Source organism: Chryseobacterium sp. KBW03 (genome assembly GCF_003852415.1).
Lineage (GTDB): Bacteria > Bacteroidota > Bacteroidia > Flavobacteriales > Weeksellaceae > Chryseobacterium > Chryseobacterium viscerum.
In genome coordinates, this window is sequence record NZ_QAJO01000005.1 from 723,888 (window position 1) to 781,558 (window position 57,671).

The 57,671-nt window shown below is 33.9% G+C and carries 52 protein-coding genes (2 of these 52 cut by a window edge); 9 read left to right on the forward strand and 43 right to left on the reverse strand.

The features are described from left to right. The 3 genes from DBR39_RS14800 to DBR39_RS14810 all read left to right on the forward strand — a co-directional run. A protein-coding gene (locus DBR39_RS14800) for a bifunctional response regulator/alkaline phosphatase family protein (protein WP_124534341.1) crosses the window boundary here: on the forward strand, nucleotides 1–737 show its end. It extends 808 nt beyond the left edge of the window; 737 of the gene's 1,545 nt are visible here — the last part of the coding sequence; its start codon lies beyond the left edge, outside the window; it ends in the stop codon at nucleotides 735–737. A gap of 121 nt (nucleotides 738–858) precedes the next feature. After that, nucleotides 859–1,236 carry an MliC family protein gene (locus DBR39_RS14805; protein ID WP_124534343.1) on the forward strand — a complete coding sequence of 126 codons (378 nt, stop codon included), beginning with the start codon at nucleotides 859–861 and terminating at the stop codon, nucleotides 1,234–1,236. An 88-nt stretch (nucleotides 1,237–1,324) separates the two neighbouring features. Next, nucleotides 1,325–2,089, forward strand: coding sequence for an exodeoxyribonuclease III (locus tag DBR39_RS14810; RefSeq protein ID WP_124534345.1), 765 nt, complete (start codon nucleotides 1,325–1,327; stop codon nucleotides 2,087–2,089). Between the two features lie 69 nt (nucleotides 2,090–2,158). On the opposite strand, the gene DBR39_RS14815 is transcribed toward DBR39_RS14810, so the two are convergent. The 36 genes from DBR39_RS14815 to DBR39_RS14990 all read right to left on the reverse strand — a co-directional run bounded on the left by DBR39_RS14815 (nucleotide 2,159) and on the right by DBR39_RS14990 (nucleotide 43,254). Next, nucleotides 2,159–2,530 carry a septal ring lytic transglycosylase RlpA family protein gene (locus DBR39_RS14815; protein ID WP_034699143.1) on the reverse strand — a complete coding sequence of 124 codons (372 nt, stop codon included), beginning with the start codon at nucleotides 2,528–2,530 and terminating at the stop codon, nucleotides 2,159–2,161. A gap of 568 nt (nucleotides 2,531–3,098) precedes the next feature. Next, nucleotides 3,099–3,827 (reverse strand): hypothetical protein, encoded by a 729-nt coding sequence (locus tag DBR39_RS14820; protein WP_124534346.1) that lies wholly within the window; start codon nucleotides 3,825–3,827, stop codon nucleotides 3,099–3,101. A gap of 29 nt (nucleotides 3,828–3,856) precedes the next feature. After that, nucleotides 3,857–4,501 (reverse strand): hypothetical protein, encoded by a 645-nt coding sequence (locus DBR39_RS14825; protein WP_124534348.1) that lies wholly within the window; start codon nucleotides 4,499–4,501, stop codon nucleotides 3,857–3,859. Between the two features lie 372 nt (nucleotides 4,502–4,873). Next, nucleotides 4,874–6,175 (reverse strand): 30S ribosomal protein S12 methylthiotransferase RimO, encoded by a 1,302-nt coding sequence (rimO, locus tag DBR39_RS14830; RefSeq protein ID WP_124534350.1) that lies wholly within the window; start codon nucleotides 6,173–6,175, stop codon nucleotides 4,874–4,876. Nucleotides 6,176–6,272: 97 nt separating this feature from the next. Further along, nucleotides 6,273–6,818, reverse strand: coding sequence for a dTDP-4-dehydrorhamnose 3,5-epimerase (gene rfbC, locus DBR39_RS14835; RefSeq protein WP_124534352.1), 546 nt, complete (start codon nucleotides 6,816–6,818; stop codon nucleotides 6,273–6,275). Nucleotides 6,819–6,833: 15 nt separating this feature from the next. Then, a complete protein-coding gene (locus DBR39_RS14840) occupies nucleotides 6,834–7,403 on the reverse strand; it encodes a sugar transferase (RefSeq protein ID WP_124534354.1) in 570 nt (189 codons plus the stop codon). Nucleotides 7,404–7,417: 14 nt separating this feature from the next. Beyond that, a complete protein-coding gene (locus DBR39_RS14845) occupies nucleotides 7,418–8,554 on the reverse strand; it encodes an aminotransferase class I/II-fold pyridoxal phosphate-dependent enzyme (RefSeq protein WP_124534356.1) in 1,137 nt (378 codons plus the stop codon). A 24-nt stretch (nucleotides 8,555–8,578) separates the two neighbouring features. Next, nucleotides 8,579–9,175, reverse strand: coding sequence for an acetyltransferase (locus DBR39_RS14850; RefSeq protein WP_124534358.1), 597 nt, complete (start codon nucleotides 9,173–9,175; stop codon nucleotides 8,579–8,581). After that, nucleotides 9,175–9,783, reverse strand: a complete 609-nt coding sequence (locus DBR39_RS14855) for a sugar transferase (protein WP_124534360.1) — start codon at nucleotides 9,781–9,783, stop codon at nucleotides 9,175–9,177. Before DBR39_RS14855 ends, DBR39_RS14850 begins: the two co-directional genes overlap by 1 nt. A 48-nt stretch (nucleotides 9,784–9,831) precedes the next feature. After that, complete coding sequence (locus DBR39_RS14860; protein ID WP_124534362.1) at nucleotides 9,832–11,010, reverse strand: O-antigen ligase family protein; 1,179 nt, start codon at nucleotides 11,008–11,010, stop codon at nucleotides 9,832–9,834. Nucleotides 11,011–11,048: 38 nt separating this feature from the next. Then, entirely contained in the window at nucleotides 11,049–12,281 is a 1,233-nt protein-coding gene (locus DBR39_RS14865) for a glycosyltransferase family 4 protein (RefSeq protein WP_124534364.1), read from the reverse strand. Nucleotides 12,282–12,295: 14 nt separating this feature from the next. Then, a complete protein-coding gene (locus tag DBR39_RS14870; RefSeq protein WP_124534366.1) occupies nucleotides 12,296–13,540 on the reverse strand; it encodes a hypothetical protein in 1,245 nt (414 codons plus the stop codon). Between the two features lie 29 nt (nucleotides 13,541–13,569). After that, nucleotides 13,570–15,396 carry a glucosamine 6-phosphate synthetase gene (locus tag DBR39_RS14875; RefSeq protein ID WP_124534368.1) on the reverse strand — a complete coding sequence of 609 codons (1,827 nt, stop codon included), beginning with the start codon at nucleotides 15,394–15,396 and terminating at the stop codon, nucleotides 13,570–13,572. 6 nt (nucleotides 15,397–15,402) lie between these two features. Then, entirely contained in the window at nucleotides 15,403–16,560 is a 1,158-nt protein-coding gene (locus tag DBR39_RS14880) for a glycosyltransferase (RefSeq protein WP_124534370.1), read from the reverse strand. Further along, entirely contained in the window at nucleotides 16,553–17,473 is a 921-nt protein-coding gene (locus DBR39_RS14885) for a hypothetical protein (protein ID WP_124534372.1), read from the reverse strand. The genes DBR39_RS14880 and DBR39_RS14885 overlap by 8 nt, the downstream gene beginning before the upstream one ends. A gap of 352 nt (nucleotides 17,474–17,825) precedes the next feature. Next, nucleotides 17,826–19,007 (reverse strand): oligosaccharide flippase family protein, encoded by a 1,182-nt coding sequence (locus DBR39_RS14890; protein WP_124534374.1) that lies wholly within the window; start codon nucleotides 19,005–19,007, stop codon nucleotides 17,826–17,828. Further along, entirely contained in the window at nucleotides 19,004–19,711 is a 708-nt protein-coding gene (locus DBR39_RS14895) for a PHP domain-containing protein (protein ID WP_124534377.1), read from the reverse strand. The genes DBR39_RS14890 and DBR39_RS14895 overlap by 4 nt, the downstream gene beginning before the upstream one ends. 2 nt (nucleotides 19,712–19,713) lie before the next feature. Continuing rightward, on the reverse strand, nucleotides 19,714–20,784 hold the full coding sequence (locus DBR39_RS14900; protein ID WP_124534378.1) for a hypothetical protein: 1,071 nt from the start codon (nucleotides 20,782–20,784) through the stop codon (nucleotides 19,714–19,716). Beyond that, nucleotides 20,781–22,160, reverse strand: a complete 1,380-nt coding sequence (locus DBR39_RS14905; RefSeq protein ID WP_124534380.1) for a polysaccharide deacetylase family protein — start codon at nucleotides 22,158–22,160, stop codon at nucleotides 20,781–20,783. Before DBR39_RS14905 ends, DBR39_RS14900 begins: the two co-directional genes overlap by 4 nt. A 26-nt stretch (nucleotides 22,161–22,186) precedes the next feature. After that, nucleotides 22,187–23,197, reverse strand: coding sequence for a Gfo/Idh/MocA family protein (locus DBR39_RS14910; RefSeq protein WP_124534382.1), 1,011 nt, complete (start codon nucleotides 23,195–23,197; stop codon nucleotides 22,187–22,189). Between the two features lie 10 nt (nucleotides 23,198–23,207). Then, nucleotides 23,208–23,780 carry an acyltransferase gene (locus DBR39_RS14915; protein WP_124534384.1) on the reverse strand — a complete coding sequence of 191 codons (573 nt, stop codon included), beginning with the start codon at nucleotides 23,778–23,780 and terminating at the stop codon, nucleotides 23,208–23,210. Between the two features lie 12 nt (nucleotides 23,781–23,792). Next, on the reverse strand, nucleotides 23,793–24,917 hold the full coding sequence (locus tag DBR39_RS14920; protein ID WP_124534386.1) for a DegT/DnrJ/EryC1/StrS family aminotransferase: 1,125 nt from the start codon (nucleotides 24,915–24,917) through the stop codon (nucleotides 23,793–23,795). Between the two features lie 37 nt (nucleotides 24,918–24,954). Beyond that, entirely contained in the window at nucleotides 24,955–26,145 is a 1,191-nt protein-coding gene (gene lhgO, locus DBR39_RS14925) for an L-2-hydroxyglutarate oxidase (protein WP_124534388.1), read from the reverse strand. 6 nt (nucleotides 26,146–26,151) lie between these two features. Beyond that, entirely contained in the window at nucleotides 26,152–27,447 is a 1,296-nt protein-coding gene (locus tag DBR39_RS14930) for a nucleotide sugar dehydrogenase (protein WP_124534390.1), read from the reverse strand. After that, complete coding sequence (locus DBR39_RS14935) at nucleotides 27,447–29,843, reverse strand: GumC family protein (protein ID WP_124534392.1); 2,397 nt, start codon at nucleotides 29,841–29,843, stop codon at nucleotides 27,447–27,449. The genes DBR39_RS14930 and DBR39_RS14935 overlap by 1 nt, the downstream gene beginning before the upstream one ends. Before the next feature lie 6 nt (nucleotides 29,844–29,849). Further along, nucleotides 29,850–30,674: a polysaccharide biosynthesis/export family protein gene (locus DBR39_RS14940; RefSeq protein ID WP_124534394.1), complete on the reverse strand. Its 825-nt coding sequence runs from the start codon at nucleotides 30,672–30,674 to the stop codon at nucleotides 29,850–29,852. A 38-nt stretch (nucleotides 30,675–30,712) separates the two neighbouring features. Continuing rightward, a complete protein-coding gene (locus tag DBR39_RS14945; protein WP_124534396.1) occupies nucleotides 30,713–32,641 on the reverse strand; it encodes a polysaccharide biosynthesis protein in 1,929 nt (642 codons plus the stop codon). 353 nt (nucleotides 32,642–32,994) lie between these two features. Then, the gene (locus DBR39_RS14950) at nucleotides 32,995–33,453 is read right to left on the reverse strand and encodes a regulatory protein RecX (RefSeq protein WP_124534398.1); all 459 of its coding nucleotides are present in this window, start codon (nucleotides 33,451–33,453) and stop codon (nucleotides 32,995–32,997) included. A 57-nt stretch (nucleotides 33,454–33,510) separates the two neighbouring features. Further along, entirely contained in the window at nucleotides 33,511–34,776 is a 1,266-nt protein-coding gene (gene glyA, locus DBR39_RS14955) for a serine hydroxymethyltransferase (RefSeq protein ID WP_124534400.1), read from the reverse strand. A gap of 372 nt (nucleotides 34,777–35,148) precedes the next feature. Further along, nucleotides 35,149–36,054: an NAD(P)/FAD-dependent oxidoreductase gene (locus tag DBR39_RS14960; RefSeq protein ID WP_124534402.1), complete on the reverse strand. Its 906-nt coding sequence runs from the start codon at nucleotides 36,052–36,054 to the stop codon at nucleotides 35,149–35,151. A 180-nt stretch (nucleotides 36,055–36,234) separates the two neighbouring features. After that, complete coding sequence (locus DBR39_RS14965; RefSeq protein ID WP_124534404.1) at nucleotides 36,235–37,755, reverse strand: glycosyltransferase family 39 protein; 1,521 nt, start codon at nucleotides 37,753–37,755, stop codon at nucleotides 36,235–36,237. Nucleotides 37,756–37,811: 56 nt separating this feature from the next. Then, the gene (locus DBR39_RS14970; protein ID WP_124534406.1) at nucleotides 37,812–38,378 is read right to left on the reverse strand and encodes a hypothetical protein; all 567 of its coding nucleotides are present in this window, start codon (nucleotides 38,376–38,378) and stop codon (nucleotides 37,812–37,814) included. Nucleotides 38,379–38,554: 176 nt separating this feature from the next. Next, entirely contained in the window at nucleotides 38,555–39,766 is a 1,212-nt protein-coding gene (locus tag DBR39_RS14975) for an efflux RND transporter periplasmic adaptor subunit (RefSeq protein WP_185147195.1), read from the reverse strand. Nucleotides 39,767–39,888: 122 nt separating this feature from the next. Next, nucleotides 39,889–41,160, reverse strand: coding sequence for an ABC transporter permease (locus tag DBR39_RS14980; RefSeq protein WP_124534410.1), 1,272 nt, complete (start codon nucleotides 41,158–41,160; stop codon nucleotides 39,889–39,891). A gap of 84 nt (nucleotides 41,161–41,244) precedes the next feature. Next, the gene (locus DBR39_RS14985; RefSeq protein ID WP_124534412.1) at nucleotides 41,245–42,474 is read right to left on the reverse strand and encodes an ABC transporter permease; all 1,230 of its coding nucleotides are present in this window, start codon (nucleotides 42,472–42,474) and stop codon (nucleotides 41,245–41,247) included. A 90-nt stretch (nucleotides 42,475–42,564) separates the two neighbouring features. After that, nucleotides 42,565–43,254: an ABC transporter ATP-binding protein gene (locus tag DBR39_RS14990; RefSeq protein WP_124534414.1), complete on the reverse strand. Its 690-nt coding sequence runs from the start codon at nucleotides 43,252–43,254 to the stop codon at nucleotides 42,565–42,567. Between the two features lie 424 nt (nucleotides 43,255–43,678). Between DBR39_RS14990 and DBR39_RS14995 the strand changes: the two genes are divergently transcribed. From DBR39_RS14995 to DBR39_RS15005, 3 genes are all read left to right on the forward strand, one after another. After that, on the forward strand, nucleotides 43,679–44,653 hold the full coding sequence (locus tag DBR39_RS14995; RefSeq protein ID WP_103233559.1) for a ribonucleotide-diphosphate reductase subunit beta: 975 nt from the start codon (nucleotides 43,679–43,681) through the stop codon (nucleotides 44,651–44,653). A gap of 106 nt (nucleotides 44,654–44,759) precedes the next feature. Beyond that, nucleotides 44,760–45,050, forward strand: a complete 291-nt coding sequence (locus DBR39_RS15000) for a hypothetical protein (RefSeq protein ID WP_124534416.1) — start codon at nucleotides 44,760–44,762, stop codon at nucleotides 45,048–45,050. A 56-nt stretch (nucleotides 45,051–45,106) separates the two neighbouring features. Beyond that, nucleotides 45,107–46,765 carry a ribonucleoside-diphosphate reductase subunit alpha gene (locus DBR39_RS15005; RefSeq protein ID WP_103233554.1) on the forward strand — a complete coding sequence of 553 codons (1,659 nt, stop codon included), beginning with the start codon at nucleotides 45,107–45,109 and terminating at the stop codon, nucleotides 46,763–46,765. 419 nt (nucleotides 46,766–47,184) lie between these two features. Here the strand turns inward: DBR39_RS15005 and DBR39_RS15010 are convergent, their stop codons facing one another. Further along, the gene (locus DBR39_RS15010) at nucleotides 47,185–50,370 is read right to left on the reverse strand and encodes a TonB-dependent receptor (protein WP_124534418.1); all 3,186 of its coding nucleotides are present in this window, start codon (nucleotides 50,368–50,370) and stop codon (nucleotides 47,185–47,187) included. A gap of 352 nt (nucleotides 50,371–50,722) precedes the next feature. On the opposite strand from DBR39_RS15010, the gene DBR39_RS15015 reads away from it, so the two are divergent. Then, nucleotides 50,723–51,613: a DUF72 domain-containing protein gene (locus DBR39_RS15015; RefSeq protein ID WP_124534420.1), complete on the forward strand. Its 891-nt coding sequence runs from the start codon at nucleotides 50,723–50,725 to the stop codon at nucleotides 51,611–51,613. 177 nt (nucleotides 51,614–51,790) lie between these two features. After that, entirely contained in the window at nucleotides 51,791–52,021 is a 231-nt protein-coding gene (locus tag DBR39_RS15020; RefSeq protein WP_124534422.1) for a hypothetical protein, read from the forward strand. Nucleotides 52,022–52,066: 45 nt separating this feature from the next. Here the strand turns inward: DBR39_RS15020 and DBR39_RS15025 are convergent, their stop codons facing one another. Beyond that, a complete protein-coding gene (locus DBR39_RS15025) occupies nucleotides 52,067–52,660 on the reverse strand; it encodes a hypothetical protein (protein ID WP_124534424.1) in 594 nt (197 codons plus the stop codon). Between the two features lie 69 nt (nucleotides 52,661–52,729). Here DBR39_RS15025 and DBR39_RS15030 point away from each other — a divergent pair, with 69 nt between their 5' ends. After that, the gene (locus DBR39_RS15030) at nucleotides 52,730–53,974 is read left to right on the forward strand and encodes a PorT family protein (protein WP_124534426.1); all 1,245 of its coding nucleotides are present in this window, start codon (nucleotides 52,730–52,732) and stop codon (nucleotides 53,972–53,974) included. On the opposite strand, the gene DBR39_RS15035 is transcribed toward DBR39_RS15030, so the two are convergent. The 5 genes from DBR39_RS15035 to DBR39_RS15055 all read right to left on the reverse strand — a co-directional run. Beyond that, nucleotides 53,971–54,615, reverse strand: a complete 645-nt coding sequence (locus tag DBR39_RS15035) for an HD domain-containing protein (RefSeq protein ID WP_124534427.1) — start codon at nucleotides 54,613–54,615, stop codon at nucleotides 53,971–53,973. The two genes, DBR39_RS15030 and DBR39_RS15035, sit on opposite strands and share 4 nt — an antisense overlap. Next, complete coding sequence (locus DBR39_RS15040; RefSeq protein WP_124534429.1) at nucleotides 54,612–55,457, reverse strand: alpha/beta fold hydrolase; 846 nt, start codon at nucleotides 55,455–55,457, stop codon at nucleotides 54,612–54,614. The genes DBR39_RS15035 and DBR39_RS15040 overlap by 4 nt, the downstream gene beginning before the upstream one ends. Before the next feature lie 90 nt (nucleotides 55,458–55,547). After that, complete coding sequence (locus DBR39_RS15045; RefSeq protein WP_124534431.1) at nucleotides 55,548–56,438, reverse strand: ribokinase; 891 nt, start codon at nucleotides 56,436–56,438, stop codon at nucleotides 55,548–55,550. Between the two features lie 69 nt (nucleotides 56,439–56,507). Then, nucleotides 56,508–57,143: a DUF4241 domain-containing protein gene (locus tag DBR39_RS15050; protein WP_124534433.1), complete on the reverse strand. Its 636-nt coding sequence runs from the start codon at nucleotides 57,141–57,143 to the stop codon at nucleotides 56,508–56,510. Between the two features lie 142 nt (nucleotides 57,144–57,285). Further along, a protein-coding gene (locus DBR39_RS15055; RefSeq protein WP_124534435.1) for a DUF3239 domain-containing protein crosses the window boundary here: on the reverse strand, nucleotides 57,286–57,671 show its 3' portion. The gene runs 226 nt beyond the window's last position; 386 of the gene's 612 nt are visible here — the last part of the coding sequence; its start codon lies beyond the right edge, outside the window — the gene reads right to left on this strand; its stop codon occupies nucleotides 57,286–57,288.

Sequence of the window (57,671 nt, forward strand, 5' to 3'; positions counted from 1 at the left end):
CAAGAAACTCTTTCTTTGCGGGACTAATGCCGTCTGAGATTGAGAAACGTTTCCCTGATAAATGGTTTAACGATAATGAAGAAGGAAACAAAAATGAATTCGAGCGTGATTTTCTGGAAGATCAGATGAAGAGAATAGGTCTGGGGTCAAAATCTATGAAGTATCTTAAAGTACTGAATGCAGATTTTGAAAGAAAGATCTATGATGATTTCAATCAGCATAAAAATAATGACCTTTTGGTGATCGTCTATAACTTTATCGATATTCTTTCGCACGCGAAAACAGACAACCATATCGTAGATCAGCTGATCCGTGATGATAAAACATTCCGTTCTCTTACCTTCAACTGGTTTGAAAACTCTTCACTTTTGAAGATCATCAAAACAGCGGCAGAAAATGGATACAAACTGGCGATCACTACAGACCACGGAACCATCTATGTGAAAAAGCCAAGTAAAGTGGTGGGTGATAGAGAAACATCTACCAATATCAGATATAAAACAGGTAAAAGTTTGACCTATGATGACAGTGATGTATGGGCAATTACCAATCCTGAAAAACTTTTCCTACCAAAAGGAAACTTAAGCTCAAAATATATTTTCGCTAAGAACAATATATTCCTGGCTTATCCTAAGAATTACAATCACTTTGTTAATTACTATAAAGAAACTTACCAACATGGTGGAATTTCACTCGAAGAGTGTATCATTCCTATCAGTATTTTAGAACCCAAGTAGTTTTTTTCATAGTTTATTTAATTTTGGGTTTAAAGCGGAAAAAATCGAATGATTTTTTCCGCTTTCTTTTTAAGGCACTCATTTTGCATACTGAAAGACATCCATAAATAAATATAAACTTATGAAAAAACACATTTTTATCACGGCAGCATTAGCCGCATTATTTTTGACTTCATGTAATAAAGAAAAGAAAGCAACAGATTCTGCACCGGCTTCTGTAGACAGCATTGCATCAAAGCCATCTGATTCAGCAGCAGTTTCCGGTACTCAAGATGAAATTGTAAAAAGTACATCAAAAGACAGTAGTGGAAAAACCTTGGAAATGACTTTCAATAACACTAAAAATACTGCTACAGTAGTCTTTAACAAAGAAACGATTGAATTACAGGGACAAAAGCCTGCATCTGGGATCTGGTATAAAAATGACCATTATGAGCTTAGAGGAAAAGGTGAAGAAATTGAGTTGACAAAAGACGGTAAAACAGTTTTTAAAAAATAAAATCTCTTACTAAAAAGATAAAAGTCGGTTTTGAAATTCAAACCCGGCTTTTTTATTTCCTTACATTTGAAAAAAATTACACTTGTTTATGAGATTAATCACCTACAATGTCAATGGAATCAGAGCCGCTTTTACGAAGGATTTTTTGGGCTGGCTGAAGAGTGCCGATCCGGATATTATCTGCATTCAGGAGAGTAAGGCCGGAAATGACCAGATAGATATTGAAAGTCTTGAAAAATTAGGATATCACAGTTATTGGCACTCCGCAGTAAGAAAAGGCTACAGCGGGGTCGGAATTGCCTCAAAAATCAAACCCAATCATGTAGAATATGGCTGCGGTATAGAAAGCTACGATAATGAAGGAAGAATCATCCGTGCGGATTTTGACGGGTTTTCTGCTATTTCTGTATATGTTCCTTCTGCGTCTAATATTGAGAGACTGGATTTTAAAATGCAGTTCTGCCATGATTTCCTGGAGTATATCAAAAATTTAAAGAAAGAAATTCCTAATCTGATTATATCCGGTGATTTTAATATTTGCCACGAAGCCATCGATATTCACAATCCTGATGGCTTAAAGAATGTTTCAGGATTTCTTCCTATGGAAAGAGAATGGATGACCAATTTTATGAATGAATGTGAACTGATAGACAGTTTCAGATTTTTCAATAATGATCCTGACAATTATACATGGTGGAGCTACAGACAAAATTCAAGGGCTAGAAACAAAGGCTGGAGACTGGATTATAATTTCACTTCCTATAGTTTAAAAGATAAGCTCAGCAGAGCTGTTATTTTAAAGGAAGCGGTACATTCTGATCATTGTCCTGCTTTATTGGAATTGGATGTATAATAAACGAGATATTGATCCATACAAAAAGCCAGCTGAATCAGCTGGCTTTTTTTAATTTAAATCATAAAATTAATCGACAATTTCATATTCGACCGGAATTGTACCATGACTGATATCTCCAATCTCATCGAACGCAGCTTTAGACATATCTAAAGATCTTGATGAATGGTAAGGTCCTCTATCATTAATTCTCACTATTACCTCTTTACCATTTTTAAGGTTCGTAACCTTAACGTTTGTTCCAAATGGAAGCGTTCTGTTTGCTGCAGTAAACTTTGAGTTATCAAAGATTTCTCCGCTAGCAGTTTTTCTACCGTTAAATTTATCGTGGTAGTACGATGCATAACTTGTTTTTTTCGCATCTAAGGCATTACTCGTAAAAGAATAAACACCTAAGGTTGAAATCATCATTATGATTACGAGAATGAATCTTTTCATCATTTTGAACTTTTATTGGTTTTTGACAGAGCAAAAGTATCAGGAATCTTTATAAAACCCTACTTCATATGTTAAAAACAGTTAACAAAACATTAAATAAATGTTAAGTAGTCTTGTAAGCTCCTATGAATAGGGGTTTTAGATCACATTGTTAAAAAGTGTTAAAAAAACACTTAAAAAGTTAACATAATTAACTAATTTCTGCATAATTTAAAATTCAATATTTTAAAATAAATTGAAAATCAATACATTAATAAAAACAACAATGTTAAGGATTGATTAGAAAAACCAATCATAAAAAATAAATATCTTAAAATCAGATTTCAAAAAAACAGTCTGATAGAAGACTCTCAACCCTATAAAGCCTCATTTCTGAACTCATTTTTAACACCTTTATACTTTGTTAAAATTGATAGACTAAGCAATTATTCAACAAATATTTTATTTCAGTCGTTCAAAAGGATGAATTAATAATGATTTATTACCCGAAGAAATAAATGAACGTAAGTCTCTTAAAAGTAAAAAACCAATGATTTCTCATTGGTTTTTTTATCTGTACCTAAATAAATTATTATTTAGTATATTCTACAACATAGTCATAGTTACCGTTAGGGTAGACTACAGACATACTTGGAGAACCTGTAATAAAGTTTCCATTAGTTTTATCATAAGAATACACACTGTTAGCATAAACATTGTTTGTTCCTGTCTGATAAATAGTAATTCTATATAAGCTTCCTGTAGGAGGAATAATTACTGCATTAGTATAACTAGTAGGAGCTGTTGATCCATTTACTGCAAAAGATCCTTTAATAGCATAGATCTGAGCGTTATTTACTAATCTGTTTGTTACAGTTTCTGTCGTCAGAATGTTTTCTTTTGCGGTTACAGCAGTTACAGGTTTCCATGTACCTCCGTTAAGAGTACCAGATTTATTTTCATAAAACCAGTATCCTTGTGTAAGTGTACCTTGAGTAGAACCTACACCTGCAACACCACTTGCAGCAGTATTATAAACAATTAATCCGTCAAAAAAAGTAGGATAGTTATTTGGAATACCAGTTGTAGAAGTAAAACCAAACGCTGTAAATGTCGTTAGGTCTGTTCTAGGGAACAATAATCCTTTACCAATATTACTACTATTATTTACCGTAATATTTGAAGATGCATCAATAAAAGCAGAGCTATTAGCAGCTGCTGAGTTTGCATTTGAGTTTACAATTCTTACTTGTGCATAAGAGAAACTTACACCAGCTGTTATTAGTATAACAGCTAAAAATTTATTTGTCAATTTTTTCATAACCTGAATTTTTAAATGTTATATAATAATTAGAATCCTGATAAATAAGACCAAGAACCAGCTCCAGTGCCTCCCAGATAGATAAGTATAGCAGCATCAGCAGGTTGAATAACTGTATGAGATGTCTCACGAGGAGCAGGTATTATGTCTAAACTATTACCTCCTCTATTTGAAATGTACACTCTTTTTCCAATAGGAATACCTGAAGTAGGCAAAGTTACATTAAAGCCTGCACTAGTAATATTAAAAAGAATAATATCATCAGTAGCAGATGCAACATAACTTGTAGTTTGTTCAGTTGTAACGTTTAAAGCAGGATTAGCAACAGCTCCTCCACCTAAAGTTTTCCATGTAGAAGATGGAGCATCATAATAATAGAATCCTACAGCTGTAACATTTGTTGTTTTAGCAGTTGCAATACCATCTATAGTTGTAACAAATGCTAAAGCACCATTTTGGTCAGCTATATAAACTGCATCTTTTGCATATAACTGAGCTCTTGTCATACGAGGGACTAATAAGGCATCAGGTCTAGTGTTATCCGTAATATTTGCTGCTACGTCTAGAGTTGCGGCAGGAGTGGTCGTGTTAATCCCCACTCTACCTGTAGTCTGAGCCTTAGAAAAAGCCGAAAGGCCAACAAGCATAATTGCTGTTAATAAATTTTTTTTCATAAGTTTTTAAAGATTTTTAATTACATATTTTTTTCATCAATATTTTCAAAAGGGACATCCATCCCAACTTGTGAATATTATCTTTAAGCTAACTTCGATAATTTAACTATTTTGATTGAATCTTAACCCAGTTTCCAATAATTAACTTATTGAAGCATATTTTAAAAACATTGCTTATTGCGCAAATTTAAGACATAATTTTCTAATTTAAAACACTTTACAAATGAAAATTAAAAAATCTCAAACCCAAAAAACAATAAACAGCTAATAATCAAATATATAACAATATTCTGAATGAAGATATTTGTGTTAAATTTTATTAATACCTCAATTTTAATATCTCTATTTTTTTCCTGATTAGTAGGTGTTTAGCTACACCAATTCTCCATATAAATCAAATTCTTCGGCTGAAGTAATTTTGACCTCTGCAAATTCACCTATAGAAATATAGGTATCTTCAGCAGAAACCATAACTGTATTGTCTACATCTGGGGAATCATACTCTGTTCTTCCGATAAAATAATTGCCTTCTTTACGGTCAAAAATACATCTGAATATTTCACCTACTTTTTCCTGGTTCTTTTCCCATGAAATCTGAGACTGCAGCTCCATAATTTCCTCTACTCTTGCTTCTTTAACTTCCTGTGGAATATCATCCTCCAATACATGGGCCGTCGTATTTTCTTCATGAGAATAAGTAAAGCAGCCTAATCTGTCGAACTTCTGCTCTCTTACCCAGTCTTTAAGCTCCTGGAATCTTTCTTGTGTTTCACCAGGATACCCAACGATAAGTGTTGTTCTGATAGCCATATCGGGAACTTTCTCTCTGAATTTTCCTAAAAGAGCATCAGTTTTCTCATGCGTAGTTCCTCTCTTCATCGATTTCAACAAATCTGAATTGATATGCTGAAGAGGAATATCTATATAATTGCAAACTTTAGGTTCTTCACGGATAATATCCAGAACATCTTCCGGGAAGCCGCTTGGGAAAGCATAATGAAGACGAATCCACTCTACTCCTTCTACTTTTACCAACTCTTTTAAAAGGTCACCCAAAGCTCTTTTTTTATACAGATCCAAACCATAATAGGTAAGATCCTGTGCAATAAGAATTAATTCCTTTGTTCCTTTTTTGGCCAGTTTCTGAGCTTCCAAAACGAGTTTTTCGATAGGAGTTGAAATATGTCCTCCTCTCATCAATGGGATCGCACAGAAAGAACATGGTCTGTCGCAACCTTCCGAGATTTTAAGGTACGCATAATGTTTGGGAGTCGTTGTCAATCTTTCTCCTACCAGCTCATGTTTGTAATCTGCTCCAAGATGTTTTAACAGCATTGGAAGATCTCTTGTTCCAAAATACTGATCTACATCCGGAATTTCTTTTATCAAATCTGGTTTATATCTTTCTGACAAACATCCTGTAACGAATACTTTTTCAACCTCACCTCTATTTTTAGCTTCTACATAATCAAGAATGGTGTTGATAGATTCTTCTTTAGCATTATCTATAAATCCGCAGGTATTGATGACTACAATGTCGCCACGGTCTTCGTGAACCACTTCTTTGCCGTTGGCTTTAAGCTGGCTCATTAATACTTCAGAATCATATACATTCTTGGAACATCCAAGAGTGACTACATTGATTTTCTTCTTCCCTACAGATTTTGTACGCATCGTTTTGATTTTGAGTGTGCAAAGATACGAAATATTGAAGAGTTAAGAATTAAAAAATGAAAACCACTTTAAAAAAGTGGTTTTCAGGGGGTATACTTTAAAAGTTTTTTTCTTTAAATCCGGGTGCATTCTGATCCTTCTCCGAAAGTACAGTGTCTTTTTCATCAATTTTCCAATCGATATTAAGATCTTCATCATTGAATTTTACGCTGCCTTCCGATTCTTTGTTATAAAAGTTATCGCATTTATAGGAAAATACGGCATGGGTACTTAGCACTGAAAACCCGTGTCCAAAGCCCCTCGGTACATAAAGCTGTAATCTATTCTCAGCAGTAAGCTCCACTCCGAACCATTTTCCGAATGTAGGAGAATCTTCTCTAAGATCTACCGCCACATCCCATACACTTCCCTCAAGACAGGAAACCAGTTTTGCCTGAGCATGTTCTCCTTTCTGCAGATGCAGTCCTCTCAAAACGCCATAAGAAGATTTCGAAATATTATCCTGTACAAAGTGACCATTCATTCCTGTCAATTCTTCGAATTTTTTTTCGTTGAACTTTTCAAAAAAATAGCCTCTCTCATCTTCAAATACAGTAGGCTCTATGATATAGCAATCTTTAAGCGGGGTTTCTTTAATTTTCATAATCGTAAAAAAACTCTATTTCAATGTGGTTATTAATGCTTTAAACAAAATCTTTGCATCGTTTTTGAAAGACATATTTTCAAAATAATCAAGATTCATTTTTACTTTGTTCGGAAATAATATTTCATCATTATAGGTTAAAGGATCTTTCTGGTTTTTGAGAATATTTTCCTCATCTCTATATTTTATGCTTGCTTCACAAGTAAGTCCGGGTTTCAGTTCCAGTACTTTTCTATCTGTTCCGGCAAGTTTATCATAATATCCTTCGATATCAGGCCTGGGGCCAACAAAACTCATATCCCCTTTCAATATGTTAAACAATTGGGGAAATTCATCCAATTTAAATTTCCTAAGAGCCTGCCCGATTTTCGAACATGTTCTCTTATGTTCATGAATGGTTTTAAATTTAAAAATGGTAAAAGGTTTTCCATACTGCCCCACTCTGGTCTGAAAGAATATTCCATTGGAAGAGGTATCCAGACTTGTAATGATAAACAGCACGATCAGTACAGGCATAAGAAAAAGGGTCAATATTACCGCTAAAATAAAATCGAAAACCACTTTCCAATGTTTATACTGATTCATGAAATCCAATGCTATTAAATTCCGAAGTAAGTACGGATTATATTTTTTATTCTTATTCTGTCCTCGTCTGACAAGTTAGAGCCTGATGGAAGACACAATCCGTTATCAAAAAGTTTTTCGGAAACATTTCCACCGTAATAAGGAGCTTTTGCAAATACTGGCTGCAAATGCATTGGCTTCCAAAGCGGTCTTGATTCAATATTATCTTCTAAAAGCGCAAGTCTCAAATCTTCTCTGTTTTTACCTGTAATTTTCGGATCAATAATTACTGCTGATAACCAGTGATTGGAATAGAAATCATTCCCAGGTTCTGAAAATACAGTCACTCCATCGATTCCTTTAAATACTTCAAGATAGAAATCATGCATCGCTCTTCGGGCTGCCACTCTGTCTTTAAGCACTTCCATTTGTCCTCTTCCTATCCCTGCTACAATATTACTCATTCTGTAATTGAAGCCAATCTGTGAGTGTTGATAGTGAGGTGCATTGTCTCTTGCCTGCGTAGAAAGAAAAACAGTTTTATCTTTATCTTCCTGAGTGTGGCAAACCAAAGCCCCACCTCCAGAAGTCGTAATAATTTTATTTCCATTAAAACTTAAAATTCCAAAACGACCGAATGTTCCGCAAGCTTTACCTTTGTAAGTAGAACCAAGAGCTTCTGCAGCATCTTCGATAACAGGAATCTGGAATTGCTTAGCAATAGCGATAATTTCGTCCATTTTTGCAGGCATACCATACAAATGAACGACAATAATAGCTTTAGGTCTTGTTCCTTTTAGAATTCTGTTTTCAATAGCTTCATTTAAAGCTTTTGGGCACATATTCCAGGTATCCGGCTCACTGTCTACAAAAACAGGAGTTGCTCCACAATACGCAATAGGATTGGCTGAAGCTGAGAAAGTCATTGACTGGCAGATGACCTCGTCACCATGCTCTACTCCACATTCAATAAGAGAAAGGTGCAATGCTGCAGTACCAGCAGAAAGGGCTGCTACTTTTGTGTTTTCACCTAAAAACTGTTCCAGATCATTTTCAAATCCGTCCACGTTAGGTCCTAATGGGGCTACCCAGTTTTTTTCAAATGCTTCGTTGATGTATTTTAATTCGTTGCCTCCCATATGTGGAGAAGACAACCAGATTTTAGTATCCATATTTTGTATTAGTCATTAACTTATTTAAATAATATTTTTCTTTATAATCCTGCCTGGATTTCCTACCACTACAGAATAATCTGGAATATCATGAATAATTACCGCTCCTGCCCCAATCATACACCATTTTCCTATTTTGATTCCTTGTATTACTGCAGCTCCAATTCCTATATGACTTCCTTCTCCCACCGCAACATTTCCAGCAAGTGCTACATTGGGTGAAATATGAACAAAGTCTTCAACTATACAATCATGGTCTACAGAAGCATTTGTATTGATAATACAGTGCTTTCCAATAATGGTATCCGCATTGATTACGACTCCCCCCATTATCACTGTACCTGGTTTAATTTTTATAGAATTCGAAATTATTGCTTTGGGATGAATTAAAGAAATAAAATTGACATTGTTTAGCTCTTCGGCTATCTTCTTTCTTATTTGATTATTTCCGATGGAAATAGCTACTTTATTTATCTCCTCTGAAATTTTATTGATTACTGGTAAACCATAACATTCTCTTTTACTGATATCCTGATCAATAAAAGCTATAATTTCGATTCCAGCAGCTGCAGCAATGTCAGCTACTACTTTCCCATGTCCGCTTGCTCCAAATAAATGCATTATTTTTTCATTCCTTTAAAAGGTTCTATAGTAGCATGTCCATCTGCTGAGATTCCTTCTCTTATAAAAACCTTCTTAATAGTAAGAGATATAATTTTCAGATCCAGACCTATTGATAGATGATCTATATACCAAACATCTAAATTAAACTTTTCTTCCCAGGAAATAGCATTTCTCCCGTTTACTTGTGCCCATCCGGTAATTCCCGGCCTTACTTCATGTCTTCTCGCCTGATTGTCATCATAAAGTGGCAGATACTGAATCAATAAAGGTCTTGGTCCAATAAGAGACATATCTCCCTTGAGTACGTTAATTAATTGTGGAATTTCATCAAGAGAAGTTTTCCGGACAAATGCTCCTACAGGAGTTAATCTTTCAGCATCTGATAAAAGGTTTCCGTTAGAATCCTTTTTATCATTCATGGTTTTAAACTTTATAATTTTAAATATCTTTCCGCTTTTTCCAGGTCTTCGCTGAAAGAAAAAAGGCTTGCCATTATTGGAAAGAAACAATCCAACTGTCACAATAAGGAAAATTGGAAACAGTAAAGTAATTCCTATTAGAGAAAATATAAAATCAAAAATTCTCTTTAAATAATTTTTATACATTTTTAAAAGTTAGGTATATCAATCAGTATGTCTCTTATAAACATAAATTTAAATTTCTTGTGCCCTTACTGTATAACTAATACCAATAATCATTGAACTAAAATACAAAAATTCCGGTATATTGAAAAGATTACAAGAGGTCTGTACTAGAGTAAAATATTGCAAAAATAAAGCAAAGATCAGTTTATAGTATATATTCCCTTTTTGAATGTTCCAAAACAAGGCCATATTTTTCACTACGGGCCAAAATTTCAAAAAATAAATAATGAATCCCAAAATACCTGTAGCCATTAACAGTTCTAAGAAAATATTGTGGGGATGTACACCATTCTCAAACAATACTCTTCCTCCAAAAAAGCGATTTGAATTAAAGATTTCAACTGCTCTGGTAAACAATGGCCCCCTGCTTGATGTATCACCATGAGCTATCCATTTATACATTCTGTTAAAGCTGGTAATTTGTCCGTTCCCATATTGTTCATGAAAAACAACCAGACCTATAAAAAGTATAGCCAAAAAGAAAGCATACAAAAGATATTTCTTCTTTCCTTTTAAAATAATCATGTAAAAAGAACAGACAGTAATAGCTACTAAAGGACTTCTTGCCATAGATTGAATCACATTAAAAAGGCCTAAAAAAAGACAAAAAAACAGAAAGTATGACTTATAATCTTCTCTGCAAAATAACAGTAAAAATAATGATATGATAAATAGTGAGGCTCCTATATGGCCGTACATAATATAGTATGTACTAAAAATATGATCTAATTTTATATAGCCATATATATAATTTATGACGAGAAGCCCGCAGAGAACAATAACACAATATTTTGCTATATTCTTAAGATCTATTTTATTATAATTGATACATAGTAATGCAAAACTAGGTAAAAGAACAATAAACAAAATCCTGAGAATGTACTCATTCTTGGACAGTACTATTTCCTCATCAAATGGATAATGATTAAATGAAAATATAAGTTTCACCAAATAATAAACCCAAAATACAATAAGGCTTATCATCGAAATATTTTTAAAGCTAACTATTTTCCTTTCTTTATATATTACTAATAAGGAAAGAACAATAATAAAAACTCTGTAAGGTATAGAAAAGTATTTACTATTTACTTCAAGTGGTTTAGCTAAAGAAATAATAATAAGGTTTCCCACAATCACAGATAATAGGAGCAATTTATTAATGAAGTTATTATTAACAGTAATCTTCATACCAAAGAGTCATATTGTACTTTTGCAATATAACACTATTATTTTTTTTGTTTTTGAGATTCTAATATAATGGTATCCAAATATTGTTTTCCCAATGATGCATAGGTTCTGTTTTCAAAGATCCATTTTCTACCTTTATTTCCTATCCCGGTTCTTTCTTCTGAGCTCATTTGGGCATAATGTATGATTGCATCCATAATATCTTTTGCAGAAGTACTCTTGATAAATTTGCCACAATCTGCTTCATTAATCATGGAGGGATATCCTGTATATGATGCAATAATTGGTTTTGCTGCCAGCATATACTCTACTACTTTATTCATAGACTGCCCATAATCCCATACTTTTGAATCTTGTGTGGATAAATATAGAATATCACAAACCTGAAGGAAAAATTTAACTTCATTTTGTTGAATTCTCTGTAAAAATGTTACATTCGAACAATCTTTTAGCTGTTCTTCATAAGATGCTCTAAGATCTCCGCTTCCCACGAGTACGAAATGTATACGATTATCATCTTTCATCAGTTGTATAGCCTCAATAAAAGGCTCCAACGCGTTAGTAACTCCCATACTACCTGCATATCCAACTATTACTTTATCGGAAGGCACAAGATCTAAAAACGGATTTTTTTCTTTTAAATAATCTTCGGAATAATTTTCAGGATCAAATCCTAACGGAGCACAGATAAAAGGTTTTTTATATCCTAATATTTCTTCCACATGCAAATCCAGCCTTGGCATCGTACCCGAGATTAAATCAGCTTTTTTATATCCAAATTTTTCTACAAATCCTATTAATAAAACAAGAGGATGCCATTTAGAGAACCCTCCTTCTTCAGTCATTGTTAAAGGCCAGATATCACGAATGTCAAAAACTAAAAAGCTTCCGAATTTCTTCTTCAAATAATATCCATAAATAATCGTAAAAATTGAAAGTGACGAAATTACAACCACATCAGGCTTTGCCATATTGGAAAGCTTCATTGAAAAAAGTTTTCTTTCGAAATCAAACCAAGACAAAATTCTGTCTATAGAGGCTGTTTTGATATATTTCTTTGTTTTGATCCATCTTATTGCGACTCCATCCTGTTCCTCATCATTATAAGTTTTATCCGTTTCGGGACAATTTGTAAAATGATTTGCATCTGATGTTACTAATAAAGCTTTATTACCCAATCTTTTAAATTCTCTTGCCAGATAAAATAAGCGTGATGGAACTTTGGCATATTGAGGGGGTGAAGCATATTTTGAAATTAACCAGATATTCATTAGTGTTTAAATGTTTATTTTAAATTTACAATTTCTTGAAAATACCCTTTATTTTCGTTGATATAAGGGTTGTGATTAGAGTAATAAGAAAATTTAGAAGAAATCCTTTCATACATTACATTAACTTCATTCGTATTCAGCATTTTCCACCATCCATAGAAAATATGGGCATAATCCTCAGATGGCAATAATCCTGTTTTTCCTTCTTTAAGGTTACTTCTAAAATTGCTATTATTTCCATCAACAAAATTATTGAAAGTATAAATTCCGTCTTTAGGATTATACGCTGCAATATTATTCAATAGTTGTTTTGAAAGCAATGTATTAAGTTTTACTAAATATTTAAGTTTTGTATTATCAGATTGAAATGCTAATTTCATAAGGTTCAGATAAGCCGGCATTCTTGAAAAGTGGGAGGCATCCCAATTGACGCTTTGACCTTTCTTAAGGGCTACATCTTGAAAATTCGGATGATCTTTCCAAACGTTTGGCTGTAAATACCATACATTATCTTTAAATACTACTTTTTTCTGCATTACCTCATAAAAGAGATTTCTAATGTTTACAAAATCCTGGGTTGTAGTAAGTGATGCTTCTTTTTCTATAAGTGAAAGACTAATGCCTGTTCCCATCAGATAGAACTCAAGGTCAGTAAATGCATTATAATAGCTCATATCTCCATTATATTCACCAGTCAGTAAATACTGTACCCTTTGCTTTACTCCATAGAATTTTTTTGATTCTGCATCCCAGATATTTGCATAGGTATTGTTCCAATAGTTTAATACTTCATTTTTGATGAGATTAAACATTTTTGTCTTTTCCGCATTGCCACGTATTCCACTTCTTCTCAAATATTCAGAGACCGTAAAATAGAAAGTTCTTTTACTTAAATCATCTACATCTGATCTATTTTTTATAGTAAGCAGTGTTTTATAAGTAAAAAGCATCTGCAATCTTTTTATTACTTCCTGATTATTAACATCGTAAGCATATTGTATTGGAATATATAAAAAGGCAGCACAGTCATAGGGGGCATTTGGCCAATTCGCCATTTTTGTCTCAGAAGCAAAAATATCATCATAATGATTGATCAGATTAATGATTTCTGGAGTTGCCAGATTTTGTTGTCTGAAGACAGGCTCCCCTAATATCAAAGGTGTTTTGCTTACAGATGCTTGTACCACCGAGCAAATGCCGATGGTACAAAACAAACAAATAAGAATAAACCTTAGTTTATAAATTATTAATTTTCTCATCTATAAATAGATATTTTTTCAGTTACCAATTATTGTTTATACAATTTTGGAATACTATTAACTATTTTTATAACACGTTCAAAATCCAGTCCTAAAGTGTCTAAATACCATCTTATATTTTGGTAACGAGGCGTATTTTCTATTCCAACAAGCTCTAAAGCTCTTTCTCTGGTAATTTGCCCCTCTCTGATTTGATTACTTCTAAAAGTATCATGCTCTGTAAAACCTGCTACCGTATAGTATACATAATTATAAAATGCAGCAGTACCATCACCAATTCTCCATGTGGTAGTAGTATCTATAGCTTTTTCCCAGTCGTAACCATTTAAAAGGGTATCATCTACCTGCTCTTCATCCCATCTCCAATAATCGAAAATATGGTAATAATCCTGCTTTTCAGTAAAACTACGATAGTATTCTCCTGAAAGGGTGTCCCAAAGTGAGCTATTGAAATATCCAGGGCTCTGCATCATTGCTCTGAATCTTTTAGAGTGATATCTCAGCTGCTTCATAGCACCATGGCTATATACTCTTTTTTCTTCAAAATCGGGTTCAATATCCAGGAATCCTGTCTTAAAGTGAGTTACTTCCAATGGATTTACTCCCCAAAGGTTAAGATTGATTCCCGTTTGCTTTTTGATATCTTCTACATATCTGAAGAAGTGCTTATCCCCTGCCGTAAGCATTGCCATCATTCCCAGGTGAGGTGATTTCAGCCATGCTTCAAGGTTCATTCTGATATTCTTTCTTTTCAATGAAATATCTGCAGCAACAATAATATTTTCTACTCCAAGGTCTGCACACATACGGCTGATATTTCTTCTCCCCAGATCTGTTACCATTCCCCAATCATAGGTATAAGTAACAGGTTTCATTTCCAGTTCTTTTACAATAAGGTGAAGTCCGTAACAGCTATCTCTACCTCCAGAAAAAGGAACAATACAGTCTAATTCTTTTCCTTTTCTTCTGTAGGGCTCAACCAGTTTAAATAATTCTTCTTTCGGTTTTGGATTATTTCTTGGTTTGTAGCTCTTACAATAATTACATACACCTGCTTCATCAAATTTTATAAAAGGCATCGTTTCCGGAAGTATACATTTAGTACATCTTTTGATGTCTATTTTTTTGTATTCCAGTAAACCTTCTTCGATTGTATTAAATTTAAATTCAGGAATTAAATTTTCTACTCTACTTTTTTCGTCTACAATTTCTAATTGTTCATCTGAAGCAGGAATATCAAGAATTAAAGCTTCATCTTTGATTTGGCTGATGTTTTCACATCCAATAATTTTAAGACCATAATTTTCTGACGCAAAATATGTCTTACCTTCATTATACCCTACATACAAACTACCATTATTAGAGAAAAGAAGAATCTTTCCTTTTTCCGGCAATACAAGAGCACATGCAATAACTCCTCTACATAAAGAAAGTATCTCATGAGGAAGGTCTTCAATTTTGCCTCCTTTACTCAAGAATTCTTCTGCAATGGCTACGATGGCTTCAGAGTCAATATTCAGTTGTCTGCTTACTGATAATTTATTCCAAATTTCATCTTCATTTACAATAATACCATTGTGTATAGCACATATATTTCCTCTAATTACGGGCTGGTTATCTCCCAGACCATTAGTAATCAACCTGCTATGACCTAATACAATATGATTATCATAAGGTTTTACTTTGTTTAATAATTTCTCAATACTATAATCTGCTCTGTTTACTTTATAGTGATTGTTTTGATAATAAATCAAACCACTGGAATCAACACCTCTTTGTTCTGAATGTTTTACCAGGATTTGAAACTTCTGTTTATTTATACTCGTCTTAGATACGACCCCAAAAATTCCACACATTTTGTTTTATTTTTTGTTTTTTATTTTTAATATCTCGTTATACATTTTTATTAATTCAGTCTCCTGAAAGTTCCAACTAAGTGGATAAAGATCTTTTTTGTCTCTGTTGCTTAGGTCTAAATATTCAATATCTTTTACAATTTCAAATAAGTTTTCAGCATGTAAGGCACTACATTTTCCTAAATTATATTTTTCCACAACATTTTCGATATCTGGGAAATTTGATGCTAAAATATATAATTCTGAAAAAGCATATTCAAATAATTTATTGGGCAGGCAATAATAATCACTTAGTGAGACAGCTTCTATCAGGCAGAGCCCTACATCTGCAGACCTAGATACATCTACTACCTGATGATGAGGAACAGCCGGATGATAATGAATATTAGCATTATTAGCTGCTGCTTTTTTTATTTCATCAACATATTCACCATATCCAATAAAGACTATATGGGAATCTACTTCTTTTCTTTGGAAAACATCCAAATACAAATTTACTCCTCTTCCTTCTTCACTTATTATTCCAAGGTATAAAAATATTTTTTTGCCTTCTGGAATATTAAATTTTTCTCTGAGATAATTACTTTGATTGTGTTCCTTCTGAGAAGCATCAAGTAAAGGAGAATTTAATATCAATACACTTTTCTTTTTTCCTAAATGCTTATCATACCAATCAATGATTGAAGGACTTACACTTATCAGAACATCAATATGCTTCCACAACATTTTTTCAATGAAAAGTGTGTATTTTGAAAGTATTTTTGATTGACCTGCTTTATCTGATTCAAGTTCATGTGCATCATAGATCAGTTTTGCCCCGCTAAATAATTTGATGGCTTTTGCAATAGGCAGATACAATGTATCATGACAGTGGATAACATCAGGTTTATATTTAATACCGGGGATAACCATTCTCATAAATGCCTCTATCAGATTGACAAAATATCTAATAGGCCTTGGCAAAAATTTTAGATTTTTTGTAGCAATATTGAATGTCCTAATAAAAGGAATATTCTCAGTTTCATATTTATGTCCTTCAGAATCATCAATTCCATAGGCTACCAAGGTGGTATCCTCAATCTTTTTGACAGCTTTCAATTCTTTTAAAATTCGGCTGTCATAACGGATATCTGTAGGAGAAATATGTAAGATTTTCTTATTCATTATTTTTTTTATATCTAGGCATTAAATAAAGTAAAAAGCAGACGGCTAAAAATCCTCCTGAAATAAGTGCTGTAAAAAAGGCACCATTGATAAACAGGAGTCCAAAAGAAAAACTAGAAATCAAATATATTCTTGCATCTAATTTAAAGCTTGACATATCAAATACTCTTAGGAAAAAAGCTCTTACAACTGGAAACACCAATAAAGATGCCCATCCAAATTGTGCATAGTCACTTCCAATCAAACCTGTATTGGAAGACATATCCGGGTCGTTAAAATAAGTCGCTGCTATTATATAAGGAGAATTATTTTTATGGTTTACAGTGCTTTCAAACCAGTGTCCAAAATGCTCTCTGAGGTAAAGTAATTCGTGTGTTGAAAAATAATCATAATGAAAATATGCCAATAATGTAGGGGTAAAAAAGGTTCGTGAATAAAGACCGGCAATACTAATCTGAACCGTTTCACTCCCAAATTCAATAAAAAATATCAAAATAAGATTGAGTCCAATAAATACATGCAGAAGGTACTTGTCATATTCTTTTCTATAAAAAAAATAAATAAGTATGGTCATTATAAGCAATACGAAATCTGTTTTATGAGCACCAAAAGAATACATCATTAATCCAAAGAAGAAAAACAAACAACTCAGAAAAACATTTTTCTGTAATAAATAATACATAAAGGAAATCGTAATAAACATACTCGCTATTGGTCTCAAGTAATTTATAAACGAGGGCATATTAAATTCACTAACTTTTGCACGTATTTCATATACTTCTTCAAAATCAAATTTAATATTGAACCCATTATATATTACTGAAAAAACCAGCATAAGAAGCACAACCGTGTACAGTAAAATTTTAAACAAAATCATTGATTGAGAATTATCAAAAATTTTATAATATTTCACATTTTTATATCTTATATAACAGAAAAAGAAGATAATACAATATAAAACACTGTATATAAAGAAGTCTACATTATCGGTGTGTATACAAAATGTCAAATTTGGCAGAAAGTATAATAAAAACATTACCATTAAAATTAAACTGGCAGGAGTATTTTTTTCTAAAATTTTCTTAAAAAAATAAGCATACAAAGCTAAAACAACATAAGAAAGGCTGTTTATTGTATGATTAAACTCATTTACATACCCAAGATATCCATAATGTTTAGATATTGAATTAAGATAAATATAGTCTAAGGATAACTTATATATAATAAAGAATATTAATAATTTAAAATACTTCATATTAAAAAAATCAAGATTTATTAAATAATAAAGAAAGTAATAAATATCTAAACAGAATTACTCCCACATAAATCCATATAAAGAAGTCTATTGTAGAACTCTTTCCTAGAAAAAATGAACCAACCAAAACTAAAGTAGTAATTACCTCCCAAACGAGAAAAATTTTATTTTTTCTTTTAACCAATACCCCACTTGAATAATGAGAAAAAGATGCGGAAATAATAGTAGTAAAAATTATTATTTTACTCATGTCAAATGCTTTTCTCCACTTATTAATATCAAAAAACAGTGAGAAGAAATATTCCCCAAAAATTAAATATATTACAGCAAATAATAGAGATGCCAAAAATAATAACCCAACATAAGTATTCATCTTCTTATCGAGTTTAGCTCTATTGGTTTCTGACAAATCCTTGTAGATTAGACCATTTAAACTTTCTGATATTAAGCTTAATGGTTTATTTACAATTTTAGAGGCTAAGAAGTAATTTCCTAAAATAGCTGCTCCAAAATACTGTTTAATAAAGAAACTAGGTAGCTCAGCATTTAAAGTATTAATAAAGTAAGCCGGCATTTGATGCAATGGAAAAGACTTATATCTTATGATAATTTCATAAAACTCACTATAAACAAAATGTTTTCTTTGTATTTTAAGATAAAACATGATGAATATAGTCGCCAAAAAATTAGGTATCACATAAGATGATATCAAAACCCAATACGATAATTTTACGTAATAACCAGAAAGTATAATGACAACTGCAAATATAGCGTTTAGTATCATTGATGTACTTACAACATTCAGCAAACCTTTTTTTATAAGAATATCTTTCGATGCACCATATAAAGATTGGCTAAATGCGACCACAGGTATGATTAAAAAATAGGAATCTATATCAAAAAATAGCGTTAAAATAAATATAACTAAAAAAGAAAATATTGATAATATAACACTTAAAAAAATAGAAACTGTATACAGCTGGTGATATTCTTCACTCTTTTCGGGTAACATAATCGCCTTGTTATAAGACAAAGTATAAAAATACCCTAGTGGAGCTGAAATTGATAAAATAAAAGATAAGACCCCAATTTCATAATCAGAATAAATCCTTCCAGTTAATGGAACTGCAATGAGTAATATTAATTGAGATAATATATTGCTACCTAAAAAAGATATTATTTTTGTTTTCATAAATTTAAATAATCCTTTTTAGTTCTTTTAAAAAGAGTTTTGTATACAATATAAATAAACAATTTAAAATTTCTGTTTACGTAAGCTTTCTTTAATTGAGATAAAAAAATGTCTAGAATTGAACTTTTCTTAAGAAATAAGGGAGCCATTGCACCATTTATTAGTGCTTCAGAGAATTTCATACCTTCTTTTTCATATCCTACCACCACATTTAATAGAGATTGAGGAATATGAGAATCGGAACTCCAGATTACAGGTTTTTTATATTTTAAAGCAAGCAGGTAAGATTTATAATTATTAATAACTGACGATCTGGCATTAAATACTTCTATAACATCAACAGCCTGAGCCAATTCTTCTATTTCAGAATGTCCATCATATGGATGAGGCAAAACCAATAAAGCATTTTGCTCTTTTGCATTTTTATAAAACTCATCCCATCTCATATCTGTAATTTCATGCTTTAAATTCAATGCAATAACATCTCCTCTACTGGTTTTGTATTCTGCAGCAGTAGGTACTTCTACATCCAGATTTTGCTCTTTCAATCTTTTCTGAAGCTCCAAACTACCGTTTATGGTCTCATGATCTGTTAAAACAACAAAATCAAGTTTTTTGTTTCTGATTACTTTAATTATATTTTCAATCGTATTCATTCCATCATAGGAATGTGTACTATGAAAATGAAAAATGCCCTTTTTCATTTTTATTTACTTGAGAAAATTTTCTTTATTGTCCACATTAATTTCACTGAATCAATGGAAAAGTTTTCAAACAAATTCGTATAAGAATCTTTCTGGAAGTATTCTTTCATTTTGTATAGCTTTCCTGTTTTAACCAAGCCCAAAAGATCTCCATCTAAAACCCAAAAGAATTTTTTCCCAACTTCATATTTTTTTTCAAGTTGTTCGTTTACGTCCTTTGAATAAGCATCCATCAAAGTTCTGCCAAAATTTAATCCTACTGCATAGGATAGATCTAATGACCCCCAAAATTTAGGGTTTAGTTCTATTAAATGATATTTTTGTTTGCTCTCATCATATTTATATTCAATCATTAATGGTCCTGACCAATTTAAATACTCGATAATTCTTTTAGATATATCAAACATTTTTTCGCAAAAAATAGACTTAGCAGCTGTACTGGATCCTCCTGTAATTGGTATTTCTCTGATACGTTCGTGCATATAGTAACTGATGATCTTGCCTTCTTTTGCGATACAAAAAAAACCTCTGCCTACTCCGGATACTCGTTCTTGCATTAGGAGCTTTACTCCCCCTGACAAGTATTTTTCTATTTCTCCGAATTCAGACTCCGAATTTAGTTTTACGTATATCGGGTCAAATTTAGCTAAACTTTCATTACTTGATTTAACAACACAATTTTTATCTTTACTGTATACTCTTAATTCGTCAAGATTTGAAAATAATTTGCATTCAGGATAATGTACATCTTGAAGAGAATTTAAAATGACCATTTTGTCTTTATTCAATGCTATTTCAAGACTTTCTTTGGTAGGTAACAAACACAATTCTCTATATTTTTCTGAACATATTGTTACCGCTTCGCTTCCTACAGGAATTATGAATTCAGGTTTAATTTTCTTAACGGATTCTTCTAAATCCCCAACAATATAATCCTTACAATAACCAAATCTTTTAGTAAAAAAAACGGTTTCTTTATCTGTAGCAAAAATCTGATGACTATTTTCTTTATACAGCTCTCGCTGTATCGCTATAGAGTTTTTATAATTAGCATCCGTTATCAAAATTCTCATACTTGTTTTGTATTATTCAAGGTTGAACAAAATTCGAGGATCTGACAGTATAATTGTTTTTGCTTTTCATTCTCAAATTCATCATTATGCCAAAGTAATGAAAACTTCCCTCCAACTTTATGGCACTGAAGAATCATTTTTTTTACGTAGTTAAGGGCTTTATCATCATCTATACTTATTTTAGAATAATCTAAAACACTTCCTTCCATTACAATTAAAGGTCTTATTTCTACATCCAAAATTGATTTATTATATATATCAAATGGTTTGTATGAAAAACATGTTCCACACCTAAAACCACCTGTTTCATAAAAAGTTAAAGTATTATCATATTTCTGCCCTACGTTAGAAAGCTGTCTTAACGTTTCAAGAAAGCTGATTCTTAAGTAGTGCATTCTACCCCCAATTTCTGTAGGAATATTGAGTTTAGACAATATATTTCTGAGCTTCGCCCACTCTGTTTTAATTTTGGATTTTGATGATGCACTATAACTGTAATGAATACCTACTTCATGTCCCCTATTGTCTATTTTTTTCATAAGGGTCTTTACAAAATCGGTATAGTTGTATCTAAAATCAAATTTGAAAGAGGAATTACCCGGAATAAAATAAAACTTACTGATTATATCATATTTCTCTGAAACATCCATAAGCCAATCAAATGTATTGGAAGTTTCATTCTCAAAAAAATCCTTTCTATTGGTTAGATAAGATATAGCCAGGTTTGGTCTTTTGACCAGATCTATAAGAAAAAGCGTAATAAATTTAATTTTTGGAACGCTAATATATCTCGAGATCTTATCTACATCATGACTCACTTCAAAAGAAAATTGGTTTTGTTTACAATCAATACCGGAGGCTAGAAGTATATTTCCAATAAAATAAATCCATTCATCAACGATGGGTCGCAAGTAGAGCTCATCATGAAATAAATGTGAGTTTTTCAACTCAAATCTGGAATGTTTATCTTCAGATATTACTCCATATTCCTCTAATCTATTGAGAGACCACACCATGTATGATATGAAGTCATAATTTATTGTAAAAATATGATCTTCCTTCCTGATAAACCAGTCTATTTCTGAAACTCCAAATAAAACTAAATTCTCGTTCGGAATGTCCAAGTCTATTATTTTTGAAATAGACTCTTTCGACACATAACTGGAGACATTTTTTTTACTGAAAAATGCCTCTCTCCCGTTATCTGTAAAATTAATAGTTACAAAATGGTCTTTCTTAGAAAAAGTCAAACAAAAATGATCCTTTGAAAATTCAACTTGGACATCTACATCGAATCTCTCTCTAAAAATGTTACCAACCCAATCTTGCAACAGATTATCTGAAAGTATGTCTAAGAAATAATTACTTGTTACCAAAACTTTTAAACTATTATGAAAATTTTCTACTTTTTATCGTATATCCTCTCGATGATATCTACCACTTTCAATCCTTCCAGAGCGTTCGTAGTAATCGTATTCCTACCTTTTAACACATCCACAACATTTTCAATAATATAATGGTGATTGGCTGCAGATCCTTTATAAGCACCGTAATCATTTCCAGGATTTGTTGGTGGCAGTACAGGCATTTCATAATCTTTCACATTACAAACCTCTACCTTATCCATATATTGTCCTCCAATTTTTACTGCTCCGTGTTCTGCAATGATTGTCATAGAGCTTTCAAGGTTCTGATTCCAAACTGAAGTAGAATAATTCAATGATCCCATTCCTCCGTCTACAAAATCAAAACTTACAAAACCTGAATCTTCAAAATCAGTAAGGTGTTCGTGGTTGAAATCTGCAAATTTTGCCTGAATATTAGTAATATCACCGAATAACCAATACATGATATCTATGAAGTGAGAAAACTGTGTAAATAGGGTTCCTCCATCCAATTCTTTCTTACCATGCCATGATTCCGGCTTATAATATCTGTCATCACGGTTCCAGTAGCAATTAAGCTGAACCATGTATATTTCTCCCAATTTTCCACTCTCTACCATTTCTTTTACCCATGCAGAAGGTGGAGAATATCTGTTTTGCATCACAGCAAAAACCTGTTTATGTTTGTGTAAAGCTTGGAAAATAAGTTTTTCAGCATGCTGTTTATTCAAAGCCATTGGCTTTTCTACAACGATGTGCTTTCCTGCATCAATCGCTTTATAAGATTGTTCGAAATGAAATCCATTAGGAGAGGCAATATTAATCACATCAACCTCAATTCCTGAATTTAAAAACTCATCTAATGAAGCAAAAAACGGAACATCAAAGTTTTCAATACCCAGTACAGATTTATCTTTTACATCCATTAATGCGACCAATTCACACTCTTCATTTCTTGAGATCATTTCGGCATGTCTTTTTCCGATATGCCCGCAGCCTACTACTGCAAATTTTATTTTATCAGACATCTGTAATTTTTTAAATTTTTGAAACTTTATTATTTTCTAGCTTGTATTTTTCTCCGCTCTCTTCACATACAGCAATATTTTCTGTATCAAATTGGAGTCTTTGTCCAAATTCACTCATCCATCCCATCTGTCTGGCAGGATTTCCTACCACCAAAGCGTAATCCGGAACTTCTTTTGTTACTACCGCTCCTGCTCCTATGAAAGCAAACTGGCCTATATTATGACCACAAACAATAGTAGCATTAGCCCCAATGGATGCTCCTTTTCCAACATGTGTTTTCAGATATTCATTTTTTCTGTTTACAGCACTTCTTGGGTTTATTACGTTGGTAAAAACCATTGAAGGGCCTAAAAAAACATCATCATCACATGTTACTCCTTCATAGATGGAAACATTATTCTGAACTTTAACATTATTTCCTAAAACTACTTTTGGAGAAATAACAACATTTTGACCTATATTACATTTTTCTCCCAAAATGCAACCGGTCATAAGATGTGAAAAATGCCAAACTTTGGTACCATTTCCAATTTGACATCCTTCATCAATAACAGCTGTTTCGTGTGCAAAAAAATCCGACATACCTGTTTTATATTAATTAAAATAATTCTTAATTTCTGTAACAATAACATCCAATACTTCCTGATCAAACTCTGTATGTACAGGAAGAGAAATAACCTCTGCGCAAAGTTGCTCAGTAACCGGAAGACTGAAACCTTCTTCTACGTATTGCAGAAAAGCTTCCTGCTTATAAAGAGGCAAAGGGTAATATACCATACTCGGAATATTCTTTTCTGCCAAATATTTTTGTAATCCGTCTCTTTTTCCGTTTTTCACTCTAAGGGTATATTGATGAAATACATGATTAGAGTTCCCGGCTCTTTTCGGAGTCTGAACTTCAACAATGTTTGCAAGCTTTTCATCATAATAGTCTGCCATTTTATTTCTGGCAGCAGAATACTCATCCAAATGCTTTAGTTTAACCTTCAAAACTGCTGCCTGAATGGTATCTAATCTTGAATTACAACCTAATACTTTGTGGTGGTATTTTTTCTCCTGACCATGGTTGGCAATCATTCGGATTTTCAAAGCCAATTCATCATCATTAGTCATCAATGCTCCTCCGTCACCATAGCATCCAAGATTTTTTGAAGGGAAAAATGAAGTACATCCGATGTGTCCTATAGTTCCAGTTTTCTTTACCGTTCCATCAGAAAAAGTGTAATCAGAACCAATGGCCTGAGCATTATCTTCGATGACAAAAAGGTTATGTTTTTTAGCAAATTCAAGAATCTTTTCCATATTCGCGCTTTGTCCGTATAAATGAACGGGAACAATCGCTTTGGTTTTCGGTGTCAGATATTTCTCCAAACCTTCCAGTTCGATATCAAACGTATCTTCGTTTACATCTACCATTACGGGTTTCAATCCTAAAAGGCCAATTACCTCTGCAGTGGCTACATAAGTAAAAGCGGGACAAATTATTTCGTCACCAGGCTGCAGATCAAGTGCCATCATGGCAATTTGCAGAGCGTCTGTTCCGTTAGCACATGGGATAACATGTTTTACGCCTAAATATTTTTCAAAATCCTGTTGAAATTCTTTTACAGCAGGGCCGTTGATGAATGCGGTATTGTCAATACATTCCTGAATACCAGCATCTACTTCTTCTTTGATTCTCAGATATTGACCTTTAAGATCAACCATTTGAATTTTCATATATTTTGTTTTTTGAGCGCACTCAGAGGTGCATGTTTTAATTTACTATGAGCTCACTGATTTTATTTCCTATAGAAAGGCAGGAAGTGGCTGCCGGAGAAGGGGCATTTCTAACATGAATGATATTTCCATTTTTCACAATATCAAAATCATCAATTAATCCTCCGTTTCTGTCGCAAGCCTGAGCTCTTACACCTGATCCACCTACTACAAGGTCATTTTCCTGTATTTCCGGTAAAAGCTTTTGAAGGGCTTTTGTAAATGCGGATTTGGAAAGTGAACGGTGCATTTCTCCCATTCCGGTTTTTCCGTATTTTGCTACAATCTTTCTGAATCCTGGCCATAACATGGTCTGCATGGTTTCATTGAAATTGAAATCGAAAAAATTATATCCTTCTTTTTTGAAAGCCAGCACTGCATTGGGTCCAGCTTCAATATTACCATCAATCATTCTGGTAAAGTGAACTCCAAGAAATGGAAAGCTCGGGTCAGGTACCGGGTAAATAAGATGTTTTACCAGATGTTTTTTTTCATCCTTAATTTTATAGTATTCTCCTCTGAAAGGAATAATGACCACGTCATTCTTTTCGTTGGTCATTTTGGTAATCTTATCAGAATACAATCCTGCACAGGAAATTAACTTTTGGGTCTTAAATTCGGAAATATTGGTGTTTACAATAATTTCAGTCCCTTTATCAATAATGTTTTTTACTTCATTATTAAATCTTACTTCTCCTCCAAGTTCTTCAAAAAGCTCTTTTATCTTTTTTGCTATCCCGGGATAATCAATAATTCCGGTTTGTGGAACTTTGATCGCTCTCACTCCTTCACAATGGGGCTCAATTTCACGAAATTCTTCTCTTGAGAGATATTTCAAATTCTGAAGGCCATTTTCTACCCCTCTTTTATAAATGTTATCTAAAAGGGGTAATTCTTCCTGTGAACTGGCAACAATTATTTTACCGCAGAGGTCGTATCTTATTCCGTGTTTTTCAGCAAAATTAATAACTGAATTGTACCCTTCGATACAATTCTTTGCTTTAAGGCTTCCTGGCTTATAATATATTCCGCTGTGGATTACTCCACTGTTGTGTCCTGATTGGTGCAGTGCCACATCATTTTCTTTTTCTAAAATTAAGATCTTAGAATCAGGATTTTTCAGTTTGGTTTGATAGGCTGTAGCCAGTCCTACCAAACCTGCACCAATGATTATAATATCATAGTTCATTGTCTCTTACAATCTTGCATCTACCAGATTTCGATCTAAACATGCTTTGGTATCAAAAACTACAGCATTTTCTTTTTTCAACTGATTCAGATCCATTTCAAGGAACTCGTTGTGCGAAACTGCAATGACCAGAGAGTCATATTTTTTACCTTCCTCCAGAGCATCTAAAATATCAATTCCGTATTCGTGCTTTACTTCTTCCTTACTTGCCCATGGATCATAAATATCTACATTTACTCCAAAATCTGCCAGTTCTTTATAAATATCCACCACTTTGGTATTTCTTACATCCGGACAGTTTTCTTTAAATGTAACTCCTAAGATCAGTGTATTAGAATCTTTGATTACTCCTCCTTTTGCAATAAGAAGCTTCACTACTTTTGAAGCAACAAACTTTGCAATAGAATCGTTTACACGTCTTCCTGATAAAATGACATCCGGGTGATATCCCAACTGTTCTGCTTTGTGAGCAAGATAATAAGGGTCTACTGAAATACAGTGTCCTCCTACCAATCCTGGCTTATATTTAAGGAAGTTATATTTTGTACCAGCAGCTTCCAACACATCATTGGTATCAATACCCACTCTATCAAAAATCAAAGCCAATTCGTTAACAAAAGAAATATTAACGTCTCTTTGGGCGTTTTCGATAGCCTTTGAAGCTTCAGCTACTTTAATACTAGGTGCTTTATGAGTACCTGCAGTAATGATTTTCTTATAAAGATTGTCAACCTCTTCTGCTATTTCTTCAGTAGAACCTGAAGTTACTTTTTTTACGCTGGTAAGAGTATTTACTTTATCTCCCGGGTTGATTCTCTCCGGTGAATATCCTACGTAAAAGTCTTCATTGAACTTCAGTCCTGAATATTTTTCTAAAACAGGAACACATTCTTCTTCAGTACATCCAGGGAAAACAGTTGATTCATAAATAACAATATCTCCCTTTTTGATAATTTCACCTAACATTTTTGAAGCTGAAATCAACGGATTCAGATCCGGAGCATTATACTTATCAATAGGTGTAGGAACTGTTACAATAAATATATTAGCTTCTGAAATTTCAGAAAGCTGGCTTGTTGCTTTATATCCTAAAGAGCCATTAGATTCATTATATTTTCTAAGTCCTTCATTTAATTTATCAATATCTGCCTCAAGCGTTATATCCTGTCCGTTATTAAGCTGTTCAACACGTTGTGTATTGATATCAAATCCGAAGATCGGATAATGGCCTGCAAATTCAAGAGACAGAGGAAGACCTACATAGCCTTGTCCTATAACTGCTATTTTATACGTTTTCATCATTAACTAAGTTTATTTTTTATTTTTTGAAACCATGATTGTTCAACGTGGTTATTATAACCATAACCATATTTGTTGCTATATCCTAAATTTTCTCTACTTACATCATTAAGTACAAATCCTACATTTTTGATTTTCTTCTGATCAATATTACTATTTGCAAATTCTAAGAGTGCCTTTTCTGTGTACTTAGATCTGGACACATAAATGATGACATCAGAAAGATCTGCAATAAGGAAAGTATCAGTAACAAGAAGCAATGGAGCTGTATCTAAAATAATATATTCATATTTATCTTTTAATTCATCTAAAAGAACCTCATAACGTCCACTGGATAATAACTCTGTAGGATTTGGCGGAATCATTCCTGAATAGATAACATCCAAATAGGGGTTAAATGAAGATACATGAATAATATCCTCCATTTTCGTTTGATCACTATATAGATATTCTGTAAGACCCGTTAATCCCTTTCTGGCAGGGTTATATCTTTGTAACTGCGGGTTTCTGATGTCAGATCCTATAATAATTGCTTTTTTCTTAGGATTTGCTAATGTTAAAGCTAAATTAACGGATGCAAATGTTTTTCCTTCTCCCTTTACAGTGGAAGTAACAAAAACAACTTTTCCTTTTTTCTCTTTAGGAAGCATAAAATTCATATTGGTAATAAGAATTCTGAATGCTTCAGCCATAGGGGTTATATCATTTACCTTAACAATATCGGAGTCTCCTTTTTCAAGACTAGGTAGTTCTGCAATAATTGGTGCATGCACAAGCTTTTCAAGATCATGTTTGGTAACAATTTTATTATTGAAGAGCGTTGTCAAATAAATAATAATAAAAGGAATTAATAAGCCAGCTACCAAATAAACCGTTAAAATAACATTGGTTTTCGGAGAAATTGCCGCAGGTGAAGCATATGCAGTATCTACAACTTTTGCTTTTGGAGCTGTAATAGATTGTGCAATAGCAGTCTCTTCTCTTTTTTGAAGTAAAAGCAAATATAAATTTTCTTTAATCTGCTGCTGTCTTTCTATACTTCTAAACATTTTTTCAATAGAAGGAAGCTTTGAGATCTTTCCGGAAACTAAATTTTGTTCTCCTAGATATTCATTTTTTGCAAGCTCCAAGCCTACTCTGTTTCTTTGAAGGCTTTGCATAATAGAACTACGCATTGCATTAATTTGTTTTGTAACATCTACCACAGCAGGGTTTTCTGTTGTAGCAGATTCAAGCAGTCTGTTTCTTTGTAAAACAAGCTGATTATAAGAAGATATTCCCGATACTGCCTCAGGACTATTTAAGCCCACATTTGCGGGTAAAACCTGATATTGTCCTTGTTTAGAAACATAGCCTATAAGAGCTGTTGTAAGTTCCAGCTGAGCATCTACATCCAATTGCTTGGCTCTAGCTGCTGCTGAGCTTTCTAAATTAATTTTAGCTTCTGTTTCTAAATCAGTAAGATTATTTTTAGATTTAAAGCTTTCTTTCTGATTCTCAACTTCGCCTAATTCTCCTGACAATTTTTTGACTCTATCTTCAATAAAATCTAAAGTCTTTTTTGATTCTGAATTCTTATCTAAAATAGCGTCATTATTATAAGCTACTACCAGGCTATTGATAATATCTTTCGCTTTAGATATCTGAGGATATTGATATCCAAGCTTAAGTACAGTAGTTTCTCTATTTACCAGATCAACACTAAGTGGCCCCTGAAGACTATTTACCGTTGCTTCCAAAGAAGATAGCTGAAGCGTCAGGTTATTAGTATTTAAGCCTTTAATTGCCGCTGAATTAAATTTAGGATTTTTTGTTATTATAATATTTGCAAATGGTAAACTTATTGTTCTGCCATAAGTTGTAACAACTTCTTTTTTAAGGTTTTCACCACTCAAAGTTAACTTCTCTCCATCTATTGCAAGCTGCATTATATTTACAGGACTCATACCTGGTTTTTCTGCAATTACTCTTATTTCTATCGGTGAAGTTTCTTTGTATAACTCTAAAGTTCTGATTTTTCCTTTTGCAGTAATATTAGTTTGAAGGTTTAGATTATTGACAACCTCACCCATCATTTTTTTTGACTTCAGAATTTCTATTTCATTGGATATACTATTTGTTTTAAGTCCTCCAATTCCTGATAAATCAGGTAAAACTCCTAAATCGTTTGCCATTACTGGTGAAGAAGAATTTTTAGAATCTTTGATAAGAATCGTAGACTGTATACCATATACAGGAACCATAAATTTTAATGAAATATAGCCAATTACCAAAGCAGTAAATGCGCTTATGATAAACCAAGGCCATTTTCTGATATATGGTTTTATAATTTCACTAATATTAATCGTGTGTGAATTGTTTTCTTCTTCTGAGAATTGTGAAGATCGCTGATTATCCATCAATTTTTATTTCTTATTAAATAAACTTACTACTACTGCAATGGCTGTAACACCGATAGAAATTGCTGTCAGGTAAAGGCCTGTATTGGGATTTTGTTTTGCTAAAACATCCTTTGTATTGCTTGAAGAAACAATAATAGCATCACCTTGTTTAAGATTATAATATGGCGAATTAATCAGATTAGCATCCAATAGGCTGACACGACCATGTGAAACGACACCGTTTTCCGTTCTTACGATCAGGATCTCATTTCTTTTCCCATATTGTGTCAAATCTCCGGCAAGTCCTAGTGCATTTAATATTGTTGCATGTCCATTTGCAATGGTATAATCGCCTTGTCTATTCACTTCCCCTAAAACAGTTACTTTAAAATTAGCAAGTCTCATATTGACTGTTGGATTAATAACATATCTTGTCATTTTATCCCTTAGCTCATCTTTAAGTTCAACTAAAGTTTTATCTGATGTATTTATTTTTCCCAAAATTGGAAAATCAATATCTCCATTAGTATCTACAATATACATTGGTCCTGAAATTGTCAAAGCTCCCTGATTCGGGGTGTTTCCACCCGCATAATTATTACTTTGAATAAACTCAGATGAAGAATAGTTTTGATTAAAAGGTTTTACAACATCCGTATCTTTTGCTGTAATAAGAATTACAAGCTGATCTCCGGTTTGTATTGTGTTTCCAGAATTTTTAGCAGAGGCACTAATGGCCACTTGCTCTATATTCTGCATATAATTTAAATCATTCTTAGCATTGGGATTAACCTTACAGGAAATCACTAAAGAGGATGCCAATACTACTGCTAATATTTTTCCTTTCATTATATTTTTAAATTGTGCAAATATACATTTATATTTATCTATTTATCTAACGCCTCATATATAGAATTATTACTTCTAAACTCAGGCACAATTGTTTTCAAAATTTTAACAACCTCTACTTTATCTCGTCTTAAAGAAGCTTTTGTAATATGTCTAGTTAACAAATCTATTTCTTCAAATCCCATTGACGGATCTTTAGAGATCATAATTTTTTCATTATGGGTAGGAAGTGTTTTTGCGTTATCGCTTAACAGCTCTTCATAAAGTTTTTCTCCAGGTCTTAAACCCGTATAAATTATTTTAATATCTATATTAGGTTCAAATCCGGATAGTTTTATCATTCTGTTGGCAAGATCTAATATTTTAACAGGTTCTCCCATATCAAAAACAAAGATCTCTCCTCCTTCTCCCATTGTTCCGGCCTGAAGAACAAGCTCACAGGCTTCTGGTATGGTCATAAAATATCTTACAATATCAGGATGGGTAATTGTTACAGGGCCACCTGCTTCAATCTGTTTCTTAAAATGCGGAATTACTGAACCATTAGATCCCAAAACATTTCCAAATCTTGTTGTAATAAACTTGGTAACATTTCCTTCGACATTTTGAAGTGATTGTACAAATAGTTCTGCGGCACGCTTAGAAGCTCCCATTACATTTGTAGGGTTAACAGCTTTATCCGTAGATATCATCACAAACCTATTTACTTTATATTTACTGGATAGTTTAGCAATAATCTTAGATCCTAAAATATTCACAAAAATAGCTTCGTGAGGATTCTCTTCCACAAGAGGCACATGCTTGTAAGCCGCAGCATGATAAACCATTGAGAAGTTGTAAAATTGAAATAAAGATTCCATTCTGTGTTGATTTGAAACATCTCCCAAAACAAACTTAAATGAAATATGAGGGAATTTCTCTCTCATTTCAAGCTCAATTTCATAAAGAGGTGTTTCCGCCTGATCCAGTACTACAATTAATGAAGGATTGAAATAAGCAACCTGTCTCACAATCTCACTTCCTATGGACCCTGCCCCACCGGTTACCAACACTGTTTTATCAAAATGTCTGCTTCTTACTTTTTCATTTTGAATTTTAATAGGTTTTCTATTTAACAAATCTTCAATCTGAAGGCTTTTAATAGATCCTCCCAAATCACTATCTCTCAATTTTTGTACTGATGGAGCTTTTAAGACATTAAGATCTTTTTCCAAAAATAAATTTACCCACGCATTCATCTCATCTCTGGCCATCATTTCCTTAACGATGAGAACCCCATCAATCATAAGGTCTTCTTTTGTGTTTTCTTCTATTTTTTGTTTTTCGTAAATTGGTTTTCCCAGTAGAGATGCTCTTTTAGAATCTGTTCTTTGAGTCAAAAAACCTACTACCTGATAAGGTAAACTTGGATTATCCAGAATAGCACGGGCTATGGCAATTGATTGCTCATCAATTCCTAATACTAAAATCCTTTTTTTCAAAGCACTTCTTCTGTACTCCCGCACAATGTGGAAAAATTCCTTGACATATAATCTGAAAAGAAATAAACCCATAAACGAAATTACAAAATACAGTACCAGGTAAGGGGCCATTATAAACTTACCTCCCGTACTCCAGAAATAAAGCATGTTGATCGTACCAATGGCAAGCATTGTACAAAAACAGGATATCAGAAGTTTAAATAAATCTATAAATGTTGAATGGCGTATAATCCCGGCATATGTTTTGAAAACATACATAAAGATAGTATTCACCACAATGATAAAAGCAAAGATTATACTTTTATCTTCATGATAAATAAACTCCCTTTGGGTGATTTTTTCGATTATATAAGTAGAAAGAAATAGAGATATTACTAAGATAATAATATCTATTACAAGAATTATCCATCTAGGAAGATATCTTACGTCTGAGAGATTGACAACATTATCCCCTCCAAATATTGTTTTCCTAAGAGAATTGTACATTGTCTATATTGGTGTTCATATTTAATTAAGTGTAATATCTAATTATCCAATCAAAGATAATTCCGATACAATCATGCAAAAATAAAATAAATTTATCTCAATATGTTGAAATCAAAAATAAATTTGATGTTACATTTATGAAATTTAATAATTCCATCACGATACAGCTAAACAGGCAGACAAAAATCATACCATTAGAACTCTTACAAAGGCGATATTTATCTATAAAACCCTTTACTAAAGCTGTTTTTTTGAAAAGAAATCATTAAATCTCTATATATCAATCTTTTTCAATGAACTGATTGTTTTTTTTAAAGAAATCATGGTCAAGTTTTTTTTTAATTTATTAAAATTTAGTCAAAAATATCAATTATTTTCTCATATTCAAAACCTTTGCTCATCAAATATTTTATTGTCTTAGCTTTTTTTTGATATTCTTTCAAGCCGGTTTGTTTGGAATAATAATCTTCAAAAATCTTTCTGATCGTCTTTTCATAATCAGGCTCATATATCTCATCAAAACAAGAATTGATCAGTCTCTCGGAAATCTGTTTTTGCTTCAGATTCATTTTTATTTTGGTTCTGCCCCAGTGTTTGATATAAAATTTACCTCTGATATAACTCCGTGTAAATCTTTCTTCATTCAGAAAATTTTCTTTCAGGAGGTACAGAATAATTTCTTCCTTTGCTTCCTCAATAAGCAGAAACTCTCTCATCTTTTGTTCCACTTCTGCATGACAGCGGTCCTGGTAAACACAGTAATTGACCAGTTTCTGTTTGATTTCGTCGAAAGTATAAGATTTTTTTTCCATTTGTATAAAAAAAGAATGAGCAGACTGCTCATTCTTTATATAATATTGGAATGCTTGTTAGTAATTGAACAAAGCTTTTCCTTCCATTAATTCGTTAACTTTCTTTCTTACTGATGTAAGAACTTCTTCATTTTTGATATTGTCTACCACCTCAGAAATTAATTCTGCAATAGTATTCATATCATTTTCTTTAAGTCCTCTTGTTGTAATGGCAGCAGTTCCTAATCTGATACCAGATGTTGTAAATGGTGATTTATCATCAAAAGGAACCATATTTTTGTTGCAGGTAATATCAGCAAGTACTAATGCTTTTTCTGTTTCTTTACCATTTACTCCTTTATTTCTAAGGTCTACCAACATTAAGTGATTGTCTGTACCCCCACTTACGATATCAAAACCTCTGTCAATCATTGCTTTTGATAGTGCCTGAGCATTTGCTTTAACTTGTTTTGCGTAAGTTTCGAACTGAACATCCAAAGCTTCACCGAAAGCAACAGCTTTACCAGCAATCACATGTTCAAGTGGTCCTCCCTGAATACCTGGGAATACCGCTCCGTCCAATACCTGGCTCATCATTTTGATTTCTCCTTTTGGAGTTTTGTGGCCATATGTATTTTCAAAATCTTTCCCCATCATGATCATACCTCCTCTTGGACCTCTTAAGGTTTTATGAGTCGTAGTAGTTACTACATGACAGTGTTCGAATGGAGAGTTTAATAATCCTTTTGCTACCAAACCAGCCGGGTGAGCAATGTCTGCCCAAAGTGTAGCCCCAATTTCGTCTGCAACTTCTCTGAATTTAGCATAATCTAAATCTCTTGAATAAGCTGAAAAACCTGCAATAAGCATTTTCGGTTTTTCTCTTAATGCTACTTCTCTCATTTGGTCATAGTCGATAAGACCTGTTTCCTGCTGAACTCCGTAAGAAACTACATTATACTGAATACCGGAAAAATTCACTGCTGAACCGTGAGTAAGGTGTCCTCCCATTGAAAGGTCCATCCCCATGATCTTATCACCAGGTTTCAAAACTGCAAGATAAATGGCTGCATTCGCCTGAGAGCCAGAATGTGGCTGAACGTTCACATAGTCTACTCCGAAAAGTTCTTTTGCTCTGTTGATCGCTAAAGTTTCAACCTCATCTACGACTTCACATCCTCCGTAATATCTTTTTCCGGGATATCCTTCAGCATATTTGTTTGTCAGTACACTTCCCATTGCTTTCATCACGTTTTCAGAAACAAAGTTTTCTGATGCAATAAGCTCTAATCCATGAGTTTGTCTTTGTCTTTCTTTTTCAATCAGGTCGAAAATAATATCCATTTTACTTTTAGTTTTTGAAATTTCCACCCCAAATGTACGGAATTTTCGTCGAGATTTCTATATCGAAAAAATGATTTTTAACCGCTAAAAATGAAAAAACACCTCCTTTTATATGGAAGCCTTATAAACTTTTACATTGTTTATTTTAGCCATAAAAGGCACAAAATTTTAAACACTTAAGTTTTTTAAGGCCAGGATTTATGCATAATAAGTAAATCTAAGTTTTATAAAAATCTTTGATTTTCATCTTATGTAAACTTTTCTATAAACTCATTTTATAATTACTTAAATGGACTAAAGTTTTTTGAAATGAAAACTTTAGTGACTTGTGTGGTTTTATAAAGTTTAAACAACTTTATTATAAGAAAGCCATTAAAATTCTTCATCCGCAAGTTCTTTATTCACCACAGCACCTGTAAAATTACCCTGTGCTATGGCATTCGCTACGGAACGCATCATCGTAACATTATCTCCACAGGCAAAAACTCCCGGAACAGTTGTTTTTTGCATCATGTCTATCTTAATGAATCCCTGCTCTGTCAATTCACACCCCAGATCACCAGATGCATTTATATTCTGTTCAAAAGGAATTTTCGCATATAAAGCCTGTAAAGTAATCTCCTTCCCATTTTTGAAAACTATTTTTTGAATAGAACCGTTTTCATGTTTTATTGCTACAATTTCATCTTCGTTTAGAATGATTTTATTCTGATTCAATTTTTCGATTTGCTCATCAGTAAGTGCCGCCTTTCCATTGGTAAATAATGTAAGGTTTTTGGTCATATTAAAAATCAGTTTTGAAAATTCGTAAGCCATATCTCCGTTAGAAAGAATTCCGGTTACTTCATTTTTCACTTCATAGCCATGACAGTAGGGGCAGTGTAAAACAGAAATCCCCCAGCATTCTGCAAATCCCGGGATAGCCGGCATTAAGTCTTTTATACCAGATGCCAGAATTAATTTTTTAGCATGAAATTTTTCACCGGATGATATTTCAACATCAAAACCTTCCGTTGTTTTTATTGTTTTTGCAACGGTTCCGTTATAGAACTTGACCGTGTTGTATTTTTCAACATCTTTTTTTGCCAGCTGAGCAATTTCTGCCGGTGTTTTTCCGTCATGGGTAATAAAATTATGTGAATGAGGTGTCTGTCTGTTGCAAGGTTTTCCGTTGTCAATAATCAAAACATTTCTTAGAGATCTCCCTAAAGACATTCCTGCGGATAATCCTGAATAGCTTCCTCCTATTATAATGACATCAAAGTTTTTGTTTTCCATATTTCAGTTGATAGTTGATAGTTGATAGTTGATAGTTGATAGTTGATAGTTGATAGTGCAAAGTTAACATAATTTTCATTAACGCAATAAAGTTGCAATAATATTTTTTATCAAACTTCCCGTTTCAAAGTGAAAGCAACTATTATCAAAGTTTTTCAACTAATAGAACTTAATGGAATGCTATTTCCATCGCTTTTTATCATCATCAATTTCATCCTGAATTTTTTTCCGGACATCTATTTTTGCATTTTCAAAACTAAAAATTGTAGTCCCTATTTCTCTTGCATAAGGATTAGTGACGGATCCTACTATTGAGGAATTTTCAAAATAAGGTCCTGTTTCTTCAAGTTCATGTTCCGGACGGTCTTTAACTCTAATGAGGTTTTTATATTTTTTACTCAAATCGAACCAGTTGATATAATCTGCATTAAATGACACCGCTTTTATTCCTTTTTTCGAGTAATAATTAATAGCTCCAGCCTGACCATAATTATCACATAACACCAGTGTATTTCCGGATTTTGCCAATGTGGAATATTTTTCATCTACTTTTTGGGCCAGTTCTTTCCAGCCCAGCATATCTGCAAAGTCCTGAGGCAGGGCATGGTCTTTTCCATCTTCCCAACGCAAGAGGCCCCACTTTTTATAAGATTCAGGGTGACTGGCTATAAATTCAGGGCTTTTATTGGGAAATGCGATATTGTACATAGGTACAAAGAGAATTATCGGATGCAAAATACAAACAGGTTGAAGGAACTTCTTCCATCCTGACTGTAAAATATTGCCTAAATAAACAGCTCCAAAACCTATATAAACAGGATAAAGTCCAATGGCATAATAATCTTTTGCTTTGAAAAATAAAAACAATCCTATTGTTATCACATAGCCCCAAAAGAAAAACTGAAATTTCGCAAAGGGTTTATAGAATAACAAAGCATACAATGCAAAAAGGATTACAAAGGTCACTCCAATGAAGAGCAAAAGCTGGGATTTAAGGAAATCAAATCTATTGACGTTGACCAATTGGGTTTCAGAAAGCTCCTTCATATGGTGAATCACAGGAAAACCATTATGATACTGCCAGATAAGATTGGGCAAAACGATTATTAAAGCAAGAAGCATTGCTCCATAGGCATGCGGATTTATAAAGATTTTTCTTTGCTTTGTCATTAAAATAGCAGGAATAAAACCCATTGCAAGAAAAATTATATTGTATTTATTTAAAATACCAATTCCGAAAATAACTCCTCCCCAGTACAGCCATTTTGTATTGTCCGTACTGACATATTTGATCAGGATATAGAAAAAAGAGGTCCATAGAAGAACATCCAGAGAATTGGGCTGATACAGCATATTCAAACGAAGTAAAACGGAGAATAAGAGTCCAAAAGACGCCAATGTACAAGCAAAAAGATTTCCTTTCAATTCTTGTATGGCTTTCCAGACAACAACCATCGTTAATGCTCCGAATAGTGCCGGAAAAAATTTGATCCAAAACACGGAATTACCCAATATTTTTATGAGCCAGGAAATCCATGAACTTACTGGGGGAACGGAGAGATAGCCCCATGCAAGATGGTTACCCTGATCAAGATGTAAATATTCATCCCGCTGCAATTCATATTCTGGGCTGATCAACACATACTGAAGTACAAATTTTGCAATAATGAAAAGAAACAGAATCCAATAGTCTTTTTTCATGGGGTATAGTTTTAATTTAAAATTAAGACATTTTAAACCTATTTTATATTACATTCTCATACCGTCTCAAACTTATTGTCAATAATTTCAGTTTTTACCTTTTGAATATTTTCAGACCAGTAATTAATTCTTTCATTTTTATCGGGACATTCTATTATAGACACATTCTGATAGGAAATCAAATATTCTTCATATGTCTGTAAGATGGTTTTCAAATAAATTGCATAGTCTTTTGTATTTTTGGGAATATATCCTATCCCATCGCAACCACAGCTATGAAAGCATTTTCCTGTTTTAAAAAGACTTTCTACAATTTTCCATTCCTTTACTGCCGTTTTTTTAGGAGCTTTGAAATCTTTTCCAAGGTCGGCCATTATATTTCTGCATTCAGGACATCTTATACTTCTGCTTCCTATCTCTGAAACGAGTTCTTTTAACTCTTCTGTTTTTGTTTTTGTAAAAACAGATCCTACTTTACGAATCGATTTTCCATCTGATTCATGGTATATTTTTTCTTTTTTAATCCGTCGTAAAATATCATCTATATCAGGTTGTTTAAATGATTTTCGGCATTTAAAGCATACATAGTGTGATTTATAAGTTTTTACAGCGTATCGGCACATTTTTCAATTGATGTTTAGATCAAATGTAGGAAATTATTTGATGTTTGTTAAATGACTTCTCGATTCAATGTTAAGAATTTAGATGTCAATAGTATTAGCAAAAATTTAATGCAAAAAGAATCCCGGAGAAAAAATTCCTCCGGGATTCACAGTTTAAAAGTGTATAGTGTAGTTTATTATTTCTTGCTAGACTTTTCTTTCAGTTCTTCTTTGTCTTTATCAGACGGGTTCCAAACTTTCACATCAGTGTCTTTTGTAATATTTGATCCTGGAAGAACCTGAACGTTGATACCGTCACTCGCTCCAAGTTTCACATATACTTTTTTGAATTTTCCGTCTTTTTGCTTTACTTCTACGAAAGGAACGTCTTTACCTTGTTTCTTTTCATACTGAACTAAAGACTCATCCAATAATAATGCATTTTTCTGAGAACTCAAAACAATTTCACCATTCGCAGAAAAACCAGCTCTAATATAATCATTATTGGGATTACTTACATTACCTTCTACCGGGAATTTGATAGTTCCTGCATTATCCTTTCCTTTAGGAGCAATCATGGTCAGTTTTCCAGGGAACGTTTTATTTTGTAATGCACCGATCACGATGTTCATATCCATACCTTGACTTAGCTTTCCGGCTTGTGCTTCATCAATTTCTCCTTTAAAGATCAATGAGTTCAAATCTGCCACTGAACAAATCGTTGTTCCAGCGTTGAAATTATTGGCTTCAATCACCTGGCTTCCGGCTTTTACAGGAACTTCAAGTACGGTACCTGAAGCTTTGGAACGGATCTCCGTAGTAGCTAATCCTTGTCCCTGAAGTTCAGGAGTTGCTCCTGTTTTAGCAATTTGTAATCTTTTCTGAGCCGTATTCAATTGCTGCTGAGAATTTTTAAGAGTTTGCTGTTGAGAAAACAATTGCTGCTGAGAATTCAGGAACTCCTGTTTAGAAGCTACTCCCTGCTTGTACAATTTTTCCTGCATTTCAAACTGCTTCTGCATATTTCCTACGTTCATCTGAGCATTGCTGATCTGAATCTGCGCATTCTGAACTTCCTGCTGAGCAGCATTTACTTCAGAGATACTTGGAACAATTTTCACGGTAGCAATCAGTTGTCCTACTTCTACCTTATCTCCTTCTTTTACTAAGATTTTATCTATAATCCCGGCAATATTGGGTTTAATTTCAATTTCTTCTTTGGGAACAATTTTTCCTGTAGCCATTACCTTATCATCCATGTTCTGAACGGTAGGTTTACGGGTAAGGAAAGCTTCACTTTCTTTAGAATTAGATTTTACAAGATAGCTAATCCCTGAGAACAATGCCACTGCAAAGAAAAGCCCCAACACTATATAAATGGCTTTTTTCCAAGTGAATTTCTTTTTCATATGTATAGTTTATTTTTTATTAAAAGATTGAATGATTTAAAAATTAAAAGATTCATCCAGCCTGCTGACAACCTGTTCCTCTTTATTCTAAAACGTTCAGATGAGTTTTATTTTCAAATTAATTATTCCGTTCTTAATGCTTCAATCGGTCTGATTTTCACGGCTCTCTGCGCAGGGATCATTCCGATAATCAGTCCTAAAATCACCATTACTGCCATGGCTGCAAATACATTTCCATAGTTGACCGTCGGATTATAGAAAGGAAATGAATCCTGTCCCTGGGTGACTGCATTTAATATCATGAGCACAAAGATTCCAAACATAAAGCCTAATAATCCCGAGGAGAGTGTGATCACAACACTTTCCAGCAAAATCTGATTTCGTACTTCAGCCGGTTTCGCTCCCAACGCTCTTCTGATTCCAATCTCCTTGGTTCTTTCTTTTACCGTAATCAACAGGATATTGGAAATAGCAATTACGCCTGCAAGGATCGTTAATGTTCCTACTATAATGGTCAACAGCTGCATTCCTGTAAGAAAGCCTGTCAGTTTTTTAAATTCTTTCCCCAAATTGAAACTCCCGAAAGCATTCGTATCTTCAGGTGAAACTTTGTTCTTTGTTTTCAGAACCTGCTTTACATCTTCTTCTACTGAATTAACATTAGCATTGGGCTTACTTACAATAGCGAACATATCAATCTGATCTCCCGCATTATATACTTTCGTATACGTGGAAAGTGGAATAAAAGCGGTCTGGTCATTTTCAAACCCACCTCCTTTTTTTACCCGGAATACTCCAATGACATTAAAGAACAATCCTTTTATATTGATCGACTGTCCAATTGGGTTTTCCTTTTTCTTGGAATCAAAAAAGTTCTTATAAATTTCTTCCCCAATCACCACTACATTTTTATTTCCGGAAACGTCTGCATCATTGATATAGCGCCCAAAGATCAGTTTCTTTTCTGAAATTTTATTTCCTACAGAGTAGTCTCCTGTAAGCGAATACGTTCCATTTTTACCATTCCTGGACATAGCTTCTCCCGGTGTTCCGGTAAAGCTTCCTCTGGCATTTTGAGGTGATATATAATCTATGGCTGTTACTTTCCTTTTCAGCATTTCCATATCGGTGAGCTTCAGGTGGACTTCTCTTCCTTTCGGAAATCCTTCATAGGGAATAGAGGTTTTCTGTGCCCAAAGGAAGATTGAGTTGGTTGCAAAACCTGAAAATAATTTATCAAAACCATTCTCCATTCCTTTTGCTGCTCCAAGAAGGCTCACATACAAAAACATCCCCCATCCTACACCAATCATGGTAAGAAATGTTCGGAGTTTATTATTCCTCAATGAATAATAGATCTCCTGCCAAGTATCTTTTTTAAATATGATATTCACCTTTTTGAATTATATGTTATAAATTATGAATTCTATCAATTTGTTTTATCTGACGATGTTTTTCTTCGTCTTTTAGCCTATCTCTTATTCTGTTCTTAGTGCTTCGATCGGCTTAATTCTTGAAGCTCTGTACGCTGGAACAAATCCTGCAATTAATCCTGAAAAAATCAGTGCAATGAATGCCATCAAAATAGCTCCCCATCCTACACTTGGGCTTTTAATAAAGAACTCTTCAAGGCTATTGCCAATAAGACTTAATGCTAAAACCCCTACTCCAACTCCGATAAGTCCGGATACCACTGTAATCACAACACTTTCCTGAACAATCAGACCTACAATTCCGCTTGGTTTTGCACCAATCGCTTTTCGCACTCCTATCTCTTTGGTTCTTTCTTTTACGATATACACCATAATGTTACTGATTCCGATAATTCCGGCCAGTAATGTCCCCAGTCCAATGAATCCAACAATCGCTGTAAGCACTGCCATAAAAACGAATGTATCGTTCATGTTTTTGGCATTGTTCCAGACCCTTACCCCATTTTCATCATCAGGAGAAACATTTTTTCTTGATTTTAATCTATCTTTTAATTCATCTCCGTATTTGATAGCCTGATCTGGAGTCAGTTTGTCACTGTAAGAGATATAAGCTATACTCACGGTATCAGAACCTTTTTTCATTTGCTGCAGAGTCGTAATAGGAACTGTGATATGTCTTTCGTCCCAGTCTCCTCCATCATCGGAAAACACTCCTACAACCTTAAACATGGTCCCGTTGATATCAAGCTCCTTTCCTACAGGACTTCCGTTCTTAATCAAATCTCTCTGCACCATCCTTCCGATAACTGCAACATTTTGCTTTCCTGCCAAGTCCCGGGGGGTAATGTATCTACCATCAATCATCTTTCGGTTTTCAATGATCTGTTCACCTGGTTCCGCTCCGTGTACCTGATAAATTCCGCTTTCCTTTCCGTACTTCACCATTAAACTGGCATTATATCTTGGACTTGAAGCTCCTACATTCTTCTTATCAGTATTAATAAGAAAATCATAGTCATTATTATTCAACGTAACAGTACGATCTGACTGCAACCCTTTATAAGCTAATGTAGTTTTCCCTGTGGTAATGGAAATCAGGTTTTTGGCATCTCCTGAAAACCCTTCAGAGAAAGCATTCTGAAGTCCTTTTCCAATTCCAAAAAGTACAATGAAAATAAACAGTCCCAGAGCTACTGTGAACCCTGAAAGTACTGTCCGAAGTACATTACTGCGGATAGAACTGAATATTTCCTGCCAACGATCTAGGTCAAACATTTTTTATTGGTATTAAAAGATTGAAAAATTTAAAGATTAAAACCGAATCATTAAATTTTCAAATTATCTCATTTTCAAATTATCAAATTCCTAAAGCACAATCTGCTTAATAAACTCGTCACTTTCAATAATCCCGTCTTTCAGTATTACATTTCTTTTGGTTTGTGCAGCAACATCGGGCTCGTGGGTTACAACGATGATTGTTCTTCCTTCGTTGTTGATATCCTGAAGAAGTTTCATAATATCATGAGTAGTTTTGGAGTCCAATGCTCCTGTAGGTTCATCTGCCAATACTACTTTTGGATTCGTAATCAAAGCTCTGGCAATAGCCACTCTCTGTTTCTGTCCACCGGAAAGCTCACTGGGAAGGTGATCTGCCCATTGTGCAAGCCCTACTTTCTCCAGGTATTCCATCGCTCTCTTATTTCGTTCTTTTCTCGGTACATTCTGATAGTACAGAGGAAGCGCTACGTTTTCCAAAGCTGTTTTATAATTGATAAGATTAAAAGATTGAAAAATAAATCCTAAAAACTTACTTCTGTATTCTGCGGCTTTTATTTCAGATAAATGCTCGATAGGAACACCATCCAATTCATAAGTTCCCGAATCTTTTTCATCCAGAATCCCAATAATATTAAGAAGCGTAGATTTTCCCGAACCGGAACTTCCCATAATAGAAACAAACTCTCCTTCAGAAATATTCAGATTAATTCCTTTGAGAACATGAAGTTTGCTTTTCCCTGTATCGTATGACTTATTTAAATCCTGAATTACTAACATTAAGTGATGTATGTTTTATACCCAATAAGTAGATGATATTTTCAAATTGTTACAAGAATAAAAATTTATTCAAATATTTTTTTGTTTAACACATTAACCCTTTATTCATGATATTTTACATTTTTATGTTTAACTGTAACTAGGTATTTGTACCCATTTATCCTCAATATTGCGGTCCAGCCTATTATTCGAGCCTGTTTCATGTAAATGTGGAAAACTTTTCCGGCTAAAAGTCAGACGATTAGTATTTACCCCTTTCAAAATCAGTTCTTTTTTTCGAACTTTGTCATTAGTTCTTTACAAGAAATATGGATTTGCGAAAGTGAATAACTTTAATTCACAATCTGCAGACAAACAAAAACTTAAGTATTTCCGGAACGTTATCCACAGAGATCTAAATTATTTAATTATAAAGATATTTAATATGGGAATTTTTGATAAAAGAGTAAGTTATAAGCCATTTGAATACCCGGAGGTGCTTCAATTTGTAGAGGCCATCAACAAATCGTTCTGGGTGCATTCGGAAGTGGACTTTACTGCAGATGTTCAGGATTTTCATTCGCAGTTGGAACCACATGAAAAGCACGCTGTGAGAAATGCGCTCTTAGCCATTGCACAGATCGAGGTGTCTGTAAAGACATTCTGGGGAAATTTATACAACCACCTTCCAAAGCCGGAGTTCAATGGATTAGGATCTACTTTTGCAGAATGTGAGTTTCGTCATTCTGAAGCATATTCCCGTTTATTAGAGGTATTAGGATATAATGATGAATTCCTTAACGTAATCGAAATTCCTGCCGTAAAGGGAAGAATAGAATTTCTTGGAAATGCTTTAAAGCACGCTAATTCCGCCACTCCGAAAGAATATGTTTCTGCATTATTGTTATTCAGTATTTTGGTGGAAAACGTTTCTCTTTTCTCGCAATTTGCCATCATCCTTTCTTTCACAAGATTTAAAGGATTCATGAAGAACGTTTCCAATATCATCGCATGGACTTCAATCGATGAGCAGATTCACGCTAATGCAGGAATCTATCTGATCAACAAAATCCGTGAAGAGCAGCCTGACTTACTAACAGACAGCGACATTGAAGATATCTACACGTTAGTAGATGAGTCTATCGCAAGAGAAGGAGATATCCTTAGCTGGATCTTCGAATTGGGAGAAATCGACAATGTATCTAAAGAAGATCTGTTAAACTTCATGAAATACCGTGTAGACGACAGTTTGAAGAAAATCAACATGAAAACAAGATATAACATTACTCCGGAACAATACAAACCAATGGTATGGTTCGAAGAGGAAGTTTTCGCCAACTCATTAGATGATTTCTTCGCGAAGAGACCTGTAGACTATACGAAGCACGATAAGAGTATTACAGCAAACGATTTGTTTTAATACTGGGGCGCGAGCGAAGCGAGCGTCAAAGCAGTCAGTATTAGAATTCTCTCCTTACTGACCATTTAGTGGAATACTGTTCATTAGTAAAGCACAAATATAAAAGATGATCAATGTAATAGTAACCTATACGGTAAACCCCGAATTTGTTCCGAACAACAAAACTAATATCCAAAAGTTTCTGGAGGACCTCAAAAATATAGATCCTTCCACCTTTGAGTATAAAGTCTATGTAAAGGAGGACGGTGTTACTTTTGTTCATTATTCAAACTACATCAATGAAGAAGTTCAGCATGAGGTTTTGAATGTTCCATCTTTTAAAGAATTTCAGAGATTAAGAGATGAAAGCGGGCTGAACGGTTCCCACAAAGTAGAAATTTTACAATCAATAATATAAAAAAAACAAAATTCCGGAGTGATTCTCTCATTCCGGAATTCGAAAATATAACATCTATGGAAGAGCAAAATTCAAATATATGGTGGCTCAATGAAGAGTCTGAGCAAATGCTGAACAGAGGATATCTGTTGAAAGGTGAAACGGTAGACGGAGCTATCGACAGAATTACCACTGCTGCTGCAAAAAGATTATACAAGCCAGAACTTCAACAGGCATTCAAAGAAATGATCACAAAAGGATGGATCAGTTTCTCTTCTCCTGTATGGGCTAATATGGGAACAGAAAGAGGTCTTCCTATCTCATGTTTCAACGCCCATATTCCGGACAGTATTGAAGGAATTACTCACAAAATGGGTGAAGTAATCATGCAGACTAAAATCGGAGGAGGAACTTCAGGATATTTTGGAGAATTGAGAAACAGAGGTACAGCGGTAACTGATAACGGAAAGTCTTCAGGAGCAGTTTCATTCATGAAACTTTTCGATACAGCTATGGATGTAGTTTCTCAAGGAGGTGTAAGAAGAGGAGCTTTTGCAGCTTACTTAGATATTGACCACGGAGATATTGAAGAATTTTTATCCATTAAAGATATCGGTAGCCCTATTCAGAACCTGTTTACCGGAGTATGTGTTCCGGATTACTGGATGCAGGATATGATAGACGGTGATATGGAGAAACGTAAAGTTTGGGCAAGAGTATTGGAAAGCCGTCAGCAAAAAGGTCTTCCTTATATTTTCTTCACAGACAACGTGAACAGAAATAAACCTCAGGTGTATAAAGATTTAGGAATGACGGTGAACGCAAGTAACCTTTGTTCTGAAATCATGCTTCCATCTACTATGGAAGAATCTTTCATCTGCTGTCTGTCTTCTATGAACCTTGAACTGTATGACGAATGGAAAGATACAGATGCTGTAAAACTAGCGGTATACTTCCTGGATGCTGTTTTATCTGAGTTTATTGACAAAACTGAGGGTAACTACTACCTGCAGGGAGCAAGAACTTTTGCAATGCGTCACAGAGCTCTTGGACTAGGAGTATTAGGATACCACTCTTATTTACAGAAAAATATGATTCCGTTTGAAAGCTTTGAGGCAACTCAATTCAATGCAAGAGCATTCAGACATATTAAAGAACAGGCTGAGCAGGCTTCAAGAGAACTTGCCAACATATACGGAGAACCGGAAGTATTGAAAGGATACGGGCTAAGAAACACCACAACAATGGCTATCGCTCCTACCACTTCAAGTTCTGCAATCTTAGGACAGACTTCTCCGGGAATCGAACCTTTCTCTTCCAACTATTATAAAGCAGGTCTTGCTAAAGGGAACTTTATGCGTAAGAATAAATACCTGGCAAAACTATTGAAAGATAAAGGATTGGATAACGAAGAAACATGGAGAACAATCATGTTGAACCACGGATCTGTACAGCACCTGAATGAGCTTTCTCCTGAAGAGAAGGCAGTATTCAAAACTTTCAAAGAAATCTCTCCAATGGAGGTTATTTCTCAGGCAGCACAGAGACAGCAATATATTGACCAGGCACAGTCACTGAATCTTCAGATTCCTTCTACAATGCCTGTAAAAGATGTAAATTATCTTTATATTGAAGCTTGGAAAAAAGGAGTAAAAACGCTTTACTACCAAAGAAGTTCATCTGTTTCAAAAGAAATGATGGTTAACTTCGTATCATGCTCAAGCTGCGAGGCATAGGACCAAGTAATAAACACGCTATATTTACAAAAGCATACCGAAAGGTGTGCTTTTGTCGTTTTCAATATAATAGTCTTGGATGAAGCCAATTGATTAATAATTTATTTGCCCGCAGATTATCACAGATGATTCTTATAGTGTTGATAAGTTTTGGCTAAAGCCGATGGATGATTTGTTTTTGTGAAAATGGGCTAAAGCCCATTTCTATTGAATAAATAGGTTGTATATAATTATTTTTTTTTTATAAATCATTGATTATTAAAATATTTAAACTTACTCATTGGATGTTTTAAAAAAGTAAACTGATATCATTTTACATTCAAAAATCATCTTTTACCATTTATCATTCATAAAAAAGGTCCGGAAAGAAAATCCGAACCTTTGAAAAAGAATTATATGAAGTAAAATTAAAAGCGTTATTAAAAATTATACCGAACACCCAGCTGCGCCTGGAATCTTGAGGCAAACTGATCTATGGTATAAGGCAAACCAGGTGTTTTAAAGTTGTAGGTAGGATCTCCCGCTGAAGGCTGTCCTGTTGATACATTTCCAACTTTTGTCAACCCGACACTCGCTGTGGAATTGAAGGTATTAGGCACAAAGTACACTTTACCCCAGTCTTTGTTTAACAGATTGGTAAAATTGATGATGCTCAATGAGATCTGAATATTGTTCTTAGACTTCGGACTCAATCTGATTTCATCCATAATTCTGATATCCGCCTGAATATTCCAAGGGGTAACATCACCATTTCTTTCCGTAAACTTCCCTCGTCTGGATTTCAGATAATCATTGCTGTTGACAAAGTTTTCATAATCTGCAATCTGCTGTTGGGCAGTAACCACTACGTTTCCTGCAGCATCTTTTATAGGAACAATATATTTGGAAGCTTCTGTCGCATCTTTAAAGATATAGGCAAGTCCCGCAGCCTGTCCCGTATTGGCAATAGTACTGTTCACAAATCCCCAGGAGAAAGGATTTCCTGATTGTGCATTGAAGTATACGTTGGTATATAACCTGTTGGAATCAGAAATAGTAAAGGTATACCCAAGATTGGCTACCACTCTGTTTTTGATGGCGAAATTAGAAGTGGTCAGCTTCGGATCATTAGGAGTCAGAGACTGGTTCATCTGCCAGTTACTTTCCATGGAGTTTCTGATACCATTGGTAATATCTTTAGCATCACCATAAGTGTATGCCACAAAGAAATTGAATCCGAAGTTATACGACTTTGACAGCTGAGCCGTCAGGTTGTAACGGTATCCTTCTTTAGTGTTGGATAAAAGATAAGCATTAGAGAAATTGCTATTGATATTTGTAGTATAGATCGGCATTTCATGATTCGTATCATAACTGTAATACGTCACGTTGTCTGTCTTGTTCACCTGCTGGAATTTCAGATCATAAAGCACTTTTGTATAAATACCTTCCAAAGTCAGTTTATACCCTGCAAGCGTATAATCGAAAGCTAAGGAACTTCTCCACACTCTTGGCATTTTAAAGTTATTATCAACAAGGTCTACCTGTACTTTTGAGGAATTCTGCCATTTTGGGAAATTAGAACTCATTAAAGGATCTCCGTTAGTCGCAAGTTGTCCTGCAGTAGGAGCATTGTAGTCATAACTTCCAAAACCTACTCCATCATTATAGTAAGCATATCCTAACCAGGCAAACGGAATTCTTCCCACAAAAATTCCAGATCCTCCCCTTAGCACCATAGATCTGTCTTCTGTAAGATCAATATTAAATCCAAGTCTTGGAGAGAAAGTTGGTTTATTCAGATAGTTATTCGTAAGCTGGCTCAGCGGAGTATAATTATAGGTATTTCCATAGTTAGGATCCTGAGGAGAATTATTTACCAATGGGCTCGACTGCGGTTTATTCGGTAAATCTGTATAATCTACTCTTACTCCCGGTGAAAGTCTTACTCTTCCCCAGTTGATTTCATCCTGAAGATATAGGGAAAGCAGATTCACTTTATACTGTGCATAAGGATTATCAAAAAGCGTTTGTCTGCTGTCTCCGTTAAATGGGTAGGTTCCTCTTATCCTTGCAGGTGTGCCATTATAAAAATCGGTCAGATTTTTATAGGAAATTCTTCCGTTCAACGCATTTACAAAACCATAATTGATATTGTACAACTCATTGTGAGTTCCTAATAAGAAAGTATGATTTCCTTTTTTATAGGTAAGATTATCTGTAATTTCAAACGTTTTCTGTTTCATATTGAAAACAGTAGCTTCTCTGTCATTTCCTAACAGAATTGTTCCTCCATTATAAGCAATTTCCACCTGTGGAAACATAGCATTGCCGGAAGTAGGATCTCTATAATCATGAATAGAAGAATATCCTACGACTAAATTGTTGCTCCATTTATCATTAAAGCGGCTTTTTAATTCAAGTGTGGTAGTGGATGCTGTATTTTTCTGAATAAAATCCATACCGGAGAACCTAAAGTTGGCCCCGTCTCTTTCAAGATTGGACGCCTGTGAAAATACTGTATTGTTTTTAATGGATAAAGTATGCTTGTCATTAATCTTCCAATCTAACTTATTGAAAAGTTTAGAACTTTCAGAGAAGTTATTGTATTGATTAAAGCTTCCTACATTGAAACCATATTTATTCCGTACAAAATCTGAAATCTGCTGAGCCACCTGCTCATTGACGAGTGCTCCCGGATCATTGGCATTATAGAATACCGGATCTGTTCTTTTCGTATATTCCAGGTTTGTAAACAGGAATACTTTATCCCTTACAACCGGCAGACCTACTCTTCCACCATAAATAAAATCTTCAAAATCTTTGGGCATTTTAGAGTTATCTCCTACTCTGTTGTTACCGGTGATCGCAGCATTTCTTCCGTAAGCATAGATAGATCCTGTAACATCATTACTCCCGCTTCGTGTTACCGCATTGATACTTCCTCCAAGGAAATTTCCGAGCTTCACATCATACGGAGCGATATAAACCTGTACATCCTGAATGGCATCCAGACTTATAGAATTGGAACGTGTACTGCTTCCAGGCATCCCTGAGCTCCCCGTCTGCCCTCCTAACGAAGGACTAAAGCCAATAGCATCATTATTAATAGAACCATCTATCGTCACATTATTGTATCTGAAATTGGTCCCGTTGAAAGAGTTGTTAGCACTCTGAGGAACCAGTTTCGTAACATCCTGAATTCCACGGTTGATATTCGGAAGACCTGAAATCTGAGCCTGGCTGATTCCCACCCCATATTTTGCAGTGGTCTTTTTAGAAGTAATTTTTACCTCATCAATTGTTTTTTCTTTACTTCCCACATCTACTACAGGTAAGTCATTACTCCCTAAAGAAAGCTGTAGATTCGGGTTTTCATAAATAACCTGTGATCCGTCAGAAATTTCAATTTTATAAGGTCCTCCCGGCTGAAGATTATCCAAACTGAACTGCCCCTTGCTGTTACTTTTCGTTTCAAAGGTACTATTGGTAGGAAGGTGTATTACCTTTACTGTAACTTCGGAAGAAATCCCCTTTAATCTTCCAAAAATTTTAGAACTGGTTTCCTGTGAAAATGCAAACCCAAACGATAACAGAGCAAAAGCACAGATGATTTTTTTCTTCATATTTTATTCGCTATAAACTTGGTGTAAAATTAGATCTAGTAAAAATGAAGTATGGTAACATAGAATTAACATTACGTAACAGAATGTTTAACATTTCCTTAAAAAAAACTTAATAGAAACATAGTGACAGACTTAAAAAAAATCCTATAAAAAATTAAAAATTATTAGGTTTTTCAAGCTTTCCGAGCATATGTAAGAAGATAAAAAATACCATTCGGGTAAGTTATATAACTTTACAAATTTGTAGCAAGACCATCATTTCACATAGCAATTACTTTCCCTGGAAATCATAGAATGCTCTGAGATTTTTGGTTTATATTTGTGTTTATTGTTTAATACCAAAACTACAGATATGAAATTCGGACAAGTAGAAGACCCTTCAAAAATAGATTTCACATTACCTAAAGACCATCCTAAAACCAAGGAAATGCTGGCTCTTAATAAAAAAGGACTGGAAAACATTTCTATCGGATGTGCTAAATGGAACAAAACCGACCTTAAAGGATTTTATCCTAAAGGGACCAAAGATGAGTTGACTTATTATGCCACTCAGTTTAATTCTATTGAACTGAATGCCACTTTCTACGGAATGCCAACTCCTGATCAGGTAAAAACATGGAAAGAAAAAACTCCGGAAAATTTCAAATTTTTCCCCAAGATCACCAATACGGTTTCTCATTTCAGAAGGTTGATTGATGTGACTGATCCGGTGACTCATTTTGCCTCCGCTGTTATGAATTTTGATGAAAAACTGGGAATGGCTTTCCTTCAGCTTCATGATAATTTTAAACCAAAGGACTATGACAGGCTGGAAAAATTTGTAAAGGAATGGCCTAAAGAAGTTCCGTTAGCAATCGAGCTCCGAAATACAGAATGGTTTACCAATGAGGAAATCCTTAATACAACCTGTGAACTTTTTGAAGCTCATCATATCACCAATATCATCGTAGATACTGCCGGAAGAAGAGATATGCTTCATATGCGCCTTACAACTCCCAATGCATTCATCCGATACGTGGGAGCGAATGCCGAAAGTGATTATGAAAGACTGGATGACTGGTTGAAGCATCTTACAAAATGGAAAAAAGAAGGTCTTCAGAATCTTTACTTTTTCGTACATCAGAATATTGAAAAAGCATCTCCTTTATTATCGGCCTATTTTATCAAAAAACTGAATGAAGAATGGAAAACTGATATTCATCTTCCACAAATGGCTACCGAAAGTACAGGGACCCTCTTTTAAATGATATAAAGTTTGCAGCAATTCTTCAAAAAAACAGAATTTATTTCAGTATAAAAAATTAAACAGACCCTATTTTATTTTTTTTCTAAATAGCAGACATCTCCTTTTCATAAAGAAAAATTTCGTATATTAGAGTGTAATGTATTTCACTAAACATTATGCTTTAAAACATAAATCATGGAAAAGGAAATTTGTACAATCAGTATTGCCGGTAACTGGCTTAGTGATGAATATATTTTTTATGAAAATCACACTATAAAAAGAATATATGATCATCACAGTCTAAATTCTAATAAAATTGAATGGGTCACCCCGAAAAAGATTAGTAAACAGAATAAGGACAAAATTATCAGATCCTGTCCTGAAGAATTTAAGGAGCAGGTTATGCAAATTCTGGATTACCCCTAAAGAAACAAAAACGGTAATGAGTATCAAAAACCTCATTACCGTTTATTATTTATTCTTTCTCAGAAGCAGTACCAGATTGAGAAACAGAAGAAGGAAATCCAGTGCAATCCATATCCCCAGTTTTGTATTCTCATAATTGTAAGCATCCACTTGTTTTTTTGCCGCATCAGAAAGCTTCATACTTTGGTTGATGTAGTTCTGTACTTCCACAATCTGATCAATATTTTTGTTGGGTACGGAATGTTGGGAAAAATACACAAGATTTTTCTTTCCGAGATACCCTACAATCCAGTATTCATCGGATTTATCCATTTTCAGGTATTCTACTCTGTAATATTCCGGACGTATTTTCCCAATATGTTTGGGTTCAAGGGTTGTATTTTTATCCGATTTATTTACGTTGATCAGGTAAAAATCCAATGCCTGCGGAAGTTTATTCACTACCTGCAGCCCTACAGAATTGTCCACGAATGCCACAGCACTTTTCTTAATAAACCAGTACGTAAAAACAGAGATTGAAAAAACAACTGTTACAATACGAAACAGCTTCGCCCACTTCGCCATACTTCCTGATTTTATCTTAAATAAGATCAAAGAAAGCACTGATGCCAGAAATATTATAAAAATAATGAGTGTCATATTTTACAAAGATACTTCTTATCTCTATTTTATTTATATTTGCCCTCAAATTTTTAATTCTAACTAACCATGAAAAAAACGCTATCGGTACTACTTTCTTTTTGTATCGTACTCATCTGCGCACAGGTAAAATTCGAAAAAGGCTACATTATCAACAGTAACAATGTCAAAAAAGAGGTACTCATCAAAAACCAGGGATGGGTAAGTACTCCTGACAATTTCGTTTATAAGACAGATGAAAACTCAGCCGAAAACACCGGTACTCCAAATACTATTAAAGAGTTTGGCATCTATAATGAAATTAAATATATCAGTTACAACGGTGATATTGATTATTCATCAGATAATCTTGATGATCTTTCTAACAATAAAGCTCCGGAACTAAAAAAAGGCTTAGTCTTTTTAAAGGAAGTTGTGAAGGGTAATAAAAGTCTTTATTTCTATCAGAAACAAAATTTTGGAAGATATTTTTATTCAGATTCCGATTCTTCTATTCAGCCATTGATCTATAAAAAATATTATTTCAACGGCAGCAGTTCTCAGGTTGCCACCAATGATGATTATATCAATCAGCTGCAAACCATTTTTTCTGATGACAGCAATGCTAAAGCTTTAGCGGCAAAGACAGAATATACCGCAAGCGATCTAAAAAAAGTATTCAGCTTATATAACAGTAAATTTTCAGGACCAGCATCTTCCAACGAACAGTCTTTCTCTGAAAGCAAAAAGAAAGCAAAATTCAATTTAAGCATAAGACCGGGAGCTAATTTCTATTCTCCATTGAAAATCACAGAAACCTACAGTAATGAAGGTTTACCTTCTAAAACAGGGGCAAGAATAGGTCTAGAAGCAGAAATCGTATTACCGTTCAACAAAAACAAATGGTCAGTAGTTCTGGAACCTACCTTCTCTCTTTACAACAATAAAGTAACCATTAAAACGAATGATAATTTATATAATATGCATATGGAGAATTATTCATTCTTCAGTCTTCCGCTAAGCTTAAGACATTATATGTTTATCAATGATGACTCAAAAATCTTTATCAATGCTGGTATTAATGTCCTTTCGATTAAAACCAGCTCATCTGAAACTATTGATTTAGATTATGATGGGACGGTTTTTGACAAATTACAATTATCTCCGTCCCAAAGCTTTAAAAGTGCAGTATTTGGCGTAGGCTTCAACTATAAGAATAAATACAGCATCGAAGCAAGATACAATACAAGTACTAATCTACTGGATGAAAAAAGAAATGCTGCTTCTGCAGACCTTAAATATATTTCCTTAATTATAGGATATAATATTTTCTAATCTACATTCCATTCTTTATAAAACTGGTCGAGGAAATTCAGCATATAATTATGTCTTTCTTCGGCCATTTTTTTGCCTTTCTCAGTATTCATCATATCTTTCAAAAGGAGTAGTTTTTCATAGAAATGATTAATGGTGGTTCCGTTAGATTTTTTATATTCTTCTTTCGACATTCCCAATTTGGGTTCTATATCGGGATGATACATCAGGTTATTCTTAAAACCTCCAAAGTTGAATGTTCTGGCAATTCCTATGGCACCAATTGCATCAATACGGTCTGCATCCTGTACAATTTTAAGCTCGATTGGCGGATCTACAGGTGCCTGATCTCTGTTCTTAAAAGAAATATTTTCAATGACAAATAAAACCTTCTGGATGGTTTCTTCAGAAACATTCTGCTGTTCAAGAAATTCTCTGGATATTTTAGGAGCAATGGTTTCGTCACCATTATGAAATTTAGGATCGGCAATATCATGAAGAAGAGCAGACAATTCTACCACTTCTTTATCACAAACCTCTGTTTCTGCTATTTGGACAGACAGCTTCCAGACTCTTTCAATATGGAACCAGTCGTGTCCTGCTTCTGCTCCTTCTAATTTTTCTTTTACAAATGCTATTGTGTTTTCAATTGTACTTTTCATGTATCTATCAATTCATTTAAAATAATATCCCAGAGTTTGTTGTTGTAACTTCTAAAAAAATTGACATGCCCGATTTCTTTTTTATCAGATTCTGAAACGGTCACCAGTCTGTAGGTGGGTCTTAGATTAGTATAGGTATCATTCAGCAAGCTTAGCACTCCTTTTTCTGTGAGCCAGATATCATCTTCTGCCCGAATCACAAATACTTTCTGCATCAAATTTTTAGAGTAGTCATCAATTTTCTCCAACAGTCTGTTGGTTGATTTCTTGTTTAAAATTAAGGTTCTCCAGTCATATGCGCAATTTTTTGGAAGACTTTCTCCAAGCCCAAACCAATGTGCCGGAAAATATCCTAATAATGAAGTGGTTACCGGCTGAGCAATTCCAAAGCCAAGAAAAGCTTCAATTTTTGTAATTCCTTTAAGGTTTCCTACAAAAGCATTTTGTGTTCCTACAAAAATAAATTCTTCAAACATTTCAGAATCCTGATTCATTCCCAGAATTAATGCTCCTACGGAATGCCCCAGACAATATTTTCTGTAGTCTTTAAAATTCGCCTTGATATATTGGGTTAAAGCTTTGTAATCTTTTGAACCCCACAGCCTCATAGAACCATGAAACCCTTTCATATTTTCTGGTTTGGAAAGTCCTATCCCCCGATAGTCATAGGTAATTACTGTAAATCCCTGTTCAGAAAAATAACTCGCAAAGGAAAAATAGACCTGTTGTTTCACCCCTGTTGCCGAATTGATCAGCAATAGCTTCCCATTGCTTTTTTCCGGTATAAAAAGATGAACAGCCAGGGGAACATGGTCTTCTGTGGTCAGTATTAGTTTTTCCATAGTATAAAAAGAAAAAATCCACTATAAAAGTGGACATTTTACTTATATTTTTATGTTAAGTTTCAAAGTTTTGATATGTCGTAAATAGCTTTAAGAAAAGAAATCTGAGATTCTTGGCAGCCCTGTCTGAGATCCCTTGCCTCCAGAAACTCTTGATGAAACTTCATTTCCGAATTTCACACATTCTTCAATAGAATTCCCATGGCAGAGGGCTATGGCAAATCCTGACGTAAATGCATCTCCCATCCCCATTTTATAAACAGTTTCATCTTTATCATTTCTGTAATATTTCATCTCTGTCCCATCAAAATAAATGGTTGAATTGGTATCATCTCTTACAAAAACTTTATTGAAATATTTCTTAAGGACTTCTTCTCTCTTTTCTTCTCCGAAAATAACATATAATTCATTGCTTTTGGCAATAATAAAATCAACTTTATCCAAGATTTCTTCGCTGACTCTCATTGCAGGAGAAGCATACAATCCTATCTTCTTACCATATTGCTTAGCTTTTTTCACAGTGTGTTCTACGACTTCCATAGAAACCTCCAGCTGCACAAGCACAAGATCCGTGGTATGAAAATATTTTTCCGCTTCATCTATATGTGCTTTACTGAGATGCTTATTCGCAGCCGGCACTACAACAATAGCAGCATGTCCATTAGAGGTCGTTACATAAGCTGTACCTGTAGATTCTTTATCTGTTTCATGAACAAAACCTACATTCACATTTTCGCCCACCAGATTTCTCATAATCTGTTGTCCAAGGGGATCCATTCCCACACATCCTATAAAGTACACACTTGCTCCCAATCTTGCTGTACCTACTGCCTGATTGGCTCCTTTTCCTCCGAAATAGCTATCTGAATTAATAGCCAAAACTGTTTCATTTGGTAAAGGAAGTTTTTCGGTTTCAAGGACAAGGTCAATAGATGAGCTGCCTACAACGATAATTCGGGGCTGTTCTGATAAGAAGTTCATTGTGTTTTATATTGTTCTTTTAAGTTTAATATTTTACAAAAATGGTACCTCAAAAATAATTAAATTTAATTAACTTATTTCAATAAATTCTGTAATTATCTTTACCGGTGATTGATCTTTATCATATGCTATGTAACTGGCATAAAATCCTTCTCCATATCCGGTCTCAAAAGCAAATATAGTTCCCGGGTGTTCTTTTGCAGGTTTTAGAAAAGCATACTGGTCAATAGCTCCTTTTTCATCAAAGAAATAATCATGAAAGAATTCTTCATAGATTCCCATGAAATCTCCCCCTTTATTGTTGTATAGCTTTTGCTCCAATTCATTGAGGCTATTTTGAGTATCAACATCCATGAAGCATCCCATTCCACTTTCTACAGGATATCCAAAAACTTCTTCTTTTGCCAGGTCTTTTATATTCTGTCCTGCTGTGGTTGCCATTTTCCATTCTTTAATTTCAGAATTATTGAATATAATTTCGGCATAGGCCACACAATTACTTTCTCTTTCTTTATGTAACATGACAGAAAAATCTCCTTTAGGAAATTCTGTAGTGAAAGCAAGCATATCATTGGTGATCAATGGATCACAGGTAACCAGCTTTCCACTGGAAAGATAGATCTTTCCTACTGCAAAACTTTCTAATAGCGGACTTTCTACAAAATCTTTCGAGAATAGTTTTTTTATGTTTTCTATATGTGTCATTGTATTTATTCTTTTAAACCATCAGGCTGGATACAATTGTATTCGTGTATCCAGCCTGAGATTTTGACGTATTAACCTATTTTATTAGGTGATTTTTTATAAACTTTCCAGTTTCTCTTCAAGGATAAAAATATCTATTTTTTTACCAACTGCTTGTTTCATCAAATATTTTAAATAATCCTTCTCTATATGGTTGTTTTAGCTGCTTTATTCTGCTTTCCAAAACTTCCCAGCTTTCTTCTGAATATGATTCCAAAACAGCATTCAATTCCTCTTTATTATTATTAACATAGTCTACAGGAACTGGAAAAAAGTCATTCCAATGGGGTGTTTCTTCAGAATTTTCATAAAGAGCAACTGTTCCTATCCTATCATTGAGTTTACCTTTTCCTTTATAAGGCAAAACCTTTATGACAGGAAAGTTACCTCCAAAACCTTTGGATAAATTGGTGGTGACAGCAATCATCTTAGGTTTTTCAGAAATCACTACTGCTCCGTTAGAATCTCCATGTTTAAAATGTTCTTTTT

Coding starts and splice junctions, on each gene's coding strand:
- DBR39_RS14880 (WP_124534370.1), bottom strand. CDS start 16,560: ATGAATAAGAAAATCTTACATATTTCTCCTACAGATATCCGTTATGAC.
- DBR39_RS14940 (WP_124534394.1), bottom strand. CDS start 30,674: ATGAAAGGAAAAATATTAGCAGTAGTATTGGCATCCTCTTTAGTGATT.
- DBR39_RS14985 (WP_124534412.1), bottom strand. CDS start 42,474: ATGTTTGACCTAGATCGTTGGCAGGAAATATTCAGTTCTATCCGCAGT.
- DBR39_RS14890 (WP_124534374.1), bottom strand. CDS start 19,007: ATGAAAACAAAAATAATATCTTTTTTAGGTAGCAATATATTATCTCAA.
- DBR39_RS14870 (WP_124534366.1), bottom strand. CDS start 13,540: ATGAGAAAATTAATAATTTATAAACTAAGGTTTATTCTTATTTGTTTG.
- DBR39_RS14965 (WP_124534404.1), bottom strand. CDS start 37,755: ATGAAAAAAGACTATTGGATTCTGTTTCTTTTCATTATTGCAAAATTT.
- DBR39_RS14900 (WP_124534378.1), bottom strand. CDS start 20,784: ATGAGAATTTTGATAACGGATGCTAATTATAAAAACTCTATAGCGATA.
- DBR39_RS15040 (WP_124534429.1), bottom strand. CDS start 55,457: ATGGAAAAACTAATACTGACCACAGAAGACCATGTTCCCCTGGCTGTT.
- DBR39_RS14910 (WP_124534382.1), bottom strand. CDS start 23,197: ATGTCTGATAAAATAAAATTTGCAGTAGTAGGCTGCGGGCATATCGGA.
- DBR39_RS14865 (WP_124534364.1), bottom strand. CDS start 12,281: ATGAATATCTGGTTAATTTCAAAATATGCTTCACCCCCTCAATATGCC.
- DBR39_RS14945 (WP_124534396.1), bottom strand. CDS start 32,641: ATGTACAATTCTCTTAGGAAAACAATATTTGGAGGGGATAATGTTGTC.
- DBR39_RS14820 (WP_124534346.1), bottom strand. CDS start 3,827: ATGAAAAAATTGACAAATAAATTTTTAGCTGTTATACTAATAACAGCT.
- DBR39_RS15025 (WP_124534424.1), bottom strand. CDS start 52,660: ATGACACTCATTATTTTTATAATATTTCTGGCATCAGTGCTTTCTTTG.
- DBR39_RS14860 (WP_124534362.1), bottom strand. CDS start 11,010: ATGAAGATTACTGTTAATAATAACTTCATTAATAAATTGCTCCTATTA.
- DBR39_RS15030 (WP_124534426.1), top strand. CDS start 52,730: ATGAAAAAAACGCTATCGGTACTACTTTCTTTTTGTATCGTACTCATC.
- DBR39_RS15015 (WP_124534420.1), top strand. CDS start 50,723: ATGAAATTCGGACAAGTAGAAGACCCTTCAAAAATAGATTTCACATTA.
- DBR39_RS15035 (WP_124534427.1), bottom strand. CDS start 54,615: ATGAAAAGTACAATTGAAAACACAATAGCATTTGTAAAAGAAAAATTA.
- DBR39_RS14920 (WP_124534386.1), bottom strand. CDS start 24,917: ATGAAAATTCAAATGGTTGATCTTAAAGGTCAATATCTGAGAATCAAA.
- DBR39_RS14815 (WP_034699143.1), bottom strand. CDS start 2,530: ATGATGAAAAGATTCATTCTCGTAATCATAATGATGATTTCAACCTTA.
- rfbC (WP_124534352.1), bottom strand. CDS start 6,818: ATGAAAATTAAAGAAACCCCGCTTAAAGATTGCTATATCATAGAGCCT.
- lhgO (WP_124534388.1), bottom strand. CDS start 26,145: ATGAACTATGATATTATAATCATTGGTGCAGGTTTGGTAGGACTGGCT.
- DBR39_RS14805 (WP_124534343.1), top strand. CDS start 859: ATGAAAAAACACATTTTTATCACGGCAGCATTAGCCGCATTATTTTTG.
- DBR39_RS15000 (WP_124534416.1), top strand. CDS start 44,760: ATGATCAATGTAATAGTAACCTATACGGTAAACCCCGAATTTGTTCCG.
- DBR39_RS15020 (WP_124534422.1), top strand. CDS start 51,791: ATGGAAAAGGAAATTTGTACAATCAGTATTGCCGGTAACTGGCTTAGT.
- DBR39_RS14895 (WP_124534377.1), bottom strand. CDS start 19,711: ATGAAAAAGGGCATTTTTCATTTTCATAGTACACATTCCTATGATGGA.
- glyA (WP_124534400.1), bottom strand. CDS start 34,776: ATGGATATTATTTTCGACCTGATTGAAAAAGAAAGACAAAGACAAACT.
- rimO (WP_124534350.1), bottom strand. CDS start 6,175: ATGCGTACAAAATCTGTAGGGAAGAAGAAAATCAATGTAGTCACTCTT.
- DBR39_RS14810 (WP_124534345.1), top strand. CDS start 1,325: ATGAGATTAATCACCTACAATGTCAATGGAATCAGAGCCGCTTTTACG.
- DBR39_RS14845 (WP_124534356.1), bottom strand. CDS start 8,554: ATGGATACTAAAATCTGGTTGTCTTCTCCACATATGGGAGGCAACGAA.
- DBR39_RS14855 (WP_124534360.1), bottom strand. CDS start 9,783: ATGTATAAAAATTATTTAAAGAGAATTTTTGATTTTATATTTTCTCTA.
- DBR39_RS14850 (WP_124534358.1), bottom strand. CDS start 9,175: ATGCATTTATTTGGAGCAAGCGGACATGGGAAAGTAGTAGCTGACATT.
- DBR39_RS14935 (WP_124534392.1), bottom strand. CDS start 29,843: ATGGATAATCAGCGATCTTCACAATTCTCAGAAGAAGAAAACAATTCA.
- DBR39_RS14975 (WP_185147195.1), bottom strand. CDS start 39,766: ATGAAAAAGAAATTCACTTGGAAAAAAGCCATTTATATAGTGTTGGGG.
- DBR39_RS14875 (WP_124534368.1), bottom strand. CDS start 15,396: ATGTGTGGAATTTTTGGGGTCGTATCTAAGACGAGTATAAATAAACAG.
- DBR39_RS14960 (WP_124534402.1), bottom strand. CDS start 36,054: ATGGAAAACAAAAACTTTGATGTCATTATAATAGGAGGAAGCTATTCA.
- DBR39_RS14825 (WP_124534348.1), bottom strand. CDS start 4,501: ATGAAAAAAAATTTATTAACAGCAATTATGCTTGTTGGCCTTTCGGCT.
- DBR39_RS14915 (WP_124534384.1), bottom strand. CDS start 23,780: ATGTCGGATTTTTTTGCACACGAAACAGCTGTTATTGATGAAGGATGT.
- DBR39_RS14840 (WP_124534354.1), bottom strand. CDS start 7,403: ATGAATCAGTATAAACATTGGAAAGTGGTTTTCGATTTTATTTTAGCG.
- DBR39_RS14995 (WP_103233559.1), top strand. CDS start 43,679: ATGGGAATTTTTGATAAAAGAGTAAGTTATAAGCCATTTGAATACCCG.
- DBR39_RS15005 (WP_103233554.1), top strand. CDS start 45,107: ATGGAAGAGCAAAATTCAAATATATGGTGGCTCAATGAAGAGTCTGAG.
- DBR39_RS15050 (WP_124534433.1), bottom strand. CDS start 57,143: ATGACACATATAGAAAACATAAAAAAACTATTCTCGAAAGATTTTGTA.
- DBR39_RS15010 (WP_124534418.1), bottom strand. CDS start 50,370: ATGAAGAAAAAAATCATCTGTGCTTTTGCTCTGTTATCGTTTGGGTTT.
- DBR39_RS14950 (WP_124534398.1), bottom strand. CDS start 33,453: ATGGAAAAAAAATCTTATACTTTCGACGAAATCAAACAGAAACTGGTC.
- DBR39_RS14990 (WP_124534414.1), bottom strand. CDS start 43,254: ATGTTAGTAATTCAGGATTTAAATAAGTCATACGATACAGGGAAAAGC.
- DBR39_RS14970 (WP_124534406.1), bottom strand. CDS start 38,378: ATGTGCCGATACGCTGTAAAAACTTATAAATCACACTATGTATGCTTT.
- DBR39_RS14930 (WP_124534390.1), bottom strand. CDS start 27,447: ATGATGAAAACGTATAAAATAGCAGTTATAGGACAAGGCTATGTAGGT.
- DBR39_RS15045 (WP_124534431.1), bottom strand. CDS start 56,438: ATGAACTTCTTATCAGAACAGCCCCGAATTATCGTTGTAGGCAGCTCA.